The organism is Halalkalibacter alkalisediminis (genome assembly GCF_028610705.1).
GTDB lineage: Bacteria > Bacillota > Bacilli > Bacillales > Bacillaceae_D > Halalkalibacter > Halalkalibacter alkalisediminis.
Map to the genome: position 1 here is coordinate 1 of NZ_JAQQWT010000012.1, position 57,671 is coordinate 57,671.

At 38.8% G+C, this 57,671-nt stretch carries 51 protein-coding genes (1 of these 51 running past the window's edge); 12 read left to right on the top strand and 39 right to left on the bottom strand.

Features of this window, described 5'->3' with window-relative positions:
• Positions 1-248 precede the first annotated feature (248 nt).
• The gene (locus tag PQ474_RS15630; RefSeq protein WP_273845339.1) at positions 249-1,403 is read left to right on the top strand and encodes an MFS transporter; all 1,155 of its coding nucleotides are present in this window, start codon (positions 249-251) and stop codon (positions 1,401-1,403) included.
• 251 nt (positions 1,404-1,654) lie between these two features.
• Here the strand turns inward: PQ474_RS15630 and gndA are convergent, their stop codons facing one another.
• The 6 genes from gndA to PQ474_RS15660 form a co-directional block, all read right to left on the bottom strand.
• Positions 1,655-3,064, bottom strand: a complete 1,410-nt coding sequence (gene gndA / locus PQ474_RS15635; protein ID WP_273845111.1) for an NADP-dependent phosphogluconate dehydrogenase — start codon at positions 3,062-3,064, stop codon at positions 1,655-1,657.
• Positions 3,065-3,227: 163 nt separating this feature from the next.
• Positions 3,228-3,461: a hypothetical protein gene (locus tag PQ474_RS15640; protein ID WP_273845113.1), complete on the bottom strand. Its 234-nt coding sequence runs from the start codon at positions 3,459-3,461 to the stop codon at positions 3,228-3,230.
• A 170-nt stretch (positions 3,462-3,631) separates the two neighbouring features.
• Positions 3,632-4,912, bottom strand: a complete 1,281-nt coding sequence (locus PQ474_RS15645; protein ID WP_273845115.1) for a TRAP transporter large permease — start codon at positions 4,910-4,912, stop codon at positions 3,632-3,634.
• Between the two features lie 3 nt (positions 4,913-4,915).
• Entirely contained in the window at positions 4,916-5,416 is a 501-nt protein-coding gene (locus PQ474_RS15650) for a TRAP transporter small permease (RefSeq protein ID WP_273845116.1), read from the bottom strand.
• 69 nt (positions 5,417-5,485) lie between these two features.
• A complete protein-coding gene (locus PQ474_RS15655; protein WP_273845119.1) occupies positions 5,486-6,508 on the bottom strand; it encodes a TRAP transporter substrate-binding protein in 1,023 nt (340 codons plus the stop codon).
• A gap of 358 nt (positions 6,509-6,866) precedes the next feature.
• Positions 6,867-8,114: a hypothetical protein gene (locus PQ474_RS15660; RefSeq protein ID WP_273845121.1), complete on the bottom strand. Its 1,248-nt coding sequence runs from the start codon at positions 8,112-8,114 to the stop codon at positions 6,867-6,869.
• 536 nt (positions 8,115-8,650) lie between these two features.
• On the opposite strand from PQ474_RS15660, the gene PQ474_RS15665 reads away from it, so the two are divergent.
• Positions 8,651-9,448, top strand: a complete 798-nt coding sequence (locus PQ474_RS15665; protein ID WP_273845122.1) for a MurR/RpiR family transcriptional regulator — start codon at positions 8,651-8,653, stop codon at positions 9,446-9,448.
• A 121-nt stretch (positions 9,449-9,569) separates the two neighbouring features.
• Here the strand turns inward: PQ474_RS15665 and tkt are convergent, their stop codons facing one another.
• The 9 genes from tkt to uxaC form a co-directional block, all read right to left on the bottom strand.
• The gene (gene tkt / locus PQ474_RS15670) at positions 9,570-11,585 is read right to left on the bottom strand and encodes a transketolase (RefSeq protein ID WP_273845124.1); all 2,016 of its coding nucleotides are present in this window, start codon (positions 11,583-11,585) and stop codon (positions 9,570-9,572) included.
• A gap of 48 nt (positions 11,586-11,633) precedes the next feature.
• Entirely contained in the window at positions 11,634-12,506 is an 873-nt protein-coding gene (locus PQ474_RS15675) for a 6-phosphofructokinase (RefSeq protein ID WP_273845126.1), read from the bottom strand.
• Between the two features lie 346 nt (positions 12,507-12,852).
• Positions 12,853-13,662 carry a nickel pincer cofactor biosynthesis protein LarC gene (gene larC / locus PQ474_RS15680; protein ID WP_273845128.1) on the bottom strand — a complete coding sequence of 270 codons (810 nt, stop codon included), beginning with the start codon at positions 13,660-13,662 and terminating at the stop codon, positions 12,853-12,855.
• 6 nt (positions 13,663-13,668) lie between these two features.
• Positions 13,669-14,421 carry a nickel pincer cofactor biosynthesis protein LarB gene (gene larB, locus PQ474_RS15685; protein WP_273845131.1) on the bottom strand — a complete coding sequence of 251 codons (753 nt, stop codon included), beginning with the start codon at positions 14,419-14,421 and terminating at the stop codon, positions 13,669-13,671.
• A 60-nt stretch (positions 14,422-14,481) separates the two neighbouring features.
• Complete coding sequence (locus tag PQ474_RS15690) at positions 14,482-15,954, bottom strand: gluconokinase (protein WP_273845134.1); 1,473 nt, start codon at positions 15,952-15,954, stop codon at positions 14,482-14,484.
• Positions 15,955-16,045: 91 nt separating this feature from the next.
• Complete coding sequence (gene larE / locus PQ474_RS15695; RefSeq protein ID WP_273845135.1) at positions 16,046-16,846, bottom strand: ATP-dependent sacrificial sulfur transferase LarE; 801 nt, start codon at positions 16,844-16,846, stop codon at positions 16,046-16,048.
• A gap of 99 nt (positions 16,847-16,945) precedes the next feature.
• Entirely contained in the window at positions 16,946-17,716 is a 771-nt protein-coding gene (locus PQ474_RS15700) for an SDR family oxidoreductase (RefSeq protein ID WP_273845138.1), read from the bottom strand.
• Between the two features lie 27 nt (positions 17,717-17,743).
• Positions 17,744-19,021: a nickel pincer cofactor-dependent isomerase, group 22 gene (locus tag PQ474_RS15705; RefSeq protein ID WP_273845140.1), complete on the bottom strand. Its 1,278-nt coding sequence runs from the start codon at positions 19,019-19,021 to the stop codon at positions 17,744-17,746.
• A gap of 20 nt (positions 19,022-19,041) precedes the next feature.
• A complete protein-coding gene (uxaC, locus tag PQ474_RS15710; protein ID WP_273845142.1) occupies positions 19,042-20,442 on the bottom strand; it encodes a glucuronate isomerase in 1,401 nt (466 codons plus the stop codon).
• Positions 20,443-20,817: 375 nt separating this feature from the next.
• Between uxaC and PQ474_RS15715 the strand changes: the two genes are divergently transcribed.
• Positions 20,818-22,023 carry an ROK family transcriptional regulator gene (locus PQ474_RS15715; RefSeq protein WP_273845144.1) on the top strand — a complete coding sequence of 402 codons (1,206 nt, stop codon included), beginning with the start codon at positions 20,818-20,820 and terminating at the stop codon, positions 22,021-22,023.
• Between the two features lie 232 nt (positions 22,024-22,255).
• Here the strand turns inward: PQ474_RS15715 and PQ474_RS15720 are convergent, their stop codons facing one another.
• Together PQ474_RS15720 and gltC are read right to left on the bottom strand one after the other, a co-directional pair.
• Positions 22,256-22,552 (bottom strand): hypothetical protein, encoded by a 297-nt coding sequence (locus PQ474_RS15720; RefSeq protein ID WP_273845146.1) that lies wholly within the window; start codon positions 22,550-22,552, stop codon positions 22,256-22,258.
• 201 nt (positions 22,553-22,753) lie between these two features.
• Positions 22,754-23,662 carry a glutamate biosynthesis transcriptional regulator GltC gene (gene gltC, locus PQ474_RS15725; protein WP_273845147.1) on the bottom strand — a complete coding sequence of 303 codons (909 nt, stop codon included), beginning with the start codon at positions 23,660-23,662 and terminating at the stop codon, positions 22,754-22,756.
• A gap of 395 nt (positions 23,663-24,057) precedes the next feature.
• Here gltC and PQ474_RS15730 point away from each other — a divergent pair, with 395 nt between their 5' ends.
• From PQ474_RS15730 to PQ474_RS15750, 4 genes are all read left to right on the top strand, one after another.
• Positions 24,058-24,204, top strand: coding sequence for a hypothetical protein (locus PQ474_RS15730; RefSeq protein WP_273845149.1), 147 nt, complete (start codon positions 24,058-24,060; stop codon positions 24,202-24,204).
• A 306-nt stretch (positions 24,205-24,510) separates the two neighbouring features.
• On the top strand, positions 24,511-25,893 hold the full coding sequence (gene gdhA / locus PQ474_RS15735) for an NADP-specific glutamate dehydrogenase (RefSeq protein ID WP_273845153.1): 1,383 nt from the start codon (positions 24,511-24,513) through the stop codon (positions 25,891-25,893).
• A 644-nt stretch (positions 25,894-26,537) separates the two neighbouring features.
• Positions 26,538-27,500: a processed acidic surface protein gene (locus tag PQ474_RS15745; RefSeq protein WP_273845155.1), complete on the top strand. Its 963-nt coding sequence runs from the start codon at positions 26,538-26,540 to the stop codon at positions 27,498-27,500.
• A complete protein-coding gene (locus PQ474_RS15750) occupies positions 27,493-28,122 on the top strand; it encodes a class D sortase (protein ID WP_273845160.1) in 630 nt (209 codons plus the stop codon). The genes PQ474_RS15745 and PQ474_RS15750 overlap by 8 nt, the downstream gene beginning before the upstream one ends.
• A gap of 298 nt (positions 28,123-28,420) precedes the next feature.
• On the opposite strand, the gene PQ474_RS15755 is transcribed toward PQ474_RS15750, so the two are convergent.
• Positions 28,421-29,251: a formate/nitrite transporter family protein gene (locus tag PQ474_RS15755; RefSeq protein WP_273845163.1), complete on the bottom strand. Its 831-nt coding sequence runs from the start codon at positions 29,249-29,251 to the stop codon at positions 28,421-28,423.
• Positions 29,252-29,798: 547 nt separating this feature from the next.
• Between PQ474_RS15755 and PQ474_RS15760 the strand changes: the two genes are divergently transcribed.
• Positions 29,799-30,386: a CBO0543 family protein gene (locus PQ474_RS15760; RefSeq protein ID WP_273845165.1), complete on the top strand. Its 588-nt coding sequence runs from the start codon at positions 29,799-29,801 to the stop codon at positions 30,384-30,386.
• Between the two features lie 140 nt (positions 30,387-30,526).
• Here the strand turns inward: PQ474_RS15760 and PQ474_RS15765 are convergent, their stop codons facing one another.
• From PQ474_RS15765 to PQ474_RS15860, 20 genes are all read right to left on the bottom strand, one after another.
• The gene (locus tag PQ474_RS15765; RefSeq protein WP_273845341.1) at positions 30,527-31,696 is read right to left on the bottom strand and encodes a cytochrome P450; all 1,170 of its coding nucleotides are present in this window, start codon (positions 31,694-31,696) and stop codon (positions 30,527-30,529) included.
• An 80-nt stretch (positions 31,697-31,776) separates the two neighbouring features.
• The gene (gene bioD / locus PQ474_RS15770) at positions 31,777-32,475 is read right to left on the bottom strand and encodes a dethiobiotin synthase (RefSeq protein WP_273845167.1); all 699 of its coding nucleotides are present in this window, start codon (positions 32,473-32,475) and stop codon (positions 31,777-31,779) included.
• Positions 32,472-33,638 (bottom strand): 8-amino-7-oxononanoate synthase, encoded by a 1,167-nt coding sequence (gene bioF / locus PQ474_RS15775; RefSeq protein WP_273845169.1) that lies wholly within the window; start codon positions 33,636-33,638, stop codon positions 32,472-32,474. Before bioF ends, bioD begins: the two co-directional genes overlap by 4 nt.
• Positions 33,638-34,984: an adenosylmethionine--8-amino-7-oxononanoate transaminase gene (gene bioA, locus PQ474_RS15780; RefSeq protein WP_273845171.1), complete on the bottom strand. Its 1,347-nt coding sequence runs from the start codon at positions 34,982-34,984 to the stop codon at positions 33,638-33,640. Before bioA ends, bioF begins: the two co-directional genes overlap by 1 nt.
• The gene (bioW, locus tag PQ474_RS15785; protein ID WP_273845174.1) at positions 34,965-35,750 is read right to left on the bottom strand and encodes a 6-carboxyhexanoate--CoA ligase; all 786 of its coding nucleotides are present in this window, start codon (positions 35,748-35,750) and stop codon (positions 34,965-34,967) included. Before bioW ends, bioA begins: the two co-directional genes overlap by 20 nt.
• A 698-nt stretch (positions 35,751-36,448) precedes the next feature.
• Complete coding sequence (gene ppdK / locus PQ474_RS15790) at positions 36,449-39,118, bottom strand: pyruvate, phosphate dikinase (RefSeq protein ID WP_273845177.1); 2,670 nt, start codon at positions 39,116-39,118, stop codon at positions 36,449-36,451.
• 4 nt (positions 39,119-39,122) lie between these two features.
• Complete coding sequence (locus PQ474_RS15795; RefSeq protein WP_273845180.1) at positions 39,123-39,935, bottom strand: pyruvate, water dikinase regulatory protein; 813 nt, start codon at positions 39,933-39,935, stop codon at positions 39,123-39,125.
• Positions 39,936-40,555: 620 nt separating this feature from the next.
• Entirely contained in the window at positions 40,556-41,269 is a 714-nt protein-coding gene (gene eutC / locus PQ474_RS15800; RefSeq protein WP_273845183.1) for an ethanolamine ammonia-lyase subunit EutC, read from the bottom strand.
• 13 nt (positions 41,270-41,282) lie between these two features.
• Positions 41,283-42,653 carry an ethanolamine ammonia-lyase subunit EutB gene (locus tag PQ474_RS15805; RefSeq protein ID WP_273845187.1) on the bottom strand — a complete coding sequence of 457 codons (1,371 nt, stop codon included), beginning with the start codon at positions 42,651-42,653 and terminating at the stop codon, positions 41,283-41,285.
• Between the two features lie 21 nt (positions 42,654-42,674).
• Positions 42,675-44,117, bottom strand: a complete 1,443-nt coding sequence (locus PQ474_RS15810; protein WP_273845190.1) for an ethanolamine ammonia-lyase reactivating factor EutA — start codon at positions 44,115-44,117, stop codon at positions 42,675-42,677.
• Positions 44,118-44,209: 92 nt separating this feature from the next.
• The gene (locus PQ474_RS15815; RefSeq protein WP_273845193.1) at positions 44,210-44,779 is read right to left on the bottom strand and encodes an ANTAR domain-containing response regulator; all 570 of its coding nucleotides are present in this window, start codon (positions 44,777-44,779) and stop codon (positions 44,210-44,212) included.
• Positions 44,776-45,849, bottom strand: coding sequence for a sensor histidine kinase (locus PQ474_RS15820; RefSeq protein ID WP_273845196.1), 1,074 nt, complete (start codon positions 45,847-45,849; stop codon positions 44,776-44,778). Before PQ474_RS15820 ends, PQ474_RS15815 begins: the two co-directional genes overlap by 4 nt.
• A gap of 83 nt (positions 45,850-45,932) precedes the next feature.
• Positions 45,933-47,204, bottom strand: a complete 1,272-nt coding sequence (gene eutH / locus PQ474_RS15825; protein WP_273845200.1) for an ethanolamine utilization protein EutH — start codon at positions 47,202-47,204, stop codon at positions 45,933-45,935.
• A 474-nt stretch (positions 47,205-47,678) separates the two neighbouring features.
• A complete protein-coding gene (gene nikC / locus PQ474_RS15830) occupies positions 47,679-48,599 on the bottom strand; it encodes a nickel transporter permease (RefSeq protein ID WP_273845207.1) in 921 nt (306 codons plus the stop codon).
• 15 nt (positions 48,600-48,614) lie between these two features.
• On the bottom strand, positions 48,615-49,616 hold the full coding sequence (locus tag PQ474_RS15835; RefSeq protein ID WP_273845211.1) for an ABC transporter permease: 1,002 nt from the start codon (positions 49,614-49,616) through the stop codon (positions 48,615-48,617).
• Between the two features lie 204 nt (positions 49,617-49,820).
• Positions 49,821-51,470, bottom strand: a complete 1,650-nt coding sequence (locus PQ474_RS15840; RefSeq protein WP_273845343.1) for an ABC transporter substrate-binding protein — start codon at positions 51,468-51,470, stop codon at positions 49,821-49,823.
• Between the two features lie 65 nt (positions 51,471-51,535).
• Entirely contained in the window at positions 51,536-52,504 is a 969-nt protein-coding gene (locus PQ474_RS15845) for an ABC transporter ATP-binding protein (RefSeq protein WP_273845214.1), read from the bottom strand.
• Complete coding sequence (locus PQ474_RS15850; protein WP_273845216.1) at positions 52,497-53,489, bottom strand: ABC transporter ATP-binding protein; 993 nt, start codon at positions 53,487-53,489, stop codon at positions 52,497-52,499. The genes PQ474_RS15845 and PQ474_RS15850 overlap by 8 nt, the downstream gene beginning before the upstream one ends.
• 325 nt (positions 53,490-53,814) lie before the next feature.
• Positions 53,815-54,204, bottom strand: a complete 390-nt coding sequence (locus tag PQ474_RS15855; RefSeq protein ID WP_273845219.1) for a VOC family protein — start codon at positions 54,202-54,204, stop codon at positions 53,815-53,817.
• A 214-nt stretch (positions 54,205-54,418) separates the two neighbouring features.
• Positions 54,419-55,834, bottom strand: a complete 1,416-nt coding sequence (locus tag PQ474_RS15860; protein WP_273845221.1) for a Na+/H+ antiporter NhaC family protein — start codon at positions 55,832-55,834, stop codon at positions 54,419-54,421.
• A 206-nt stretch (positions 55,835-56,040) separates the two neighbouring features.
• Between PQ474_RS15860 and PQ474_RS15865 the strand changes: the two genes are divergently transcribed.
• The 4 genes from PQ474_RS15865 to PQ474_RS15880 all read left to right on the top strand — a co-directional run bounded on the left by PQ474_RS15865 (position 56,041) and on the right by PQ474_RS15880 (position 57,498).
• On the top strand, positions 56,041-56,127 hold the full coding sequence (locus PQ474_RS15865) for a YjcZ family sporulation protein (protein ID WP_273845345.1): 87 nt from the start codon (positions 56,041-56,043) through the stop codon (positions 56,125-56,127).
• Positions 56,128-56,400: 273 nt separating this feature from the next.
• Positions 56,401-56,535, top strand: coding sequence for a protein YhfH (gene yhfH / locus PQ474_RS15870; RefSeq protein WP_273845224.1), 135 nt, complete (start codon positions 56,401-56,403; stop codon positions 56,533-56,535).
• A 40-nt stretch (positions 56,536-56,575) separates the two neighbouring features.
• A complete protein-coding gene (gene yhfH, locus PQ474_RS15875) occupies positions 56,576-56,722 on the top strand; it encodes a protein YhfH (RefSeq protein WP_273845227.1) in 147 nt (48 codons plus the stop codon).
• A gap of 293 nt (positions 56,723-57,015) precedes the next feature.
• Positions 57,016-57,498 (top strand): hypothetical protein, encoded by a 483-nt coding sequence (locus PQ474_RS15880; protein WP_273845229.1) that lies wholly within the window; start codon positions 57,016-57,018, stop codon positions 57,496-57,498.
• Positions 57,499-57,605: 107 nt separating this feature from the next.
• Here PQ474_RS15880 and PQ474_RS15885 read toward each other — a convergent pair whose 3' ends face one another.
• Positions 57,606-57,671 carry the 3' end of a GNAT family N-acetyltransferase gene (locus PQ474_RS15885; protein ID WP_273845231.1) on the bottom strand. It continues 435 nt past the right edge of the window, so the window shows 66 of its 501 coding nt (coding positions 436-501); the start codon falls outside the window, past its right edge; the stop codon is at positions 57,606-57,608.

Here is a 57,671-nt window from a genome sequence, read left to right on the forward strand (position 1 = left end):
GGATTGGATCGATTTCAATTGTCGAAAACACCGCTTCAAAACGGTGGGTAGGTTCTAATTCATATAAATCTTGCAGGCCAAATAGGCTTCCTTGTCGTATAATAGTCATAAGGGAGTCTTCCTCCAGTCTGAGAGTTGGTTTGGTCACTTACTCATTCGACTTTTGGGGAGGTACTCCTTTTTTTGTGTCTTGAAAGCTTTACGAGACTTAGGATTCAAATTATGAAATTCACTCATTTGTAAATTTAATTATTTTTACTATCTTCTATGCATTATTTACTACTTTGCCTATTTATGTGATTTACGACATACAAGGAACAGAAGCACAGGCAGGCCTCATTGTTACGGCCATGCTCTTATCTGCCATTTTGATGAGACCTTTTTCAGGAAACATCCTAGAGCGTTTTAGTAAAAGAAACGTCTTGTTAATTAGTGCCGTAGTATTTGCCTTAACATCCTTTGCGTATATTTGGGTAGAACAATTTATTCCACTTATGATTTTACGTTTTATTCATGGTCTATCTTTTGGTCTTTTGACCACTACAACTTCAACGATAGTGGCCAATATTGTACCCGTTGAACGGAAGGGAGAAGGTCTCGGCTATTTTATGATGTTTATGAACCTAGCCATCGTCATTGGACCATTTTTGGGGTTAACTTTAATCCAATTCATGTCGTTCCATCAGTTGTTTATCGTCCTTAGCCTGTTCGGCATCATTAGCGTTATCTGTGCTTCTTTAGTAAAGGTAAAGGAGGCAGTCACCCGTGCCATTTCAAAAACAAAAAGAAAGCTTTCCATCCATGATTTTTTTGAAATGAAAGCTTTGCCGATTGCGCTTATAGGCTTACTAGTTGCTTTTGCTTACTCTGGAATCCTTTCCTTTATTTCGGTTTATGCAATTGAAACCGGACTTGAAAGAGTCTCAGGTTACTTTTTCCTTGTTTTCGCTGTCACCATGCTTGTCACAAGACCTTTTTTAGGTCGAGTCTTTGATGAACGCGGACCAAAAATCGTCATCCTTCCTTGCTTAGTTATTTTTGCAGTGGGGTTGGTCATTTTGAGTGTGGCTGATTCTGCTTGGCTCTTTTTAGTTGCTGCTGGAGTGATTGGGATAGGTTATGGATCTATATTGCCCTTTCTCTTGTCATTATCAACAGATTCGGTGTCTAAAAAACGAACCGGTCACGCAACAGCAACTTTTTTTACATTTTTTGACACGGGTATTACAGCAGGATCCGTTATATTAGGACTGCTCGTTCCATATACTGGATTTGGAAATCTATTTATTTTATTGGCGGGTCTTGTCTTACTTATTACAATAGCTTTTTACTTTTTGAATAATAGGATGCAAGCAGCACGAGCAGAAAAAGTAAATTTAAAATTAAATAAACAGAGTTCATAAAGAAAAATTACAATTGAAAAGACGAACATAAAAAGAGGTGAAATGGACTGATTGACTATTCCCTTGCACCCCCTCTTTTATGATCTTAACCTTGAAGGTAAATAACAGATTCCTAGGCTATAAATATTCACCTCCAAGCATTCAAACTATTTATTTACCGCTAGATCAAATGGTTGCTTCTAAAACAGAAAAAATCAGGATGCCATAAAAGCACCCTGATTTTTTCTGTTTAACTATTCATCTATCAATCCTTACATCCAATTCGTATGGAACACGCCTTCTTTATCCACTCGTTGGTACGTATGTGCACCAAAGTAGTCACGCTGTGCTTGTAATAGATTGGCTGGTAATGTTTCTGTACGATAGCTGTCGTAGTAGGCAATCGCACTTGAGAATGAAGGTACAGGAATACCCGTATTCACAGCTAGTGAAATCACTTGGCGTAAGGCAGCTTGGTACTCTTCAACGATTTCTTTGAAGTATGGATCTAATAAAAGGTTCGCTAACGCTGGGTCCACTTCATACGCTTCTTTAATTTTTTGTAGAAATTGCGCTCGAATGATACAACCACCACGGAAGATCATTGCGATGTCACCGTAACGAAGATTCCAGTCATACTCTTCAGAAGCTGCGCGCATTTGCGCGAATCCTTGTGCGTACGAAACGATTTTACTCATGTATAACGCCTTCCGAACGGCTTCAATTAATTCATCCTTATTCCCTTCAAACGACTTTACTTCAGGTCCACTTAACAGCTTGCTTGCCTTTACACGCTCTTCTTTCATAGCAGAGATGAAACGGGCAAACACAGACTCTGTAATAATTGGAAGGGGTACACCAAGGTCTAAGGCATTTTGGCTTGTCCATTTACCTGTTCCCTTTTGTCCCGCTGTATCTAAAATGACATCAACAAGTGGTTTGCCTGTTTCTTCATCCACTTTTGTAAAAATATCTGCTGTGATTTCAATTAAATAACTGTCTAGCTCACCTTTATTCCATTCAGCAAAAACTTCATGAAGCTCTTGTGCACTTAAGCCTAGAATGTTCTTTAAAATAAAGTAAGCTTCAGAAATTAATTGCATATCACCATATTCAATTCCGTTATGAACCATTTTCACATAATGACCTGCACCATTCGGTCCAATGTAAGTACAACAAGCGTCATCTCCTACTTTGGCTGAAATGGCATTAAAAATTGGCTCTACTAGTTTATAAGCCTCTTCTTGACCTCCAGGCATAATCGAAGGACCTTTCAGCGCACCTTCTTCTCCACCTGATACACCTGTTCCAATGAAATGAATGCCTGTTTCGTCTAGATCATTATTTCGTCTGATTGTATCTTCGAAGAATGTATTCCCACCGTCGATTAAAATATCACCTTTTTCTAAATAAGGCTTTAACGAATCAATCGTAGCATCTGTCGGACCGCCTGCTTTTACCATTAATAAGATTTTGCGAGGCTTTTCTAATGAGTTAACGTATTCTTCAATCGTCGTTGCACCAAAAAAATTCTTCCCTGCTGCTTCGTTTTTTAAGAACTCTTCTGTTTTTTCGGTAGAACGATTAAAGACTGAAACAGAATATCCGCGACTCTCAATGTTTAAAGCAAGATTCTTTCCCATAACTGCTAGACCGATAACACCAATTTGTTGTTTTGACATAGTCATTTCCTTTCTCATTCAAAATGAATAAATTCTAAATGATCTTTTTTATTTAAGCAATTTATTCCCATGTTATTTAGTTTGTTTATAAAACAAACTAATGTTGATTACAATTGAAGAATATCATTCTATGATCATTATGTCAATAAAATTATCAATCAAATTAGCCTCTGTTCCAGGAAAAAAAACGAAATTCTTCTATTCTAATTACACCAAACGATAATCGGTATTTGATGAAAATACCATCTTGATTCCATAACTGCACCAATATGGTCCAATGCTCAGTTGTAACGTGATAACCATGATCAGAGAATGTACGTTGGATGCTGTTCGATAACGACCGACCAGCCATTCCAACAAGAAAACCAAGAGCGTCTTCTAACCGATATTCAGACATCTTCATTCCCTCCCTTACCACCATACATCCGATATACTTGTTTATGCAAGTAAAGTGGCCAAAATGTCTGCACAACGATTTCTTGTAAGAAGGTATGAAAGCCTAGCTCCATAGGAAGGTAGCTAGGCTTTCATAGATTAAACATATATCCTAAACTTCATTTCATAAGACTATTCAATCAATAAATCAGGCAAAAACAAAACAAGGCTTGGGAAAAACGCAATTAGTAATAAAACAACGATCATCGCTGCATAAAATGGCATCATCGATTTCGTTACTTTTTCGATCGAGATTCTTCCAATCGCGGAACCGACAAAGAGCACGGTTCCAACCGGAGGAGTAATTAGTCCTACTGCTAAACATAGAATTAAGACGACACCGAAATGTACAGGATCCATTCCAATGCTTGTCGCAACAGGCAATAGAATGGGTGTTGCAATTAGAATGAGCGGAGCCATGTCCATAACCATTCCTAATGCGAGTAATATGATAATAATCATTAGAAGTGTCACGATATCATTAGGTGAGATCGATAACATCGTTTCTGCAACAATCGTTGGTACTTTTAGTAGCGCTAACAACCAACCAAAAGCAGATGAAGCTCCAATTAAGAATAGTACCATTGATAATGTCTTAAACGTTCTATGCAATATAACGCCGAATCTTGAGAGTGGGATATCCCGATATACAAAAAACGTAATAATGAATGCATACAATGTTCCTATAGCAGCCGACTCAGTAGCTGTGAAGAAACCACTTACAATCCCCCCGATAATGATAACTGCTGTAAATAAACCTAAAAGACCTTCACGTATAATCTTAGGGATTTCTTCTTTCTTTACTGGCTCCCCTTTAGGGTGATTGTTCTTAACGGCAATTACATAGGCAATGACCATTAACGTTAAACCAAGTAAGATACCTGGAAGCAAACCTCCCATAAATAAGGCAGCAACAGATACACCACCAGCAGCCGTTGAATAAATGATCATGTTATGACTTGGTGGAATCATTACGCCTTGTGCCGCACTTGAAATCGTTACACTAACCGAGTAATCTGTTTTGTAGCCACTTTTTTTCATCATCGGAATTAACACAGAACCGACTGATGAGGTATCTGCAACCGCAGACCCTGATATTCCACCGAAGAACGTACTTGCTAATACGTTTACTAGAGCGAGTCCCCCTCTAATTTTACCAATAATCACATTGGAGAGATTAATTAATCTTCGAGAGATTCCACCTTCATTCATGATCTCACCAGCAAGGACGAAAAACGGGATCGCGAGTAAAGAAAATGAATTTAACCCACCTACCATACGCTGCACAAGTGCTCCTAAATTTATATCTAAATACATTCCTGTTATAAAGGAAGATAAGATAAGGGAAAGCGCAATAGGCACTCTTGCTATTAGGAGAATGATAAAACTACCAATTAAAAGAAAGATACCCATACTTTACGCCTCCTCACTTATATCATCGTATTTTTCATGTAGACCTTTTTTGAACATAAGCTCTATTCCAAACAATAGAACGAAAATACCGGTTACAGGAATGGCTGCATATAACACACTAGAAGGAATGCCTAGACCAGGCATCGAAGATTCATGCATTAAAATTGTAAACTCAGTTCCATAATAAATGAGTACTAGACCAAATAAGATAATCAATATTTTGGCTATATAATCAAACACATCTTGTATTTTTTCTGGGAGCATTCCTACGAAAAGCCCAACTCCAATATGAAGCTTTGCCTTAAACCCATAGGCAATCCCCATAAAACTTACCCACACGAATAACAATTTAGACAATTGTTCTGACCAGGCTGGTGTCGTACCGAGGATTTGCCTTGAGAATACTTGGTAGATAATCGTGATAGTCATTATCGTAAGCAGCGTTAACGAAAATAATAGTTGCAGACGAACAAGAGTGTCTCTAAGCATTTTTAACGTTTTCATACAACGATCCCCCTAAATGAAAGGAAAGCGGGGTAGCAAAGATCCCCACTTTCTCTAATGATTCGAAAATTAATAACTGTTAATACGGTCAATCCATTCTGAAAATTGCTCGCCATACTTGTCATATACAGGTTGTACAGCTTCTCTCCATGGTGTAATATCGTCAATTTCAACGAGTTCACTACCGTTTTCTAAAACAGCCTTTTGAGCTTCATCTACTAGATTCGCCCATGCTTCACGTTGGACAGCAACAGATTCCAAAGCTGCTTCTCTAAATACTTCTTGATCTTCTGCACTTAGCTCATTCCAAAGCTTCTCTGATCCTAATAATACTTCAGGAACTCCTTGGTAGCCGTTCACAGTAAAATACTTAGCCACTTCATAATGGTTAGACGTAAAGTAACTTGGGAAGTTATTCTCTGCTCCATCAATGACCCCCGTTTGTAAAGCTGAGTACACTTCACCATATTCCATTGGTGTCGCAGAAGCTCCAAGAGAATTGATAATATCAATCGCTAAGTCAGATTGTTGAACGCGAATTTGTAATCCTGCTAGATCATCTGGAGTCGTTACTGGACGTTTTGTATTGTAAAAGCTTCTTACTCCAGAGTCATAAAACGAAAGTCCTACCAATCTTGATCCTTCGAACGTTCCTAAAAGATCTTGACCAATTTCTCCATTTAGAATTTCCCATTTCTCATCTTCATCTTCAAATAAGTAAGGCATAGCTACTACACCGATATCACTCGAAAATTCACTTAATGGAATCGCATTCACACGTGTCAAATCGATTGTACCTAGCTGCAATTGTTCGATAACACTTTTTTCATCTCCCAATTGTCCACCCGCGTACACTTCAATTTTATAGCGTCCTTCCGTCTTTTCTTCTACTAATCTTGCAAATTCTTTTGCCCCAAGCGTCGTTGGGTAATCCTCTGGCTGGTTCTCAGCTAATTTCAATGTAACCGCTTCTTCAGAAACTCCGGTGTTATCAGCGTTTTCTGTTGTAGCCCCATCAGAACCTCCACACGCTGCTAAAACGCTTACAGATAGAAATGCAGTTGAAAATAATGCTAACCATTTTTTCTTCAAGTGTTTCTCCCCCTTGTGTGTATGTTTAAAAATACTTTTCTAACCAGTGATTATTTGTTCATTACCTTTAATTTGTTTATCAAACAAATTATCGGTTAGTTGAATTATAATTGTAAGCGCTTATCAAATCAAGTCTTTTTCTTTAGAATTTTTATCCTTCTTCGTTAACTTATGATTTATCAGCAACGAACTACCATAATGTCGCTCCGTTGCCTGTTTTAATGGATTCAAAACAGGCATCAATCACACGCATATTGTTATAGTAATTTCAAAGGTATATTTAACTTCACTCTTAAAAACAAGTTATCTGATTTACTCAATTTCACGAAGAGAATTTGCCCCCTTTAAATAACCTTTTTTATAGTAAAAGATAGGCTACTAGTGACCCTATTCCACTGAAAATAAAAGCAAACAGTAAATTATCGAACGTGATCCGATATGGACTCTGTTCGGTATTTAGAGCCGTCAATGTGACAAGTAAACCATAGGTGCCTACTGTTAATGTCGCAATTGAACTCGTGATCAACACAATAGCAAGACTAATAGGATTAAATAGCTGTAATAAAGGGGCAATAATGCCACTTAGAATCCCAATTGTTGCAATCGGATGAATCCCAAACAAACTCAAAAAGATAAACAGTAATTGAATCAAGAAAAAAATCATGAGCGGAAAGTCAGCAAAAAATAAAACCGGTTGTTGAATGACTTTTAAAAAAGTGGTTCCATTAAGGGTAGTAGCAAAAAACGAAAGAGTAATAAATAAAACCACAAAATTTTGCATCTTATTCATTTTCATTTTCCACGTCTTCCACCCTATGCTCCAAAAGCTCCGCCCTCTTCTCATCAATAGAGCCCAAATAAAAGCAAATGGAAAAATAAGCATCGTCACCGTTAAGATGAAATCTAAGTTCAATAAATTCCCAAACAAGATGACAAGTGCTAAAAATAGAATAAGAGAAACAATTAGATGAAGAACTTTTTTCATTAATTTGTTCATATTGACGTCATGACTCTTGTTTACCTGGTTGTTGTCATAGGAATATTTCTTGAAAATCAAATGACACGAAAGTGAATCTACTAAAAAGGTTATAACAGCAATGAATAACAACCACGGTAACAAGGCAACATAGTTTGCTCCGGTTGTGAAAATTGAGACAGCCACCAGCATCTCAAGTGGACTCCATACTAAGGCTAAGGAATAACCTCTGAGGGTTGTCCTATTAATAAACGAGTTACGAATGCTCTTAGAAAGGGAGCCTAGATTTCTTTTTAAAACATCTTGTGAAATCGAGACAGCTGACAGGTTTAAAAAAGCAGCTAACGTTAACGTCGTAATCGAACTTCGTGTGTACAGCTTCCCTAAATCGGCAACATTTACATTCATAAGCTCATTTAAATAGCAATCAAAGCGACCACTTTTCACGACGCTATTCATCCAAGGTAACATCGCTAAAAGAGTTAACAATGATAAGTTCGACGTTAACATTCTAGGAATATCAATAATTGATTGTCCTGCTGTAAGATATAAGACCCCACCTACTAATAGAAATGAGCTACCTAAAACCTTAAATAATTTTAAAGCCCCTATAAAGGACACAACCAACATGCATAACGCTAATATCCCAATAACATATTCTAGATGTTCATTTTCAATAAAAGGTTGATCAGATGAATTAAAAAAACAAAAGAATAAAAGATATATAGATAACGAAAAAGCGAATATGGTCTCATGTTTCCCCCCTTTATATGTGTAAGTACTCCTTAATTTGTATAGCAAACAAATTAAAGGAAACCACTTCATCATAAAGGCAAACGTTTAGCATTTCAAGTAACTGTTATCATTTTCCCTTCAATTAAATTAATTTATTAGAAGGAGTTTCCCTACTTTACTAAGTGATTCTATACGAGAGATCAACATCAAAAAATTTCACTAAAACAGTTGTTCATCCTCTCTTATAAAAAAGTTGACTTATCCTTTTGATCACGGTAAGCTTCAATTAGTTTGTTAGCGAAACAAATTAATTGAAGCTTACTGTAGTTCTATCTCTTTCATAGGACTATTCTCCCTTCTCCTTATTAGGATAAGACTTTCCTACACCTATAGAGAACCCATACGTCACTACTGAAATAGGAGGAACACTTATGCAACAACCTGACCATTCTTGTTTTCTGCAAATCCAAACTCTATATTCAACATTTAGTGATAAGGAGAAAAAAGTCGCGGATTATATATTAAATCATTCTAGCAAAATGATTCATGAAACCATAAATCAAGTAGCCAATGAGTTAGGTCTAGCTGAAGCTACTATTTTTCGTTTTTGTAAGCGCATTGGTTATAAAGGTTTCCGAGCACTGAAAATATCTCTTGCATCTATAGGAATCAAACCTATCGAGGCTGATGATACACTAAATGAACAAGAGGAAACGAGCGTAGCTAATAGAATCCTTAAAGCAAATATCCGTGCATTGGACTCCACAATGCAAGCGCTTGATTCACAGATGTTGAATCAAGCAATAGACGCCATCTCACATGCACGTCGCGTCGAATTTTACGGCAACGGGGCTTCTGGGTTAGTTGCCGTTGACGCACACTATCAATTTTTAAAAACAGGCATTGCTACTGCAGCCTATCAAGACTTCCATTTTCAAACGAGTTCACTCTCGCAATTAAAGAAGACAGATGTCGTTATACTCATTTCTCAATCAGGCGGCGATCCTCATATTCTACATTTGCTCAAACTAGCAAAAGCTCAGGGGGTTACTACAATTGGCATTACAGCATTAGCTCAATCTCCTCTTAGTAAGGGTGTCGATATGGCCCTTTTTACAGTTACAACCGAAACACCTTATCATTCCGCTATACTCTCATCTCGCATTGCACAGCTGAGTATCATAGATATACTATATGAACATGTCAGCTTGTTGCTTTTAAAGAATTAGGTATTGCTAGTTTCTATTTCTACCATATCGAAAATAAGAAAGTAGGAAGTCTTTATGTTACTAAAGACTTCCTACTTATTAGTATTTCTTTTTTCATACGACTAAAATCTTCTACTCTATTTTACTTACTCATTACTTCCTTAAAATTCTTCACCACATTCTCAACCGTAAATCCATACTCCTCAAGCAATTTGCTCGCTGGTGCAGAGGCACCAAATTGATCGATTGCAATAACGGCTCCAGCGTCTCCTACATATTTACTCCAGCCAAGTGAAGAGCCCATTTCAATTCCAACACGAGCTTTCACCTGTTTCGGTAAAATTTGTTCTTTGTACTCGGCAGACTGTTTGTCAAAACGATCCCAACTTGGCATACTAACGACCGATACGAAGATGTTTTCTTTCTCAAGTTCTTTTTGCGCTGCAATGGCAAGCGAAACTTCAGAACCTGAAGCAAGAAGTAACCCACTAACGTCTCCTTTAGCTTCTGAAACAGTATAAGCACCCTTTTTAACACCCTCGTAGACTGCTTCTTGTTCCACCGCTAATGTCGGTAAGTCCTGACGTGTTAAAATTAACGCAGTAGGTGTATCTGTACTTTCAATTGCTAATCTCCATGCAGCTACCGTTTCTTTCGCGTCCGCTGGGCGAATCGCACATAGTCCAGGCATCGCACGTAGAGATGCTAATTGTTCCACTGGCTCATGGGTAGGACCATCTTCTCCAACAGCTATGCTATCGTGAGTAAATACATAAGTTACCGGCAGATTCATTAACGCAGCTAAGCGAATCGCTGGACGTAAATAGTCAGAGAATACGAAGAATGTCGCACCGAATACTTTCATTCCTCCATGAATCGCCATTCCGTTAATGGCTGCGCCCATTGCAAATTCACGGACACCAAACCATACATTACGTGCTGCAAAACTATCTAAACCGTAATTCTTTTCAGAGGTAATGAGTGTTTTATTAGAACCTGCTAAGTCAGCAGAACCCCCAATTAATTGCGGGATTACGTTCGCTGCTGCATTTAGAGCTTTACCGGAAGAAGCACGAGTTGCTAATGACTCCCCTTCGTTAAAAGTTGGCAGTTCAGCTTCCCAATTTTCAGGTAATTCGCCTGCTAATGCTACTTCGAATTGTTTCGCTAATTCAGGATATGCCTGCTTATAGCTAGCATATAATTCATTCCAACCTTCTTCTTTTTGTTGACCAAGTTTAGCAAACTGTTGAAAGTGGTTGGCCGCTTCTTCTGGCACGAAGAACGCTTCGTCATATGACCATTCATATGCATTTTTTGTTAATTTGATTTCTTCCTTGCCAAGTGGAGCGCCATGAGAAGCGGACTTCCCTGATTTATTTGGAGAACCATAGCCAATAACCGTCTTCACTTCAATTAATGTCGGATGATCTAAATCTGCCTTTGCTTCCTGTAGTGCTTGTTGAATCGCATCTGTATCATTACCATCTTCAACACGAATCACTTGCCAACCGTAGGCTTTGAAACGATCTTCTACACTTTCTGAAAACGATAGATTTAAATCTCCATCTAATGAGATATCATTTGAATCATACATCACAACAAGACGTCCAAGTTTCAAGTGACCGGCAAGTGACGCAGCTTCTGCTGAAACACCTTCCATTAAATCACCGTCGCCACAAATGCTGTACGTAAAATGATCTACTAGATTAAAGTTTTCTTTATTGTATGTTTCTGCTAGATGTCTTTCCGCCATCGCCATCCCAACAGCCATTGCAATTCCTTGTCCTAATGGACCAGTTGTAGCTTCTACCCCAGGGGTATGACCAAGTTCCGGATGACCCGGTGTTCTACTTCCCCATTGACGGAAGTTTTTCAGATCGTTCATGGTAACATCATAACCAAATAGGTGCAGCATGCTGTATAGTAGCATCGATCCATGGCCTGCCGATAATACAAAGCGATCACGATTAAACCAATGAGGATTCGCTGGATTATGGTTCATTTCTTTTGCCCATAGAGTATAGGCCATTGGCGCTGCCCCCATTGGCATTCCTGGGTGACCAGAGTTCGCTTTTTCGATCCCGTCAATTGAAATCGTACGAATGGTATTGATGGCCAATTGATCAAGTTGTTTGTCATTCATAACTGTTTGCATGTAATACCCACTCCCTATTTATCTCTATTTATAATTATTCATAATTATTTATATTAAACTAATATTGCTAATTTTTAAAGCGGCCGTATTATTTTCTAGTAATATCTTTCCTGCCTCTTCACTAGATTCAACCCAACTAATCACTTTTTTAGCTATCTTTTTAGCAAGAATTCGATCACTAGCTGTTGGTGACGCTCCCATGCACTGTGCCTCATCAAATATACTAATTTTCCAAGAAACACCTTCTAAAACAGGATGTAATTTCTCTTCAACGTAATTAAGCTCATCTCGTTCATCAAAGATGAGAAACGAGTGGTTTTTGCCTTGTTTAATTTTTTCATTTACGAATCGAGATACGTCTGCTGTTGTCTTAATATCCCAATAACGGATTAAATCTCCGACAGCATCTGCCACATCGTTTGCTAGGAAACTTCCTTGTCTTCCAGGCACTTGAATTCCAAAAAGACGAAACTGTTCGTAGCGACATGAAGAGATCGTATCTTCTATTTTATAAATATCTTCAATCAAGGTATTAAGAGCCGAGTCATACCCAAGTGATTGTTTCGATTCCACGACATCATTGTAGATCGAGACAGGAATAAACAATGCTTTTTTTCTCAATTGGTTCTTAACATGTTGATAAAAGCGATATCCTGCCTCTCCACCCATCACAATAATTGTGTCGAAGATGGCTAGGTCACTCTGACTAAGTAGATATGAATCCTTTTCGGTATAACAACGTAATAAATTTCCACCAAATGAACGCCATGAAACTAAGTCTTTTTCACGGTATTGTTTAACATTTGTTCTTTCTTCAATTGAGTAAACTTCATGATCATGAATTAATTGACTTACCATATCATAAGTTAATAGATTCACAATGGAGTATACTGATTCAATATTTATGATTCCAATTTTCATAAGAACCTCTCTTCTTTTTTACTCATTTTATCATTAGTCTTTCACAAAAAGAAGGTTCCACCTTTTTTGTTTTGATTCAAGTTAAATCGAGAGAGACCGTCATTCATTTTACGAGCGATCTCAAATTCAATTCCTTCTAAACTTGCTCATACACCTTTTTTAAAGGGACTTGGTGGAACTTCGCAATACTCTTGTAATCTTCAAATTCTGGTGATTTCCCCCACTCAGTAGACACCTTGTTGTTTTGCCTTCTTCACTTCCATTTTAACCATTTGATCATCGGTATGTTGATGATCCGGCGGGAGATAAGAATGTATCTTTCAAACTCCTCTCATCTGTTGCATAGCTACTCGCCAATAATGACACGAAGGACATTAGGCTGATCTTTAAAGCTCTTTGTCCCTGCCCCGTATCCTACTTCTTTTATTTTCATTGCAGGTAAACCACAGAAATCTTCAGCTAATACAGCAACTATAGCTGCGCCCGTTGGTGTGGTTAATTCAGCTTTCAACTCACTTTGTGCAATGGGAACTCCCTTTAACATTTCCAATGTCGCAGGGGCGGGCACTGGATAAACCCCATGATCAATCCGAATCTTTCCGTTCCCTACTGGAACCTGAGACGATTTGATGATGTCAATTTCTAGTTGTTCAAGCAGAATCGCTGCCCCGACTATATCGATAATGGAATCCACGGCACCAACTTCATGAAAATGCACCTTTTCCAACGGCATATTGTGAATACGCCCTTCAGCTTCCCCAATTTTCTTAAAGATTTTTAACGAAGTTTCCTTTACCCGATCAGAAAAGCCCGCGGCCTCAATCATTTTTACAATATCTTTATAGGAGCGGTGATGATGATCGTGGTCATGGCTATGTCCGCGATTGTGACTATGTCCATGATCATGACTGTGTTCGTGATTATGACTATGTCCGTGGTCATGACTGTGACCTATATCGTTTAAAAGTACGTCGAATTTAGTACTTGTGATTCCGTTCTTTACAACTTTCGTCCACTTCAACTCATACTCTTCAGTGATAGGCAGTTTTTTTAGTTCTGCTACTAATTTAGCTGGATCCGCTCCTGCATCAAGAAGAGCTCCGATCATCATATCGCCACTGATTCCTGAAAAGCAGTCCAAATATAATGTCTTCATTCGCTTTCAGCCCCTTTCCTGAGCTAATTGGTAGATTAAGGCAGCGTTGTAGGCTCCACCGAATCCATTATCAATGTTAACCACGCTAATCCCAGAGGCACAAGAATTTAACATTGTCAGCAATGCGGATAAACCGTGGAAATTAGCCCCATAACCTACGCTTGTCGGCACGGCAATGACCGGATGAGATACGAGACCACCGATTACACTGGGTAGCGCACCTTCCATTCCAGCGACAACCACCGAAACCGTTGCCTGTTGAATTTCTTCATAGTGGTCAAATAACCGATGGATGCCTGCCACGCCAACATCATAAATCCGATGGACATTACACCCTAATGCTTCAGCAGTAATGGCCGCTTCTTCTGCTACCCTCAAATCAGAAGTACCTGCACAAATAATACTCACGTACCCTTGTGATTCATTCGCTACCGTTATCGGTTTATCCTTCCAAAGCAAAATTTGCGCGATTTCATGATACTGAAATTCAGGACACGCTTGAATCACCTGTTTTGCTTTTTCTTTTGAGATTCGTGTCACAAGCACGTTGTTGTTTTTTTCACGTAACGCTAGAATAATGGAGGTAATTTGTTCAGCTGATTTTCCTTCTCCAAACACAATCTCTGAAAAACCTTGTCTCTTTTTGCGGTGATGATCGACTTTAGCAAAACCTAAGTCTTCATAAGTGGCTAGTTTTTTTTTCGCTTCTCCTACACTTAAATCCCCTGTCTGGACTTGCTTTAAAATCTCTTCTAACATGGTTAACACTCACCTTGCTGTTTAATAGTTACTACTTAATGTATCATTTGTTAGAAGGATTTAAAAATACGTTGATAAATCGTTCGCAATATCCTCGTACTTTTCATATACACTCAAATAAGTTTTGTGATTTTCTGCATTTGGTTTCACCACATCACCCATCGGTACATTCTTTTTAATGTCTTCAAAGGATTCCGCTTTCCCAGTTGAAACGAGTGCCGTCCAAGCTGCTCCCCACGCTGCACTGTGATGACTTTCAGGAACATACACCTCTTTCCCAAATACATCTGCTAACATCTGAAGCCATAACGGAGACCTCGCTAACCCACCATTGACGTACAACTTGTCAGGTTCACCTGCTACTCGTTCTAAAGCTTTTCCGATTTGATAGAGATTAAAAGTAATTCCTTCTAGCACTGCACGAATAAAGTGCTCCTTCTTATGAGTAATCGTTACCCCGTAGAAGTTTCCTTTAGCGCTCTGATTCCATAATGGCGCTCTCTCCCCATTAACATATGGATGGAACAGCATTCCTTCTGCACCTGGAGAAACTCGTTCGGCTTCTTTCGTTAACTCATCAAAGCTACCTTCGTAATTTAACAGTTCCTTTAACCATTGAAGAGTAATTCCCCCGTTATTCGTAGGGCCTCCAATGATCGAATAATCGTCTGTAAACGCATAGCAAAAAGTTTCGTGCTTTTGATCAATTTGAGCCTTTTTCGTAAATTGTCTGATCGCTCCACTTGTTCCCACCGTCACAGCAACTTCACCAGGTAAAATAGCTCCAATCCCCAAGTTCGCTAACTGCCCGTCTGCCGAACCGATTACAAAAGGAAGTTCATTCGTGATACCCATTGCCACGGCAATATCCTCTTTGATACCCTTAATGATTTCAGTTGGCGGAACAATTTTTGAAAGTTGATCTTTATCAATATCGGCAAGCGCGAGTGTTTCTTCGTCCCATTGGAAGGAATGGCGATTAAAAAGTCCACTTGCAGATGCCATGGAATAATCAACGACTCTTTGACCAAACCACTTTTGAATGACGAATTCTTTAACGGACATAAAATAAGCTGCTTGTTTATATGGCTCATATTCCGTTTCCTTCATCCAAAGGAGTTTGGTCAATGGAGACATCGGGTGAATTGGCAAGCCTGTTTTTTCGTAAAACTTCATGCCTTTTGTTTGCATCAAGTTCTCTGCTTGAACTTTGCTTCTCCCGTCAGCCCAAATGATTGCCTTTGATAAAGGTTCACCCTGTTTGTCCACACAAATCACTGAATGCATGGCACACGACAGACCAAGCGTAACGATTTCACCATCTTTGACGTTTGCTTTTTTAGTGACATTCCGCACAGCTTGGACAGATAAACGTTCAATCTCATTCGGGTCTTGTTCTACCCATCCCGTTTGAGGATAATACGATGTGATCATCTCTTCTGATTCAGCAATGAGATTGCCACTTAAATTGAAAACAACCGCCTTCGCACTTGTCGTTCCAATATCCAGACCTATCACGAACTCTTTTGACATCATGCATCTTCCTTTTCGCTCTTTAAAATGTGTTAAATGTGAAAAAGACTTTGAAAGAGCTCAAAGCCTTTTTCTACTTTTTCGCCCTTTGTTACGAAAGAACTTTATTCATGCTACCACTTTGATAGCCAATTAAGTCTAGTGTGACATATTGAAACCCATACGTCTGTAGTTCTTTTGAAATCGATTCATGATTTTCAAGGACCACTTTCATATCATTTGGTTCGACCTCAATTCTAGCGACTTCCTGATGAGTTCGAACCCGCACTTGACGAATGTGCAGAGCTTTTAAATACGCTTCTGCTTTCTCCACTTTCGTTAGCTTTTCTTTCGTTATCTTCTCACCATAGGCAATTCTTGATGATAAGCAGGCGAAAGAAGGCTTATTCCACGTTGGTAAGTCAAATTGCTTGGAAAGCTCTCTAATTTCCTCTTTATATAAATCAGCTTCTTGTAAGGGACCACGAATTCCATTTTCCTTCGCAGCTTTCATACCAGGACGGTGTTCATTCATATCATCGGCGATAACCCCATACACAACATTTTTGAACCCTTTTTCTTCCATAATCGGAATTAGCAATTCAAATAAACTGTTTTTACAGAAATAACACCGATTTTTATCATTCTCTGTATAGCCTGGTATCGCTAATTCTGACGTTTCGATCACTTGGTGATGAACTCCTATTTTCTGAGCTAATTCCTTGGCTTCTATTAGTTCACTCGATGGATACGTTTCAGAATCAGCTGTAACAGCCAATACACGGTCTTTACCTAACGTTTCAACCGCTACTTTTAATAAAAAGGTACTATCGACACCACCGGAAAAAGCGACGACCACTGAATTCATTTCTTGGAGAATAGATCCTAATTTCTGATATTTTTCGTTGACCATTGTCCTCTCCCTTCTAGACATGTAGAATGGTCTTTCTAGTTAATTATCTCTAAAGTGTATTGAAGGCTCAACTTTAAAAGACCAAATGTCTTATACTGTTTAGATGGTCATGCTTCCAAAACCACCATCTACTCGGATCAGGGCACCCGTCACAAAACTCGATGCTTTATCTGAAGAAAGCCACACAGCTGCACCTTGCAATTCATCTGGTTCACCGAAACGATTCATTGGAGTATGATTCATGATGGATTCAATTCTTTCTTCGCTCAAAATTTTACGATTTTGCTCTGCTGGGAAGAAACCAGGAATAATCGCATTTACACGAATGCCGTGTGGAGCAAATTCTCTCGCTAAATACTGAGTCATACTATTTACCCCTGCCTTTGAAACCGAGTACGTAAATACTTTTGATAATGGTGTTGTTGAAGAAACGGATGAAATATTAATAATGCTTCCTTTTCTTTCTTGCTCAATCATTCTCTTCGCAAAGATTTGGCACGTGACAACGATGCCTTTCAAGTTTACGTCCATAATGTCGTCCCATTCATCCATCTCAAGATCAAAGAACGGTGTCGCACTATTTTTCCCTGGAGCATTCAATACGACATCCCAGCCACCTGACCACTGTTCAATTTCATTTGCCGCTCTCTCCAGTGACTCACGTGAACTAACATCTGCAGCAAACGCTTTTGCTGTTCCGCCATTCTCCTCAATTTCTTGAACGACCAGATTGGCTTTTTCAAGATTTCGACCAAGAATGGCTACTTTCGCACCATGTTCCGCTAATCCCTTGGAGATTGAAGCTCCTAATACACTATTTCCACCGATCGCTACAACTGTTTTACCTGTTAGATCAAATAAGTTCCCCATTTAGTTCTCCCCCTATAATGATGTTTTTTACTTACCTTCTGTGATATTTCCATTCTCATCAAACTGAATTTCATACAGATCGCTACACTGCTCCATTTGCGGATGTTGTGTAATGTGTTCAAGCAACGCTTCTGAAACTTCAATTTCACTTATTTCTAATGTGTTCTTAATTCGGACCATTTTCACTTTCGTAAAATCTAAAATATTACATGTTTTAATCGCCGCTTTAATCGCCTCTTGATCATTCGCTAACGTTGTAGCAATTTTTGTTGGTGCCACAACGGTTGAAGTTAAACCATTAGCATACGTGAATTCACGGTTCATTTTATCGACAAGACGTTGCGTCGTGAAATCAGCTGTTCCAACCCCATTTGCATTTCCCTCAGTCTCGTGTGTTAAATCAAGAACAACCATTTTATTGACATCTGGACCACCATGAGCGTAAGGAGTAGGATAACGTCCAGTAATATTCGGGTCCATGCCGTCTCCACTTATATTTTTCCCAATTTCGTTAATAACAAGAACATCAAGTTCGTCAAAGAACAATTTAGGTAATAATTCTTTCGCTAACGCTTGTAATTCTGGTTCTTTTTCTTCAATTTCTTCTGTTGCTAGCACTTCAATTCTAGCCACTTTATCAAATGCATTTTCTAGCGTAGCTACACCGAACAAAATCGGCGTTTTTTCCATTATAAGCTTAGCCATTGCCGGGACGTTTTCCGCCATGTACTTAAATCCAAGTTGATGACAAGCTTCAGCTCCTTTTTGCTTACCTAGACCAATGCTGATCATCTTCATAATTCCACTTTCAACTCGTCCACGAAAAGCTGTATGAGGCTTGATGCGGTTGATCACAACAATTCCATCAGCAAGTGACGCGTATCGATCAATATAAACTGGAAGACCATTTGGTAATTCTCCAAGCTTGATCACTTCCATTGAAGAACGGATCTCCGCTTTCACACTCTCTTCTGTTACCCCAAGATGCGCTAACACTTCACGCTGCCCTTCAGCCGTTGCCCCCCCGTGACTACCCATGCTCGGGACGATAAAAGGTTTTGCCCCTAAATCTTTTAAAAATTGGACCGTTAACGCTGTAACTTCTACAAGGCGATCCATCCCTCGGCTTCCAACCGCTATTGCCACTTCCATTCCTGGCTTAATTTTTCCAGTAATCTCTACCCGTTGTAACTTTTCGTTTAAAGCTTCATCAATGTTCTCAATTTTACGATCATCAAAACGCTGCTTTACTTTTGCCATCTTTGGTAGTGGAATATCTTTTAATAGATCTTGAAGAATACCCATAGAGTTCCTTCACTCCTTTTCTAACGATTTGTAAAATATCTTTCCGCATTTTCATAGCCAATATTACGTACCATCTTCTCAAGGAGGCGATCATTTGGCGCCTTCCCTTCTTCTACCCACTCACCGATGAGGTTACATAGAATTCTCCGGAAATAATCATGACGAACAAAAGAGAGAAGACTTCTAGAATCAGTTAGCATTCCGATAAAGTGGCTTAAAAGTCCGAGGTTCCCTAAATCTTTCAGTTGCTGCACCATGCCATCAATATGATCATTAAACCACCAGGCAGATCCAAATTGAACTTTCGCTGGAATCCCCGCCTCATAGAAGTTACCAGTCATCGTGGCTAAAACATAATTATCCCGCGGATTCAAATTGTAAAGCACCGTTTTAGGTAATGCATTCTCTTGATCTAATGCATCTAAAAAGCGCGATAGGCCTTCAGCCATACTAGAATCTCCAATTGAATCAAAACCTGCATCAGCACCTAATCGGTTAAACATCTTCGTATTGTTATTTCTAGTAGCTCCAATGTGCAACTGCATCACCCACTTCTTTTCTGCATACATCTTACCTAGTTCAAAAAGAAGAAAGGACTGATAGTTGACAATCTCTTCATTTGTGAGCTTTTCATTGCTGTATCGTTTGATAAAAATTCGACCTGCTTCTTCTTTTGCTACATCTGTAAACACCATTTGAGACAAACCATGATCAGAAGCACGACAACCGATTTTATCAAAGTAATTTACTCTTTGTTGCATCGCGTTAAGCAAATCATCAATCGTTTGAACCGATTGCCCTGACGATTTTTCTAATTTTTCAAGCCAATCATGGAAAGTGGTTTTTTCAAGAAATAATGCCCCATCTGGTCTGAATGTCGGTGCGATCGTCACCTTAAATGACTCATCCTCTTTTAATAATTTATGGTATTCAAGCATCGAGGTTGGGTCATCTGTCGTCCCGATAAATTGTACGTTCGATCTTTCTACGAATTTACGTGGTTTAAACTCTGGTTGTTGTAACTTTTCATTGCATTCTTCCCAGATTTCACGAGCCGTTTCTGGACTTAACAATTTATCAACATGAAAGAATGTTTTAAGCTCCATGTGCGTCCAGTGGTACAAAGGATTTCCGATTAAGTTTGGAACTGTATCAGCCCAAGCTTCAAATTTTCCCCAATCACTTGAGTCCCCTGTAATAAATTTTTCACTAACTCCGTTCAAACGCATTGCTCTCCATTTATAATGGTCCCCTGCTAACCAAACCTGAGTCATATTTTTAAAGGATTTATTTTCTAATATTTCTTGTGGATCTAAATGACAATGAAAATCGTGAATCGGTAAGTCTTTCGCTATATCGTTGTAAAGCTTTTGAGCCGTATCTGTATTAAGTAGAAAATCATTATCTAAAAATCTCTTCATCTTTCTTACCTCCTATTTATCTTCCTTCATTTAACCGTTATTTCTTTATCTTGGAGTCATTATTTTGTTACAATGTTTGTAACCGCATTCCTAAATGAAAAACAAACTAATTTTAGTATGATTTACTTTAATTTGTTTACAAAACAAACTAATTACTTGTAGAATAACACTGTCACATTTTTTAGTCAATCTTTAATTTAAATCCTTTCGTTATAGTGGCAAACCTTTTATTTACTAATTTAAATAGGATATATCTCTCAAAAAATGTATAATGATTGTATTCTTTATTTATCTTATTTGAACTGTAAATGATTTATGTTAAAGGAAAGAATGAAGATCAGTTAGACAATTGTTTTTCATTAAGAGGAGGTCTATATGGTTACAGGCGATGCAGCATATATCAAAAAAATAAATCGAAGCTTTTTAATTAGTAAAATTATTGAACACGGCTTAGTATCCAGGGCAGAGTTATCAAAGATTACTGGTTTAAATAAAGCTACTATATCTGTTCAAGTGGCAGATTTACTAAATGAAGAACTTATTGTGGAAACCCAACAGGAACATAATAATTTAGGTAGACGGCCAATCATGCTTTCACTTAACCGAAAAGCTGGATTCGCATTAGGCATCGATCTAGACTATAAACAAATTACTTTTACCTTGTCTGATTTACTAGGGTTCCCCCTCTCTTCAGAAACCATCTCATTAAATACATCTGATTATGAGAACGTACTCGAATTATTAGTTGAGAACATTCAATCCTTTCAAGAGAAGTGCTCAAACAGCCAATATGGCATCGTCGGGATCGTCATTGGAATTCATGGAATTGTGACAGAAGATGAAATCATTCACTTCGTCCCACAGCACAATTGGCATAATAAAAATTTGAAATTAGACATTAAAGCCAAAACTGGAATTGCTCCGCATATTAAAAATAACGCTAATTTATGTGCCTTTGCTGAACAAGTATACAATCACCACGAAAGCGAAAATCTATTATGCGTTAGTTTATACTCAGGGATTGGACTTGGCATTATGATTAATGGGGAACTGTATGAAGGCTACCATGGCTACGCCGGTGAAATGGGCCATATGATTATTGTCCCTAACGGTAAACCTTGCAATTGTGGGAATAAAGGGTGCTGGGAGCAGTACGCATCTGAATCGATTTTCTTTAAGCAACTCTCTGAAAAACAAAATAAAACAGACATTACTTACTTAGATATCCAAAACTGGATTAATGATCCAGACGCAATCATAAGTCAGGAAATGAATGATTACATTGAATATTTATCCATTGGTCTAAATAACATCATCAATCTGTACAACCCTGAAACGATCGTTCTTAACAGTGAATTATTAAAAATGCACCCTGAGTCAATTAATGAAATCAAAGCCAGATTAACCTCTTCTGTCAGCCACTTTGAAGAGTTACTCGTCTCCGAATTCGGGAAAGAAGCTTGCGTCATGGGCGCCTGTTCTTTAGCTATCAAGAACTTTTTGGAGATCCCAGAATTAAAGTTAAATATTGAAGAAGAAGATATCCCCAAAATTGCAGTGGATGTACCTACTTGGAGATAAATATTTACGAAAGCCCTTACTTGGTTGTTACGCCAACTAAGGGCTTTTTTTATAATTTACGGTCAGTTTCACCTTTTGTTGCTTCATCCATTAAGACCAATACTTTGAATTGTCTACTTTTTTCAAGCGCTAGTTCATGATTTCCCCTCTATTAAGACGGCTTTAGAATGTAAAAACAGAGAGCCCAACTAAATTAGTCGGCTCTCTGCTTTTAAAGTATCTCTTTTAAAAACTATTGGAGTTTGTTTTGCTGTGCAACTGATTGTGCTTGCTGTACCCCTTGTTGCGCCTGTTGGACTTGTTGCGCTTCTTGCTGAACTTGTTGCTGGGCTTGCTGAAGATTTTGTTGTGCTTGTTGATATTGTTGGTTTTCTTTCGCTAACTGTTGCTGGGCTTGTTGAACCATTTGTTGAGCTTGTTGCATTTCCTGTTGGTTCCCACTAGCTTGGCTTTGTTGAACCACTTGCATCGCTTGTTGTACAGCTTGTTCAGCACGTTGTATTGCTTGTAATTGATCCTGTTGCGTCATATTAAAAGCCCCCAATGTTTTTAGTAGGATGATGAATCCCACTATGTATTTTGCTTTATAGGAGCGTTTATATGCCTAAAACATTTTGCAAAATGTTTGAAGCTTTGGTAAATCAAAAACTAGCCTTCATGTGTAAAAGGTGTCTAAATCACCACCGCTTGATTGAATTTGTCACACATACCTTTACTTACACCTTTTCCTCTAACCTATATTCCCTGAATACCATTTACTAAAAAAGTCTCTCAGAAAGTCAAAAAAGATCTTCTCCGTTGGCAGTAACGGACGGTCTTTCGGTGTAATAACCCCGACGGTCCGAAGCACACTCGGATCAATAATTGGCACTTTAACTGTCGATCGCGGGAAATTATCAATAAGTGTCACTTCAGGTAACAGAGAAATCCCTAAACTCGCAGACACCAAGCCTTTTAGCGCATCCACGTCATCGCCCTCAAATGCTACCTTCGGATTAAAGCCTTGCTCAAGACAAGCATCAACCAACATGTCCCTGAGTTGCATTCCTTTTGGCAATAATATGAACGGTTCGTCTTTTAATTGAGTTAATTTCAACGCCGGCTCATGAGCTAAAGGATGATTGATCGGCAACAGTGCAACTATTCTTTCAGTGAATAAAATGTGTCCTTCTACATTTTCTTCTTGCATCGGAACGGCTCCAAGTAATGCCATATTATACTCACCATCTAACACTAAATCGATCAACTCATAATAAGTGGCTTGCTTGAGTTGGAATTTTGCATCTGGGTACTGTTCTCTAAACGCAGATATCGCCGTTGGTAAAATATAAGCTGCCATACTAATCGGGAACGAGATCCGTATCGTCCCCCGCTCAGGGTCGAGTATCTCTTTTACTTCTCGAGTGGCGTTATCAAGCATCTTCATCGCCTGAGATGCACTTTCTAAAAAAATTCTCCCGATGGGGGTTAAGCGTACTCTTCTACCTTGCCTGATAAACAGAGCCACCCCAAGTTCCGATTCAAGATTCCCAATTTGCCTACTAACAGCCGATTGTGCTACATGCAACGCTTCTGCAGCTTCTGTCATATGCTCACGCTTAGCTACTTCCATAAAGTATCTTAATTGCCTAATTTCCATGTGATCCCCCTATCTCTACGTATCGAAATTTAACACTTGGCCTAGTTTCTTCTCCACCATCACAACATTTGCTATCCTAACAAAACATCCCTAACCCACTATTCATCTCAAACTGATATTGATTCTATCTTTTATTCATATTGATTAGATAATTTATTAGTAATAAAATACACCTAAATAGAGAAATAAACAATCTGAATAATCCGGACTTCGTTAGAGATCATCTGACCTATTATCTATTTAATATAAAAATATTTGTTAATAAAAAGCCTATCGTGTAAGGGGTCCTCCCTTTTTCCTATGTAAAAAAGAGGCCATTATGATCAAATAGTAATTTTATCATTAGCTTATTTATCCTGCCACAAATACTATAAAACATTTAGAGGTGACCACAATTGGTTAATAAAGACTGGAAAGACTGGCAAAAAGAAGTATTGTACGAAGAGTATGTAAAACCTGATTTAACGAAAGAGCTTTTATTAAAGAAATTAGAAGAAGTAAATAAGAAATACCAATTCCACCGCGTTGTAGCCCAAAAATAAAAACTACTTCAACAAGAATTAGCTGACTAGCCCTTATAAATGAAGGCTTTCTTACATCAATCACCCTTTTTTAGATCTCCTAAGAAGAGGCACGAAAGAAAATTCTTGCCTCTTTACAACTGAATGAACCCTCCCCCCCTACTGGAGACATTTATCCATCCATCTCATTTCGGCATTAATATCATCTCCTTTTTGTATTGTTTCTGATAACTCAAAAATAATAAAATACGATATAACAAATTATTTAACAAAGAAAAATCCTGTATTTTATTTCCATTTTCAAATTTCTACTTTTTGGAGGGTACTATGTTAGTTATTAATAAACCAACAGAAACAAACACAGATTTGGCAAAAGAGTACGTGAATGGGGTATTTGAAACCGTAAAGAGTCGCAACGCTAACGAAACAGAGTTTCATCAAGCGGTGAGAGAAGTATTTGATTCGTTAGTACCCGTATTTGCTAAACATCCGCATTACATGAATCAAGGAATTCTAGAAAGAATGGTTGAGCCTGAGAGAATGATTTCCTTTAGAGTTCCATGGACGGACGATCATGGACATGTAAAAGTAAATCGCGGCTTCCGCGTTCAATTCAACTCAGCCCTTGGTCCTTATAAAGGCGGCCTACGTTTTCATCCGTCTGTCAATGCAAGCATTATCAAGTTTCTAGGCTTTGAACAAATTTTTAAAAATTCATTGACAGGTCAACCGATTGGTGGAGGAAAAGGCGGATCTGACTTCGATCCGAAAGGAAAGTCTGACGCTGAGATTATGCGATTTACTCAAAGCTTTATGACGGAGCTTTCTAAATTCATCGGACCAGACGTTGATGTACCAGCTGGAGATATTGGTGTTGGTGCAAGAGAAATCGGCTATCTTTTCGGCCAATACAAACGAATTCGCGGTGGGTTTGAAACGGGCGTGTTAACAGGTAAAGGTCTAGGTTATGGTGGAAGCTTGGCCAGAAAAGAAGCAACTGGCTACGGAACCGTTTATTTTGTAGAGGAAATGTTAAAAGACAAAAACCTAAGCTTTAACGGAAGTACTGTCGTTGTATCTGGTTCAGGAAATGTTTCGATCTACGCGATGGAAAAAGCGATTCAACTAGGTGCCAAAGTAGTTGCTTGTAGTGACTCAAGTGGTTATGTGTATGATCCAAACGGCATAAACCTCACTACAGTGAAACGCTTAAAAGAAGTTGAAAACAAAAGAATTAGCGAGTATGTAAATGAACACCCACACGCTACATTTTATCAAGATTACCAAGGCATTTGGTCCATTCCTTGTGACATCGCTTTGCCATGTGCAACTCAAAATGAAATCGATGAATTAGCAGCCAAAGTTCTCGTCGCGAACGGGGTTAAAGCAATCGGGGAAGGTGCTAATATGCCTTCTACTTTAGAAGCCATTGAAGTATTCCTAAACAATGATATTCTTTTTGCACCAGCCAAAGCGGCAAATGCAGGCGGAGTTTCGGTTTCAGCTCTAGAAATGGCTCAAAACAGCTCAAGACTTTCTTGGACATTTGAAGAAGTTGACGCAAAATTACAGGACATCATGATCAATATTTACCGAGACAGTGTAGAAGCTGCAAAAACGTATGATGCTCCAGGTAATCTTGTTGTCGGTGCCAATATCGCTGGCTTCGTAAAAGTAGCCGATGCTATGGTTGCGCAAGGAGTTATTTAAATCTATGGTAAAAGGAGGAGACGTCGGATCAAGCGTCTCCTCCTTTTTATGCGTCATAGACATCTGAATGTCGTGCTGTCGTATCTGCGACTTAACCTTTTGCTCCCTATCCACCTTCTCATCTAGACGAGAAAGAATAACAATCGTCGCGATAATGCAAAATGCCCCTACCCATTCAGACCAACCAAACACAACGTTTAGCCAAATAACCAGCAAGAATCGCTGCAGATAGCGATTCAGCTGATGGACCACTGGTTTCTAAAGGTGGTATTATCTATGAGTATTTTGCTTTATATACTTTACATGATTTGGTTACAAGTTATTTTGAAAACATAAAATGATCTCAAATTTGGAAGGTTGAGAAGCTAAAACTAGCTTTTATGCTATTCAGTATTTTTGACCTGCTAATCAGCACCTCAGAATAAAAATTTCAAATTTTGCGTCGCATAGAAAATTAATGCGTCAAATTCACTTTCCTTTGCGTCTAAATCTCTCAGACCCAGACTCAGGCGGCCCCTCTCTTCCATATTACTTTAAAGCGTTGCGCATAAAGAACTTTACGACAACTGGTATACTTTTTATTTTTTACCGAAATATATATGTATATGCCAATTGTTACATAAACAAACGAGGAGGAACTATCCATGAAGAGATTACTTTTCACATCTCTTATTACTATTATGATGGCTCTACAAATTCCACTATCAGCATTTGCCCAAATCAGTAACGAAGAAATTGATCAATATCTTTCTCCAATCGGCTGGACAACTGAGAAATTGGAGAATTATTTACAGGACTATTTCGACATGTCCATCCATGAATTTGAAACTTTTGAAGACCTGAAAAATTGGATTGGAACACCGATAACTGCAGAGAACCGCCAAGCACTTTTAAATCAGTTCAATATGACTTTAGAAGATCTTGAAGTTCTTCTTACCGAATATGGAGAAAGCCCAGCAGACTATTATTTTGTTGAAGACTTAGAATCTGCGATTCACTTTTATATGAATTTCGATAACGAACTAGGGGAAGTGACAAACTTTTTTGCTTTATTAGGGATTACAGATGAAGAGCTTGAGAAATTATTTCTTCACTTGAGCAAATTAGATGAAGAAACGGTAGAAGCTCATATGTCAGCTTTAGAGGAACGAATTATTGCAATAGGCGAATTTTCAGATGTAAAAGCATTAACTCAAGAACAGAAAGAAGAAATGGTCTCTTTATTTACGGACATGCTAGCAGCCTTTAAAATGACTGCCAAATTTCACTTAGAGTCAAACGGACAAAGAGAACCTGTTTCTTTATCTGATCTTTTAGATATGGAAACCTTAAATGGAAACATTCTGATTATCGAATTTTACGATGAGGAAGGAAACTTACTGCTAGATATGTCAATTGATGAAGATTTGTTTGATTCTGCTTTTATAGAAGAAGCGGGAGAATTATTGACTATTTTGCCTCAATTAGCACATGAGCATCCACTCGGAGCAAAGATGCCAGAAACAGCTTCACCTTACGTTGAAAACATGCTGATCGGTTTATTTCTCTCCATGTTAGCTCTTGTTTTATTTGCTCGCTTTCGACACAAAGGGTTGAAAAATGCTTAATTTTATAAGAAAAAGAAGAATGGCGATTCAAACCATCGTCATTCTTCTTCTCTTGTTCATAGGGTTAACTACGGTCATCGTGAATGCCTATTGGTTCGTGAAGGGAATCTCAGTGGTAGAATCGATCCCACATGAAGTAAACGAGTCTACTCCAGAGCAATTATTTCAGCCACTAGCTTCTACTGAAGAAGTTCAAAGACAGCAGTATAAACCAGCTTACGGAGAGCAATACGGCCATCTTCTCATTTCAAAGTTAGAAGCTAAGATTCCTATCTTCTACGGTTCAGAAGAGGAGCAATTAAAACAAGGTATTGGACACATGGAACGTACAGCATTTCCTGGTGAAAATAATAATATGGTTTTGTCTGGTCATCGAGATACGGTCTTCCGTCACCTAGGAAAGATTGAAAAAGGCGATACATTTGTTGTCGAAACAAAAACAGGAACATTCACTTACCTAGTTAAAAAAATAAGAATTGTTGATAAAAATAACCGAACCGTTATTGTTCCTAAACCTAAAGCCACCTTAACGGTCATCACCTGTTATCCATTTGGTTTTATTGGAAATGCTCCAAAACGTTTTGTTGTCTTAGCCGATTTAATTGGAGAAAAAGCATCCTGACCCCTAGCTTTAAAGCCAAGGCCACTGAAAAAGGACGCTTTTTTCACCTTTTTCAATAGTCTTTAAGCAATGAGCGGAACCGTTGCTTTGTCTTAAGCCTGTTATGAGTGGGTTTCTCAATCCGCAGGCGCGCAACGTATGGAGCCATTGCTGCTTCCTCAAATCTGCTAAAAGGGACTTTTTTTAGGGGGCAGAATTGTTCTTTAACTCTCTTCAATTGTACGAATACCAGCGATCCCATCCAATAAGGACTAGGACCTCTTTATCTATTTTTTCTCTCCCCTCATACACTATTTATCTATTTAATTGAAACAACTGACTTTCGAACATGAACTTCATTCTTTTTTCTTTCTTCCTTAACTCGTTCGGGGCTAATGAACCAATATACCCCTCCAACAAAAATGGTACCGCCCACGATATTCCCTAAAGTGACAGGCAATATATTGCTAACATAACCGGCTAACGTTACGGAGTCAGGACTAGGATGAATCAGCGCTAAACCTAAGATTGCCATGTTAGCAATGCTATGTTCATAACCTGAAACGATAAAAGTCAAGAGGATCCATAGAATCATCATTATTTTAGCTGCATCATTTTTCGTTCGTAAGGTACACCAGATCGCTAGACAAACAAGCCAGTTACATAAAATCCCTCGAAAGAATAACTCTGACGTACCTAAGCTCATTTTATTTGAGGCTACTACCATGAGAAAATGATCGTTCGCAATGTTTGAAAAAACACCTGAGAGTAAGATTAAAATACAAAATAGTGAAGCTCCCAAGAAATTACCGAGATAACACCAAGCCCAGTTTTGAATCGATTCTTTCCAAGTGGTTACTCCTGACAAAGTACTAACGGTGAACACCATATTATTCCCCGTAAATAGTTCAGCACCCGCAAAAAGAATTAATACTAAGGCCACTCCAAACGATAAGCCAACTAACAAGGGCGCAAGCGGTGGTGATAATTCAGAAAACAAACCCCCAAGTGAAAAACTCAAAACAACTGCGAGTCCGATGTAGGCACCTGCTAAAGCTGCTGAAATTAAAAATCTACTTCGACTTGTCTGTAATAGTTGTGTTTTGGCTATGGCCATCTCATTCAATTTCTCTAATGTGTCTTTGTACATCCTGTTCCTCTCCTAACCATGCTTTTATGAGAGTGTCACTATTTAGAATAGGACCCTCAAAAAAGTTCTCTATATTAAAGCGGTATTTAGAATACATGTTTCATCGTATAGGAACGATTTATATAAATGTTGAACCTTGTTACTTTTTCTTACAGATTTTTCAGAAAGGTGGCTTTCCTTCGCACGTTTTAAAATGATTGAAAGCTTAGTTAATATACACCAACTCCTATTCCCTTCCATTTATCCTTCTCAGAAACCAATCTTATAAGTAAAAAGACGCACAATGACTGCCATTGCGCGCCTTCCCTATAAAATATTTGCAAATAACACTTTACGATTTATGTAGTACCGATGGATGCGGAGAGCTGCACTAAAAAATACATCATTAGCTAACATTTTAATTCACAGCAAGAATCGCATACCGATCTAAGCGTTGATTCTCTCGATGTCCTTATTCAGCTAAGTACCTGTATGTCCCATAATAAAATTCCTAGGATTAGTTTATAATAAGTCTAACAAAACTATATTTTTGGGGAGAACTAATTAAATGCTAGATATATTTAAACTAATATCTGCCATGAACCTATTGACCATAAACCCTAGTTGGGATGAAATCATCCAATTACGTATCCAAATAAGAAACTTGCTTCTTGATTATTGGCTTACTGAAAGCTTATTTTCATTTAATTGGTGGTTTCTTTTATCTACATCCATTTTTATTTTTATCATATGGTTAATCGTTTTAGATAAAAAAAGAATCATTGAAATTATTACATTTGGACTATTGGTAGGAACGATAACGTTTATTTTAGACTTAATTGGTACTACACTGGTTTTATGGTCATATCCTGACAGAATAATTCCAATGGTACCGCCCATTCTTGAAATTCATAAACTTCATTTACCTATTATTTATATGATTGTTTATCAATATTTTAATACTTGGAAATCATTTTTTTTAGCAACTACAATTTCTTCTTTTACCTTTTCTTTCCTCTTAGAACCATTGACTGTTTGGTTGGGGATCTACGAAATATATCATTGGAAATACATTTATTCTTTTCCCATTTATATCTTTTTAGGAATTACAATTAGATGGGCCCTCATTAATGTTAAAGAATATGAAAAACGATAAAGGAGCCCATCACACTAAATGTAAAGTGCTCTACCATTACGTCGCACCTTTTCTTTATGTATAGATTTCAATAAAAGAATGCCCAAACCTATTCATTCTTCCTTAAATTATTCTTGCCACCCTGCTTTGCCTTGGAATAATCAGTTGAAATGAATAGGCAATTCTTGTAAGGCTCTAAACCCAATCAACTTTCTCCATTTCAACTCAGAACTAGCAAATTGAAAGTCAGGTATTCGACGTAGAAAGACTCGTAGGACAGTTTGAGCTTCTAGACGAGCAAGGGTTGATCCTAAACAAAAATGAATACCATAGCCAAATGCAAGATGCGGATTAGGGTTCCTTGTGATATCTAGTTGATTAGGCTTAAAGAACTTTTTGGGATCTCGATTCACTGCCCCCAAAAGCAAGTATACTTGTTCCCCTTTTTTTATGAGATGATTACTGATTTTTATATCTTCCGAAGCGAAACGAGCTGTCATCTGAGTAGGACTTTCATAGCGTAAAAACTCCTCGACAGCGTTTTCCATAAGAGCAGGGGTTTCTTTTAGCATCTTTAATTGTTTAGGATGATTTAATAAGCAATAGACTGAATTACTAATGAGATTTACTGTTGTTTCATGGCCAGCAATGACAAGTAAAATGCATGTGGATACTAATTCGTCATCCGTTAAATTGTCACCATTCTTCTCATTGATTAACATACTAATTAAATCAACTTTAGGGGATTGTCTTCGTTCTTTTATAAGCTCTTTGAAATAATCGACTAACCTCTCAGTTATATGATCGCCATTTGCTAGTGTGTTTATAGACCTGGTAAAGTCAATCGTTTCAATTAATGTTACAGCCCATATTCTAAATAGATGACGATCTTTCTCTGGTACTCCTATTATTTTAGCTATAATAAAGCTAGCAAGTGGGAATGCAAGATCTGAAACCACATCCATCGTTTTCTTTTCCTGTACTTGATCTAGTAGCTGATGAACCGTTTCTTCCATGTAAGTTCGATACTGTTCCAACACTCGTGGGGTAAATGCTTTACCTACGAGCATTCGTAAACGTGTATGATTCGGGGGATTCTTAAAAAGCAGCATATCTTTTTGTATCGTTTTTAAATTTTTATACTTTTTCCTCGTCTGAGGCAGCGGGCTACGCGTTAAGAACCTTGAATCTTTTAAAATGGCGACCGCCTCGTCATAACCGGTTACATACCAACCTGGATATTTTAATAGAGTTCCCTTAGAGATGGGGTTTGAAGCTCGCAGTGCGTCGTAAAAATGATAAGGGTCATCGACAAACACTCTTGTATTCATTGCAAATGGTACAGTTTCTAGATCTTCTATCGCATGATTAGAATCGCTATTCATTTGAATCGCCTCCCCTGTCATTTGAATTACTCTATGATCATTTGATTTAAAAGTGATTTCAAATCAATATGCTCTCTGACCATTCTCGTAATACTTTCATTTGTTAGATTCGTAAGCCTTGGTGTGATCCCTAAAATAGGAATCCCACATAATTGTTCAATCATTTCTGGATTCGTTTCTTCTGATAGGTCTGGATGCTCACTTAATCCATTTATCACGATCCCTGCAATCTTTAACCCTAAACTTGATGCGTATTTTACCGTTAGATACGTATGATTGATCGTACCAAGATTTGGTCGTGCAACAATAATCATCGGAAGCTTTAAGGCTTTAATTAAGTCACTAACTAAAAAATTTTTACCTAGTGGGACTGAAATCCCACCAGCTCCTTCTACAATGAAAAATTCATGCTTCCTCCTAATGGTATCCCAATGCTGTAGCACCTCTTCGATACGAATGACTTTTCCTTCCAATTTCCCAGCAACAAACGGTGCGAGTGGTTTCTCAAATTCAAAAGGAGTGATGTCTTGAATGGATAAAGTAGTTTGTGACATCGTTTTCAATAAACTTGTATCACTTTCTGGATCATGACGAGATATCCCACTTAATAAAGGCTTAAATACCCCAACATCGATCTTTTTTTCTTTTAATACAGCTGCAATTCCACTAGAAATGATCGTTTTTCCAACACCCGTATCTGTTCCTGTTACGAAAACACCCTTCATGTAATAAGGCCAAGCTCCTTTCCTATTAAGTTAAATACTTTTAGCAAATAAGCGATTTCCTCTGAGCTATGATCAGCCGTGACCGTTAACCTGATGCGACTTTCTCCAATTGGAACAGTTGGTGGCCGTATGGCTGGAGCAAATATGCCTTTGTCCTGCAGCCTACTAGAAAATAAAACAGCTGTTTCGGCTTCCCCCATCATGACTGGAATGATCGGTGTCAGATCACCCTTCACGACATAGCCCATCTCTATTAAATTGGTTTTGATTTGTTTTACCTTTTCTAGCAACTGTTGGCGCTTTGCCCCGCTTTGTTCAATGATCTCCAAGGCTACATACGAAGCTGCACAGCTAGATGGAGGAATGCTTGTTTGAAAAATAAACGTTCTGGCGTGATTCAGAAGAAAATCTATTAAAACTCTTGAACCAGAAACAAATCCCCCTTCAGTGCCCACCGCTTTACTTAAAGTACCAATCACTACGTCTGGAGAGACATGAAAATATTCACTTGTTCCTCTCCCTTTTTCTCCCAATACACCTGTTGCGTGGGCGTCGTCAACAATCACGTAAGCATGATAGGATGAAGCAAGCTCCATGATTTTGTCAAGAGGCGCAATGGTGCCATCCATGCTAAAGACTCCATCTGTTACAATAAAACGTCGTTGACTAGACGCTGTTGCATTTAATTTCTCCTCGAGATCGTCCATGTCAATATGACGATAGACAATGGTGTCCGCCTTTGATAACCGGCAGCCATCAATGAGACTAGCATGATTGAATTGATCACTAAATAGGACGTCTCCTTTTTCAGGTAATGCTGTAAGAACTGCCATATTCGCTAAATAACCACTAGAAAATAACAAAGATGCTTCTGTTTTCTTAAAGCTTGCAATCCGTTCTTCCAGCTTTTCATGCCATTCCGTATTACCTGTCGTCAGCCTTGAGCCACTGCTCCCTACGCCGAATTTATGTAAGATCGTTTCAGCTGCGTAAACTAATTGTTGTTCTGTCGCTAAACCTAAATAATTATTCGATGAAAACACGATTTGTTTTTGATCATCTATATACACTTTTGTACGAGGGGCCGTATTCATCGTACGTAATTTCCGATACAAACCAGCCTCTTTCGTTTTTTCTAGTCGCTGGCTTAGCCATTCATTCATTACAACTCACCATTTGTGATTACATTTATCGCTTCTTTCATAATAGTGACCATTTCTTCCAACTCCGTTTTTGTGCTTACAAGCGGAGGCATAAAGACAATCACATCGCCCATTGGCCTTGTTAACATCCCTAATTCTCTCATTTTTAAAGACACTTGATAGCCCACTCTTTTTTCAACTGGATAAGGTTCTTTTGTTTCCTTTGACTGAACAAGTTCGATTCCGCACATAAATCCAAGCTGTCTAATATCGCCAACATGAGCGAGTGTTTGTAGATCATCAAGAACTTCTCTCAGCTCCTCGGCTTTTTGGGCGACCTGCTCTACGATTTTTTCTGCTTCAAACAAGCGGATATTCTCAAGAGCTACTGCACATCCAAGCTGATTTCCTGTATAAGAATGACCATGGAAAAAAGTTTTTTGCGTTTGGTAGTCATCATAAAATGCTTCATAGATTTCCTCTGTTGTATATGTAACAGCAATCGGTAAATATCCTCCGGTAATCCCCTTCCCTGCAGCCATGATGTCTGGTTGTACACCCTCGTGTTCACAGGCAAACATTTTCCCCGTCCGCCCGAAGCCCGTTGCGACTTCATCCACAATCATTAAAACTTGATATTTGGTGCAAAGCTCACGAACACCAGCTAAAAATCCTTCTGGCATCACAATCATCCCACCAGCCCCTTGGACGATTGATTCAATTGAAAGGGCAGCTATTTCTTGGTGTCTGTCTATAAGTAAACGTTCAAGAGCTTGCAAGCATTCATCTCGACATTGAGTCGGATCCTCTTCTAAAGAACGATACACGTTCGGAATAGGAGCTTTAAAACTCTCAAACATCAATGGACCATATACATGATGAAAAAGCTCAATTGCTCCAATACTTACTGCACCAATCGTATCGCCATGATAACCATTTCGCATCGAGATAAATTTTTGTTTCTCTGGTTGGCCAATATTCTTCCAATACTGAAAGGCCATTTTAAGAGCAATTTCCATGGCTTCCGCTCCACTATCGGAATAAAAAACACGAGTTAATTTTTCAGGACTTATAGCAATTAGCTTTTCTGCAAGTTCTGTTGCTGGCACATTCGTCATTCCAAGCAAGGTCGAATGTGCAATTTTATCAAGCTGTTTCTTAATTGCGTTATCAAGCTCTTTTTTTCTATGTCCATGTACATTAAGCCAAACGGAGGAAAATCCGTCATAATACTCCTTGCCATTAATGTCTTTTACCTTAATTCCCTTCCCACTCTCAATGATTAAAGGGTTTTCATTATAGTCTTTCATTTGAGTAAAAGGCAGCCATAAATACTTTTTACTTTTTTCAATTAATTGCTCTGTCATCGTCTTCCCCCCATTGAATCAAAATTGGCTGTTTCTCGAGATAGGAAATATATGTACTTACATTTTGTATACCATCAACAAAAAAGATTCTACACCCTTGCTCATCACCATATTCTTTTAATCTCGTAATTCGTTGATAACCAATTTTTTTACTAGCAACATATCCTGTAATGTAGTCAGGATCATCTGACCAACATAATTCTGCAATCGTTGCAGGATGATCACATACCTTAGTTGCAAGAACAAGTGCCTCCTTTAGTCTAGAACTTGGTGGTATGTGTTGGTGAATAGCCCACTTCTCAAAGTTAGATGGAAGCCAATCCATTCTGGACACTCGTACACCTTTTTCATTCCAATTGTCCAAACGCTGACCTGTTTGAATATCCAACAATATAGCCCCCCTAATACTAGAACATTCAGCTATTACCTCGTACGCTTTTTCTACAATTCTTTTTGGGACACCAGAATTTTCTAAAATTCTTCTTGCTAAAGCCTGCCCGCATTCTACTGATTCTACTTCATTCGTTTGAACTTCAAGTGGTTTAACTAGGTTGATAGGTTCATGAATCAATTCCACTTGTACTTGAAAGAAATCAGGCTTACCCCTTGAATGAGTAATGGCCTTTTCCACTAACTCATTCACTGCATACTTGATCGTATCGTACGTTGAAATCATTTCCCCACCTGAAATATGCTTCCCACCATTTTCATGCGAATTATGCTTGGCAGCCCTCATCCTAACACTATAAAACGGATCACCTTGCAAACGGTCTCCCTCCTTTGTTTTTTGTGCATTGGAAGAATAAGAGGTATTATGAGAGAATATTTTTAAATCCAATGTTTTATTCAATTGATCAAGATTAATTGTTAACCTTTATTTTTAATTAGTTAACAATTGGAGTTTATTATTTTTATTCTTTTTTGTCAATGCGTTTTACCAACCTAGTTCCACGATTTACGCGATTTCTAAAAAACCACTTTTAAATTTAATTCTGTTTACAGCGTTTAGTTGTTCTTCTAGACTAGGACTATCGAATAGATATCGCTTCTATCTCTATCATTAGACTGACATTTCTTTTACATAGATAAAGGCACACAATGTTAGCCATTGTGTGCCTTGCTTTCACCTATTTGTCATTGCTTTATTGAAAAAATATCGTAAAGGTAAGGACCAGTAAAGTAAAAATTCCTGGGTTCTTAAGTTTCTTATTTGCCATCATTATTACCTCCTGGACATGAATTTTTTTGTTAAATTAATCGTAACAGCGATCCTCTGAACTGTATGTATTTTTGTCAGGTAACCTAACAGCTAAATATATATTTAATATACATGTTTTATAGTTGAAAAAACATTTGAAAACAATTTACACAATATTATTAAGGACTTGACTTCTTCTAGCTTCGTTGCGTCACAGCCTCTATCAAACAAAAAGCTGCCCAAATGGGCAGCTTCCGTGACCTATATTAAACTCGAACTTTAACAACCGACTGTCTTAACTCACTCTTAATACTCGCTTGTGCTGCTGCCAGGCGTGCAAGTGGTACACGGTACGGGGAGCAACTAACATAATCAAGTCCTACTTCATGGCAGAATTGGATAGAATGTTGTTCCCCACCATGTTCACCGCAAATCCCTGTTTTCAAGCCAGGCTTCGTTCCTCTACCAAGTTTCACACCTGTTTCTACTAGCTTTCCAACGCCTTCTTGATCAAGAGTCGCGAATGGATTTTCTGGTAGTGTTTTGTTCTCAATATAAGCCTGAAGGAATTTTCCTTCTGCGTCATCACGGCTATATCCAAAAGTCGTTTGCGTTAAGTCATTCGTGCCAAAGGAGAAGAAGTCAGCTTCTTCAGCAATCTGGTCAGCCGTTAGGGCTGCACGTGGCACTTCAATCATTGTTCCAATCAGATAGTTGAAATCTAGCCCTGTTTCTTCCTTCACTTGCAGTCCGACATTCATTACCAATTGGCGCATCTCTTTTAACTCATTCACATGGCCTACTAGAGGAATCATGATTTCAGGACTCACGTCAATGCCTTTTTCCATAACTTTCACAATCGCATAGAAAATGGCTTTTGCTTGCATGACATAGATCTCAGGGTGGCTCATTCCAAGTCGGCAGCCACGATGCCCTAGCATCGGATTCGATTCATCTAAGTGACGTACTTTCCGTAAAAGGTCTTCCTTCTCTTTTAGTTCTTTAGAAGTGGGATCTGTGATTTGAAGCTTTGTCACTTCGACCAGTAACTCTTCCTTGTCTGGTAAGAACTCATGAAGTGGAGGATCTAATAAACGAATGGTGACAGGGTGTCCCTGCATTACTTCAAAAATCCCCTCAAAATCTTCTTGTTGCATAGGCAATAGCTTACTAAGAGCTTCTTCGCGCTCTGCGTAGCTGTCTGCTAGAATCATTTCTTGCACAATCGGGATTCGATGTGCATCCATAAACATGTGCTCTGTACGACATAATCCAATACCACCTGCGCCAAATTCAAAGGCTTTTCTCGCGTCTTCTGGGTTATCCGCATTAGCTCGTACGCCAAGTCTCCGCTCTTCATCTGCCCATGTAAGTAGTAATTGAAATTCATTCGAGAGCTTTGGTGCGATCATTGGAATTTCACCTAAAATAATTTCTCCTGTTGATCCATCAATCGTAATAATGTCCCCTTGCTTCACGACTGTGTCCCCTACTTTAAACTGCCTTGCTTTTACATCAATATTTAAAGATTCACACCCACAAATACAAGCTTTTCCCATTCCTCTTGCCACAACCGCTGCGTGACTGGTCATTCCTCCGCGGCTTGTAACTGTCGCTTTTGCAGCGACAATCCCATGAATATCGTCAGGAGTCGTTTCTGGACGGACCAAGATGACTTTTTGGTCATCCTTCGCCAATTTTTCTGCTTCATCTGCATCAAATACAACTTGCCCCGTTGCGGCTCCCGGAGAGGCTGGTAAACCTTTTGCAATTGGGTTCCGTTCAAATGAATCATCAATGCGACTATGAAGAAGCTGATTTAACTGCTCAGGATCTACACGGAGAATCGCTTCTTTTTTGTTAATAATCTGTTCTCCCACTAATTCAACGGCTATACGAATCGCTGCTTCAGCTGTTCTTTTCCCAGTCCGAGTTTGGAGAATGAAGAGCTTCCCGCGTTCTACCGTAAATTCAATGTCCTGCATGTCTTGGTAATGCTTTTCTAGAAGATTACAAGTCTCAACAAACTGCTGATAGACTTCTGGCATTTCATTTTGAAGTGTCACAATCGGCTGAGGGGTGCGAATCCCTGCTACGACATCCTCACCTTGCGCATTAATTAAATATTCTCCATAAAGCTTCGCTTCCCCAGTAGAAGGATTACGTGTAAACGCAACACCTGTACCCGAATCGTCTCCCATATTTCCAAACACCATACTTTGAATATTGACCGCTGTTCCAAGATGTCCAGGGATTTTTTGAAGACGACGGTAGACGATCGCACGTTGGTTATTCCAAGAATCAAATACAGCACTAATCGATAGGAATAATTGCTCCTTCGGCTCTTCAGGAAAAGCTCTCTTCGCATACTTTTTCACGATTTCTTTATATCCTTTAATAACTTCTTTCCAATCCTCGGCTGACATTTCAGGATCTGTTTGATAGCCTTTTTCTTCCCTGATTTCTCCCAATAGTTGCTCAAAGTAAAAACCATCGATGTTTAAGACCACATCACTAAACATTTGAATAAACCTGCGGTAAGAATCATACGCAAAACGAGCATTGTTTGTCAGCTCCGCCATCCCTTCCACCGTTTCATCATTCATCCCAAGGTTTAAAACAGTATCCATCATCCCTGGCATCGAATGGACAGCACCAGAGCGGACAGAGACGAGCAATGGATTAGACGGATCGCCAAGTCTTTTCCCTGTTTGATCTTCTAAATTTTGAAGAGCTTTTAAGACTTGAAGTTCGATCTTGGATGGAAGTGATTTATCTGCATCGTAATAAGCATTACAAGCTTCCGTTGAAATGGTAAACCCATAAGGAACAGGCAAACCGATTCGCGTCATTTCTGCCAGATTTGCTCCCTTCCCTCCTAATAGTTCCTTTTTCTTGCCGTTCCCCTCATTGAACATAAATACAAATTTATTCATTCTATCAAACTCCCCTCTTTTTTAACATTGCTAATAGAACATCGGCCGTCTCTTCTACTGCCTTGTTTGAGACGTTAATAATAGGACAACCTATACGTTTCATGATCTTCTCCGCATAATCTAATTCTTCCAAGATCCGGTCGAAATCTGCGTAATTCGCAACCGGCATCAAGCCTAAATGTTTTAATCGTTCCTTCCGAATTTCATTTAATTTATCTGGTGTGATTACTAGCCCCACACATTTATTTCTCGGCAGTTCAAACAGTTCACTAGGAGGTGCTACTTCTGGTACTAAAGGGACATTTGCTACCTTAAATCTCTTATGAGCCAAATACATAGAAAGGGGTGTTTTCGATGTCCGAGAAACACCAATTAACACAATATCGGCCCGTTTAAGCCCTCGTACATCTTGACCATCATCATATTTTACGGCGAACTCAACCGCTTCCACTCTTCGAAAATAGTTATCATCTAATTTCCGCATGAGCCTTGGTTCCCGTTTAGGGTCTTTATTAAATTTTTTTGCAAAAGCTTCCATAAGAGGATTCATTAGATCGATCGCTGTGATTCCTTCTTCTTTAGCCTTCCCATCTAAATATTGTTTTAACTCAGGGATGACGATCGTGTAGGCAATGATCGAATGACTATATTTTGCAACAGCGATGATGTTCTCAAGATCTTTGATGTCCTCTACAAAGGAATAATGTTGAATTTCAACATTTCCCCCATTAAATTGTGTAGCAACGGCTCTCACCATCAACTCAGCCGTTTCTCCAACTGAGTCAGAAACAACGTAGACCATTTCCTTATTATTCACATTCGATCCCCCTTTTACGTTTGTATTCGTTTGTAAGTTTAGTAGCTTAGGTGAGCATTAGATATGTACTCCAGTCATTTAAAACATTAGGAGTTGGCTTATAACTGCAATGTTTGACAAACGGTCGTTTATTGTTTTTCAAACTTCCCCCAATGATTCTAAATAAACCATTATGTTATAAATGCTTATTAAAACTAAAATGTGACATACTATATAACCGATAAAACTTAAATATGTTATACACTAAATTAAATAGTATATTACCATTGACTAAGATGAGATACAACCCTTTTGTTTTATTTTCTTAAATAAACTGAATTTTCGCCTTTTTTACATCTACAAGAAATGATGAATCGAGCTTTCTCAAGAACAAGGGTTGTAGATCATTTTTTCTAGTTGATTTGAACAAACTATTAATTCCTTTCTTGTTCTAATGTGTCTTTAGTAAGCGTCGACAACTAATGGCAACAAGTGTGTATCTTAATTGAGCTACTGAAATAATCACTTTTCAGGATTTCTAGAATTGAAAAAACCACCCAAAAAATAAAATTTCGAGTGGTTTATGACAAAGTAAAAAACATTTAAGTGTAAGAAAGGGCTATGTTTAAGGAGCGAAAATCTTATAAAATCAAATTCACTCCGCTCGTTTTTTGTTCTAGCATTTTATGAATGATGGTACCAATATGGGCTGCCGCTTCGACTGGAGGGGTTCCACCGCGATGAATGTTCGAAATAACCATTCTACTCGATTCTTTTATCCCTTTTCGCGGTTGGTAACACATATAAGCGCTGAGTGATTTAGCCGTTACAAGACCGGGTCTCTCACCGATTAATAGAATGAAAGCATCTGGCTTTAACACTTCTCCTATTGCATCCATGCACCCTACTCTTCCTCCTTTTAAAAAGAACGGAGTCCCTGTTTCTAACCCATAGGATGAAAGTGAATCTTGTAAGGTAAGGAAAACATCTCTTACATTTTCTTCAATCGCACTAGCACTTAAACCATCTGAGATAACAATTTGGACCTGAGGATTTTTCATGCAGCACTCTTTTATCCAATTCATTCCTTTTGTTGATAGAAGTCTCCCATGGTCTGGTCGTTTTAAATAGTTTTCCTTCGTTTCATAGCACGTGCTCACAGTAAATAAATCTAATTGCTTTAATAGGTCCTCAGATACTTCTCCATATACTGAGTCAACGGCTGCAGCATGATCAATCCGAAAGGACAACACATCCTTCGTCAACGGCCTTGTTCCTGTTCGGCCTACTCCGATACGCGCAGGGGTAAATTCCTTTAATTTATTTACAGAGTACATGTCATTAGGTATGGTCATGTTTCCACTCCTTCTACCTCTTATTTAAGAATAACGTTGGATTACCAGCTAGATTTGTTAACGAACCGTTCCACATAATCCCTTGATTTTCTAACCATTTTTCAAAAACTGGTGTTGGCTTCGCACCTGAGATATTTCTTAATGTCGCAATGTCATGGTAGCTTAACGATTGATAATTTAACATACAATCATCGGCCATTGGGACACCAATCACGAAATTCACTCCTGCTGATGTTAGTAACATACTCAGGTTATCCATGTCATTTTGATCCGCATCCATGTGGTTCGTATAACAAACGTCGACTCCCATCGGTAAGCCGTGCATTTTTCCCATAAAATGGTCTTCTAGTCCAGCACGAATGACTTGCTTGCTATTATACAAATACTCAGGTCCAATGAAACCAACAACTGTATTGACCAAGAACGGCTGATACTTTTTTGCGAAACCGTAGCATCTTGCTTCTAGTGTCACCTGATCAATATCAAAGTGTGCCTCCGATGAGAGTTCCGATCCTTGACCTGTCTCAAAATACCAACGGTTTGAACCAGTTGCCGTTCCTTTTTGCTGAATTAGTGCGTTCGCTTCCTCAATTAAGGAAACAGAAATCCCAAATGATTCGTTTCCCGCTTGAGTACCTGCTAGACTTTGAAAAATCATATCGGCCGGAGCCCCTTTTTCAATCGCTCTCATTTGACTCGTTACGTGTGAAAGTACACAGTTTTGCGTAGGAATTGAAAATTGATCAATGATCTCTTTGGTTTCGCTCAATAGGGCAAATATATTATCTGTAGTATCGATTACTGGATTAATACCTATAACCGCATCTCCAATTCCATAGCTTAAAGCTTCATATAGAGAGGCGCGCATTCCTTTTAAATGATCTGAAGGATGATTCGGTTGTGCTCTTGAAGCCAGCACCCCCTTCTGACCGATTTGCGTTTGGCACGTTGTTAAAACCTCAATCTTTGATGCAGCTTGAATTAAGTCAAGATTGGACATCAGTTTTGTAACAGCTGCTATCATCTCACTTGTTAATCCTTCACCTAGAGTCAATAGGTCTGTTCCAGATTGCAAATCACTTAAAATATATTCACGTAAATCGGCAACTGTCCAATCCTTCACTACTGCATACGTACTCTCTTGTACATTCTCTTCAATCACTCTCGACACTTCATCTTCTTCTGCTGATAGCAGTGGGTAATTACGGATATCAGCAAGTGTCAAATCGGCTAAAACAACTTTTGCCGCCATTCGCTCTTTCATGCTTTCGGCCGCAATCCCTGCAAGCTGATCTCCTGAGCGATCCTCATTTGCTTTTGCCAAAATTTCTTTCAAACTATGAAATTGATAGGTTCGCCCTAACAAAGTGGTTTGTTTAAACATCCTCTTCACCTCAAAAAATTATTAAAATGCCAATGTTTTAATCGAAATCGAAATAGCCTCACCTGCGACAGGTAAACCCAAATCAATATAATCTCCATGTGTAAAATCTACTTGATCAATGCAAATGATGCGTAAATCTATTTGATTGATTTTCGTCAAAGCTTGCCCCAGAGCTTTGGCCATATCAGCCTCACAAATAACAACAAGTACTTTAGAATCCGGAAAAATTCTCGAAAATGTTTCATAAGCAGATGAACTGATTTCTTGTAATATGTCATAGCTACAAAATTGAATATCTGATAACGCTAAAGCAAAGGGTGGATCATGACGGATATCAAAGATCCCTCTTGCTTGTAACAAAATTTGATCTAGACGTGCATGAAAAAGTTCTTTTTTCCATTGACCGTCCTCTTCTACTTTCACTGATATAATAGGTATGTTTTTTATTGGAAGAAGGGATTTATCGACAAAAACCGTGGCCCCACTTACCTCAGTGTTTTGCATCCCAGCACCCATTACGGTTGCTCTCGTTGTCTCAATCGCTTTTCTCCGTTTCATTGAAGAGTCACTCGCTGCAGACACTAATGTTTTGGCAAGAAGAGGACCGATATCACCATATTTAGTTACTTCCTTTATGTTTACAGGATTTTCATCAATCATCATTTGGCCAACGCCACCTGAATAAATGATCTCTGTAATCGGTGGAACTATGTGGGTCATCTTTTCAACCAGTAATAATTCACACTCATACTTAGGAGAAGACGTCAAATAAGAAATCATGCTTTCACTCATGGTCATGCACACTTTTTCAAGTGCATCATAGGAAATCAAGTCTCCTTTTTTACATGTTAATTGATTCGCGGCAAGCCATGACTGAATGTGAGTTGAACTATATTCAACCCTACCTTCTTCTGTTAAACGAATGAGCCTTCCACCCACATGGAATGTAAATGTTTGAATCGCTTTTCCTTGCTGAAATAAGGCAACATTCGCCGTACCACCACCGATATCAATATTGGCAATCACACCTTCAACCTTCTCTGAACGTTGCATCGCACCAGATCCTTTTCCTGCAAGTACTCCTTCTAACGAAGCACCCGCTGTTGCCACAACAAAATCACCTGCACGATCCGCTAAGTAATGGATGATGGTTTCTGCATTTTGTTTTCCTGCTGTTTCCCCTGTAATAATGACTGCTCCTGCTTTTACATCCTGTAAATCAGTTTGTGATTGACGATATTCATAAGCCAAAAGATCTGCTAATTGATTCATATCAATTTCATAATCGTTTTTTAGTGGAGTGGTGTATATCCGACTTGCATATGTGATTTTCCGATCGACAATTTGACAGCTTGGTAGACTAAAATGATTTCCTTTTTCCGCTATTAGTAAGTGGCTGACAATAAATTTCGTTGTACTCGTTCCGATATCAAGCCCAATACTTGTAATCCAGCTTTCATTCATAAGTTTCCTCCCTCTTATGAAAAAGGCGCTCCGAATGAACCTTACTATTTGTAGTAAAGGATATTCAAAGCGCCGTTGCTTTTCATGATTGATTAACTTCTCTCGATTATCTGTTCAGCTAATTTAATCAAAGACATTTGATTGCTCATACTCTTCTGCCTCATTTGTCGGTATGCTTGCTCTTCAGAACAATTCCATTCCTTCATGAGAATGCCTTTTGCCTTTTCAATTTTTTTGCGGTCCTCCATTTTTTGTTCCATTTTTTTGACTTTTTCGTTTAAAGTCTGGAGTTGTTCACGTTGGCTAAAAGCAATTTCAATAGCCGGAAGCAGTTCTCTTTCCTTAACTGGCTTAACGAGATATGCGTTTATGGAAGCTTTTTTTGCATCTTCAATTAATTCTCGGTAGCTATAAGCTGTTAGTAATAAAACGGCACAATCGGAGAAGCCCCTAATAACGGATGCAGCCTTAACACCATTCATTTCAGGCATCTTCACATCCATAATGATCAGGTCAGGTTGTAACGTACGGGCTTTTTCAATAGCTTCATTGCCATTTTTCCCTTCACCTACAACCTCATAACCATTTTCCTCAAGCATTTCTTTTAAATCTAATCTAGTAATCGGTTCGTCATCTACAATTAAAATTTTTAAACGTTTCATTGGATCTCCCTGTCTATGAAAGGGAACGTGATTGTGACCATCGTCCCTCTATTCGAATAAAAGTATGAGAGTACGCCTTGTAATTGCTCTTCCACCAGCATCTCAACGATTTGAAGACCTAACGACGATTTTTTCTTCGTCATCGTTTCATCCATCCCACAACCATCATCACTAACAGTCAGATAGACCATTTGTTTTCGACACTTAACATCAATTTTAATGTTCCTAATGTTTTCGGTCTTAAAAGCATGTTTAATGCTGTTTTGAACCAGTTCAATCACAACCAAAGCAAGAGATGTTGCTTTCTCAGCAGGAAGAAACAAGGACTCTCCTTTAACAGAAAGCAAGATCTCTTTTTCCGGTGTGCTTGAGGAGGAGATTAATAATGTAGCAATTCTCTCCATGACAAATTTGACATCCGTTTCTTCCATACCATTTTGAGCTAAATAATCATGAATCATTGCCATACTCGAAATCCGCGAAGAGCTGTCACGAAACACTTCCGCTACTTCCTTAGATGAAGCACGGCGCATGCGTAAACGTAGTAGGCTTGCAACCACTTGTAAATTATTCTTCACTCGATGATGAATTTCTTGCACCGTAATCGTTTTGACTAATTCCTGTTTTTCCTCATTTGTACTTTGCAGGAGTGTTTTAATTCTCTTTTCATTTTCGAGGTCGTGTGAGATGTCAGATTCTTTTATTAAGACCGCAATGGTCTTCCCAGCTAAATCGTTAATTGGAACAATATCTTGCTGCATCACAACATTCTCCTGAGTAATTCCCCGTGAACGAACAATTGGCTTCCCTGATTTCAGACTAAACATGACTCCAGGTTCTGTTTCTTCAAAGGCAATTTCCCCCAAGACGCTATTTTTATAAAGGGATTGCGTCGTGTTAGGAATTGCTTCCGCTACAACGATCGCCTGATTATCTGATAGAAGACAATCAATGAACACGTCTGCTTGTGAGATATCAGCGATAATTTGCAAATTTTCCGACAGATGAATCAACATTTGTCTTTGTTCTTCTGTTAAACACACCTTATTTAAACTCTCTATGTCTATCATGTTGATCAGTTCCTTCTTTAAAGCTTGCATTTCCCTATGTAGTAGAGGATTTCTTTTTATTGTACCACTACATAAATCATCCGTTACACAGCTTTTTTATCAAATTGTTCTGATTTACTATGCTCTTCTAGATATTCCGTTTCTCCAATAATACCTTGCTTCCTATCCTCTTTCTCTAGCTCCAATGCCTTATTTACACATAACCAATGAGCAAGTCCAATGGCTGCAATTCCAGCTATAAGTTTACCAGCTATAATCGGCAAAATAAGATTAGGTTGAAAGTTTGCTGTAAAGGAAAGATGGTCTCCAAGTAAAAAGGCTGCACACACAGCAAAAGCGATATTTAGGACTTTATCTTTCGGACGCATGGATCGAATGAGACGGAACATTGCTAAAATATTTGCACTGGACGCTAGAATTCCTGCACTTCCAACAGCATTCAATCCTACTTTCTTTCCAACAGCTTCTAAAGGTTTTGATAAGTACTTACGGATTAAGTAAACCATTGGAAACGCACCTGCTAGCATAATTCCAATATAACCTGCTGTTTCAAGTGCCCGGAACTGATCTTGTTCATCAGCAATAATCGGATCAAATCCCCAGTAACCAAAGAATGTTGAGAACACCCCTGTAAAATATTCAACAATAGAAAAGACGAGAACTAGCTTAATTCCTGAATCCATCAATTTCCCAAAAATCATAAATGCTTTTACCATAAAGTCAGGATAAAACCGCAAACCAAGTGCGATGACTATCACCAAGACAACAAGCGGAACTAAATTCACAAAAATAGATCCAAAACCAAGCGCCAATTGATAGGTTGCATCGGAATTCGTTGAAATGACATCACGTATGTCTGGATTAGAAATCGCAATGATCACACTCGTGATTAAAACACCAATTGGAATAGATAAGATTCCGGCCATTACACCTAATGCCATGTATTTATGATCCCGTTGATCTAACATCGCAAGTCCCATGGGGATGGAGAAAACAATCGTTGCTCCAGCCATATACCCAACGGTCATGGCCATAACCCACCCTTCACGAGTTTGGGCTAAAGCGTCCGCTAACTGATAGCCCCCCATATCTACTGCAATAATCGCAGTAGCCGCAATCGCAGGATCTGCCCCTAACGTATCAAAGATAGGACCAAAAAAAGCAGAAATAAAAGTGGATAAATAAGGGATTGAAGCCATGATTCCAGCTGCAGGTACGAATATATATCCAACTGAATGCAAGCCTTCCATAAACTCTTTACCGAGTCCCTTTTCTGAATTCTTAATAGAAGCAAAAGCCCCAATGATTGCACAAGCCATAATGATATAAATCACATAAGTTCCTAAATTGGACATATCCAAACCCCCTGTAGTAATAGAATGAGCGATCGCGCTTGCATGAGTTAAGACTCCATACACACTTCTAAACTTCTTTATTGTTACATATTGAAACATTCTAACAAGACAAAAAGGTGCCTGACCTATAGATTGAGAGTAATAACTCATCATATAGTACCAGGCACCTTTGCCAATGAATCTATTCTTTTGTCTGGTTTAAAAGTCTCTTTACCTAAATCTTTCTAAATTGGCTCCATTGCCAACCCAACTTAATTAAGTGTATTTTACCTAACCTTTTTTCAGAACGGTTTGTTTTTGTTAGATTATCTAACTTGAAAATTATTATTCTAACATGCTATAAGATTTTTCGAGGCTAAACTAACTTATCATTAAAAAACCATTAAATACAAAAGCCACACTTACCAGAACAAGAACAAAGCTACTTACAACTACACACGAAATTACTAAGCAGCAACAATCAACTCCTTTGAGTTAATTCTTCATCTTCGGATCCAGCGCATCGCGTAGTCCATCTCCAATCATATTAAATCCTAATACGACTAGCATGATAGAAAACCCCGGGAATAGAACTGTCCAAGGCGCGGTTTGAATATATTGACGAGAATCCGAAAGCATTTTCCCCCACTCGGGCATGGGGGCTTGGGCGCCGAGTCCAAGGAAGCCTAAGGCTGCCGCTTCCAAGATCGCCGTCCCAAATCCTAATGTCGCTTGAACGATAATGGGAGCTAAACTATTTGGTAGAATATGATGAAGAATAATGCGTCCATTTTTCATTCCTTGTGCTTTCGCAGCCATTATATACTCTTCTTCTCGTAAACTAATGACCTTTGAGCGAACGAGGCGTCCAAAGATAGGGATATTAATAATGGCGATCGCGATTAAAGCGTTCTGTAAGGATGGCCCTAAAATAGCAACGATCGCGATAGCTAGTAATATACTTGGGAAAGCAAGCATGATATCAAAAATACGAGAAATCAACATATCAATCCAGCGTCCATAATAGCCTGCAATGATGCCTAGTAACGTTCCAAAAAAGAGCGCACCTGTGACAGCAAAGAAACCGACCCAAAGCGAAATTCTTGCTCCATAAGCAATACGGCTAAACGTATCTCGGCCCAGGTCATCTGTACCAAACCAGTGCTCAGAAGAGGGAGCTTGTAAGCGATTTTGAAGATGCGTTTCATCATACGAGTATCCAGAAAGAAGGGGTGCAAAGATAGCCACTGCAATAAAGAATACGATGATTACGATTCCAGCAACAGCTAGTTTATTTTTCATCAACTGTCTCATCGCATCTTTCCACGGAGATACCGCCTCTACTTGTTCTTCCTTAAGATGTGGAGATCGATTGTTTCCCGGCCAATGTTTCTGCTCCGTTTGGGTTGTATCCATTTTTCTCCCTCCCCTTTAATATTTAATCCGTGGATCGATGTACGAATACAACAAGTCGACCATTAAGTTAATCATCACGAACATCGTTGCCACTATTAAAATCCCAGATTGAATAACCGGGTAATCTCGATAACCAATCGCCTCAAAAATATAACGCCCAATCCCTGGCCAACTAAAGATCGTTTCTGTTAATATCGCTCCACCTAGTAACGCGCCGGTTTGTAATCCAATGACGGTTAGGACTGGAATCGTTGCATTTTTTAACGCATGTTTGTAAATAACCAACATGGTATGAGATCCTTTCGCGTAGACGGTACGAATATAATCGGAACGCAAGACTTCAAGCATGCTTGAACGAGTCATCCGGGCAATAATCGCCATTGGTATGGTTCCTAAAGCAATCGCTGGTAAAATTAAGTGTTTAAGCGCCACCCAAAGCTGATCCCACCTGCTAGCAAGAATCGAATCTACAACATAAAGGTGTGTAATCGCGGTTATAGGATCACGTGGATTATCACGACCGAATGCTGGAAGCCACCTCAGTTCTTGCGCAAAAATCCATTGTTCCATTAAAGCAAGCCAAAAAATAGGCATGGACACACCGACTAAAGCAATTAACATAGCCAAGTAATCAAACCAAGAATTTTGCTTCCACGCACTGATAATTCCGGCATTGACTCCGATTACAATCGCGAATAACATCGCAAAAAAGGTTAATTCAATGGTTGCGGCTAAATAAGGCCAAATTTCTTCATTAATCGGTCTTTTGGTCCGTAAAGATGTTCCTAAATCACCCGTTGCTAAATCCTTAACATAGACTCCGTATTGAACAATGTAAGGTTCATTTAATCCTAGACGTTCCTCTAAGTCGTTAATCGCTTGCGGTGTCGCCTGTTCTCCAAGGATCGTTTGAGCTGGATTACCAGGTATTAAATGAATGATCGAAAACGTTACGAGTGACATGCCTATCAATACGGGTAAAAGCATGAACATCCTTCGAATGGTATATGCAAACATACTCGTTCACCCCAGTTCTTGATCAGTTAATGTATGAAAACCTTTTTGAAGATTTAAACGTAAAGAAAGCTTGGTCATCCGCGTTTTCATCAAAAAGTCTATCCTGCAATCACAAGGGCTTGCCAAGTTTTCTTCATGTTTAAATCCTCATTTTCAAAAAAAAAGGGTAGCAGAGTTTCGATCTGCTACCCTTTTCCGTTCGGATTAGTTGGCAAGCTCGACGTAGGTTAGTACTTCACTTGTAGACGGATGTGGTACATAGTTGTTCACATTAGAAGCTCCTGCTAGTACAGGAACAGAGTGAACGAGTGTGACCATTGGAGCGTCCTCATGAATCAATGCTTGTGTTTGTTTGTATAGAGCTTCTCGCTCAACTGGATCCACAATCGTTTTTGCTTGATCTAGTAAGCTTGTAACCTCTTCATTTCGATAGAATGTCCGGTTACCGCCTGGAATGGCATGAGAGCTTAATAGATTAGATAAGAAATAATCTGGATCTCCATTAACACCTGACCAACCTAACATAAATATATCTTGTTCACCTTGTTCTGTTTTTTCAAGGTAAGTGGCCCACTCCATTGTGACAATGCTTGCTTTTAACCCGACTTGCGCTAAGTCAGCTTGCAAGGCTTCCGCTGCACGTTCAGGGTCTGGCATATACGGACGAGCTACTGGCATTGTCCAGAGGTCAAACTCAAAGCCATCTGGATATCCAGCCTCAGCTAGTAGACTCTTTGCTTTTTCAGGATTAAAATCATAGGCTTCAATGTCATCGTTATATCCTAAATACCCTGGTGGTACTGCATTTTTTGCAGCCTGCGCCATCCCGTTATAAAGAGCAAAAATCAACGATTCTTTATCAATTGCGTGGTTGATCGCTTGACGAACTAATTGGTTATCAAATGGAGCTTTTTCTGTATTAAAACCTAGGTAACCAACATTATTCGTTGCACGTTCAAAAATTTGTAATTCAGGGTCTCCCTCAACGGTTGCGATATCGTCAGGATTTAAACCATCCATAATATCAATTTGACCAGAACGTAAAGCGGTTAGACGTGCTGAATTATCGGGAATAACTTGGAAAATAACACGGTCTAGCTTTGGATACCCTTCTTTCCAGTAGTTTTCATTCTTCTCTAAAATAATGGAGTCATCTTTTTGCCAGCTTACAAACTTAAATGGTCCCGTTCCTACAGGATTTTCATTAATTCTACTACCATGCTCTTCAAACGCAGCAGGAGACGTTATGGCAAAATAACTCATCCCCATGTTTTGCATGAAGGCACCTAAAGGATGGTTTAACACAAACTCAATCTCATGGTCGCCTAACACATTAATTACTTTAATGGCATGACCTTCGTCGCCTTTAAAGCCACCAAATTGCGTACCATACACACTATATGTATAGCCCTCATTGGCGAAGTTGAATGGATGTTCGTTATCAGCCCAACGCTCAAAGTTTAACTTAACCGCTTCCGCGTTAAAGTCAGTTCCATCATGGAATTTGACTCCTTCACGAAGTTGGAATGTAAACGTTAATCCATCGTCTGAGAACGACCAATCTGTTGCAAGACCAGGTCCAATGTCGAAAGAATCTTGATCAAACTCAATTAACGTTTCATAAATCTGTTTCGTCACACGAGAAGATTCCCCATCAGTTACACTTGCATAATCAAGACTTACTGAATCACCGCCACGAGCAAAAATGAGTACTTGATCGCCACTAGGCTCAGTTTGCACAACCAGATCTTTGTCACCATCTTCCTGATCTGTTGGAGCAGACGCGTCATCATTCCCTCCACACGCAGCAAGGAATGTCGTTAATGCTAGTACAAGCATTAACAAAAGTAGCATGCTTTTTTTCTTCAATTGCTTTTCCCCCTTAGAAGTGTAATGTAAATCTTGTGGATGACAGCCTTTTATGGATAAAGATGACATGCCACAAAATGATGATCCGCTATTCGTTTAAACGATGGACGCTTGGTCTTACAAATATCTATACGTTCAGAACAACGGGTGTGAAAAGCACAACCTGTTGGTGGATTGGACGGACTTGGAACATCGCCTTCTAAAATGACACGCTCACTCTTATGATCGGGATCAGGTACAGGTACTGCTGAAAGGAGCGCTTTTGTATATGGATGCAACGGTTGATCATACAGCTCTTCTTTACCTGCTAACTCGACCATACGCCCTAAATACATGACACCGACACGATCACTTATATGCTTGACCACACTTAAATCATGAGCAATAAAAAGATAAGTTAATTGAAATTCGTTTTTTAAATTCTCCATTAAGTTTAAAATTTGAGATTGAACGGAGACATCAAGAGCCGAAACCGGTTCGTCGCAAATAAGCAGTTTCGGATTGACTGCCAGCGCCCTCGCAATCCCAATTCGCTGCCGTTGTCCTCCACTAAATTGATGGGGATACCGAGAAGCATGATAGGCGTTTAATCCAACGATCTCAAGTAGCTCCTTCACCTTTTTCTTTCGCTCTTTTGCCGTTCCAATCCCATGAACTAGCAGTGGCTCACTTATTATTTTTCCAATCGAATGTCGCGGATTTAAAGAGGCATATGGGTCTTGAAAGATCATTTGCATATCACGCCGAAGTTTTCTCATGTCTTCTTCACTTACCTTCGTTACATCCTTCCCATCAAAAATAACACTGCCTTCTGTTGGTTCAATTAAGCGAAGAATTGTTTTTCCCGTCGTCGATTTCCCGCAACCACTCTCCCCTACAATTCCAAGGATTTCTCCTTCATAAACCGTAAAAGAAACGTCATCAACCGCTTTAACCTCGCCTACTTTCTTACCAAAAATGCCACCTTTTAAATCAAAGTACTTCTTGAGATTTTTCACTTCAAGCAATAGCTTAGCCAACGTTTTGCCCTCCCTCCTCAGCATATAAGAAGCAACGACAGTGATGACCGTCCTTGATCGAAATTAATGCAGGATCTTCCTCATAACATTTGGTCATCACCGATTCACAGCGTGCAGCAAAACGACAGCCCACCTTAATGGAACCAGGCTTTGGAACCTGACCAGGAATCGAGTAGAGCTGCTCTTCCTTTTGGTGAATTTTCGGTAAAGAGCGAATTAACCCTTTTGTATATGGATGTTCAGGTGCCTTTAAAATCGTACGCACATCTCCTTCTTCAACAACCTTTCCTGCATACATGACCACTACACGGTCACATATTTCAGCCACAACTCCTAAATCATGTGTAATCAGCATAATAGCTGTATCATTTTCCTTATTTAACGTTCTCATCAAATCCAATATCTGAGCTTGAATCGTTACATCTAGTGCCGTCGTCGGCTCATCCGCTATTAGCACTTCTGGGTCACAGGACATCGCAATGGCAATCATGACCCGTTGCCTCATTCCTCCAGATAACTGATGTGGATACTCATCCACAATTTGATCTGCCCGTGGAATCCCTACTTTATTAAGCATTTCAACAGCCCGCTCTTTCGCCTGTCTTTTACTTATCGAGTTGTGATTACGGATCGCTTCCATAATCTGGTCACCGATTGTAAACAAGGGATTTAACGAAGTCATAGGTTCTTGAAAAATCATCGCAATTTCATTTCCACGAATTTTTCTCATACGTTTTATAGAAGCCTGTGCCAAATCTTCTCCTTTAAAGAGAATTTGGCCGTCAACCACTTTCCCCGGTGGACTCGGAACAAGTTTCATGACCGATAGCGATGTTACACTTTTTCCACAGCCAGACTCGCCAACAATTCCAACTACTTCACCTTTATATACCTTAATACTGACACCATCCACAGCTGGGATTTCCCCCCCATCAGTAAAAAAATGAGTTCGTAAGTCTGCTAATTCCAATACAACATCTGCCATCATCTAGCTCCTTTCCTACTGTCAAAGGTGAATCACTTTATTCGAAAAGTTTTTTGTATTCTCTAGGGAAACATTTATATTTGTTGAAGTGTTTAAAAATCGGGGGTAAACTGCTAGTCACACGCTGTCTTCCCACTGAATATATTAAATGTCCTTTAAGAATATTACATTTTTATATTTTTTTATTACAAATGTTCTTTTCAAGCAAACAGACTTACTTTGCTAATTTACTAATATACTGTTTTAACGCGTTCTCACATTACAAGAAAAAGAAAAAGGTGACTGCCTCTAATGCTTTATCACATCAGAAGACAGTCACCTTTTCCTATTTTCTATTCTCAAAAAACTCAATCCACTCTCCATCAGGTCCGTGAAAGAAAAAGTACCTTGTACCGTTAGGTAATGTCGTAATCTCCTTATCAATCAATTGTACGTCAAGGCCTCTAATTCGATTTACTTCCTCGTCTAGGTTATCCACCGTAATAGCAAAATGATGGACCTTCCCTTCCGTAGGAAGTTGATCATTATACCCTTGTATTAATTCAAGTTCCGTTTCACCTTTCTGATCAAACCCTAAGAAAGCTAACTTAATCTCTCCATTTGTATGAATAAGAGTATTTTTTAACTGCATACCTATGATATCCTCATAAAATCTAATTGAAGTTTCAAGATTTCTCACCATAACTCCAACATGTTCAATTCGCTTTTTAGCCATTTAAATCCCTCTCTCTATTTTACAAGTATGACTCTTATTTAGAGTTTCTTGCTTAGCCGTTATCGTTATGGTTCACACGATCCCCTCCTCTTCCACTTTATCATATAAAAAATATCCAGTTTGTTTGTTTGTTTGTTATAACTAATGAACAGCAAAAGGATGAAATCTTTGAGATTTCATCCTTTTGCTTTATTTCTTGTTTACATGCAATCCCTTAAAGAATGAACGTCACTGCTACGTAAAACACCGTCGTGATTCCCGCTGCAATCAGAGCCGGTTTCAACTTATACTTGGCATATTCGATTACCGAGAGACCTAAAATTTTTGCGATTGTATTTGTATCATCACTTAAAGGTGAAGCAAATGCCCCAAACGACCCACTTGCAAATACCGCGCCAATGACTAATGGAAGAGACACGTCCCCTACAGTCGCCAGCGAGATTCCAAGAGGCATTAATATCCCCCACGTTCCCCAAGCCGATCCAATAAAATAGGAAACCGCCGCACCGAAAACAAAAATGAGAGGTGCGATGAACATCTGTGGGATCCAGCCAGAATGTGCTGTCACAAAGGCTGAGAATCCTAAGTCATCCGTAATTGACGAAAGCCCCCACACAATCGATAACAACAAGATAACAGACATTAATTCATTTCCACCCGCGACAAAACCTGAAATTAAATCCTCCAACTTAAACCGTTGAATCAGGTAAAAACCCATCGAAATTAACACGGTAATCAGGAGAGCGACGACCATTGCATCTAGAACCTCCGCTTCAAGAAAGGCTTCAAAAAAGTCAAAGCCCTGTACATGCCCATCCCACCAAGTTAAAAATAATGTGAAACCAATGACTAAAATCAATGGTAAAAGGAGGTTCATCGGTTTTATTGGTAACTCCTTTGCCACACCAGGATGACAGTCATGCCAATCGTCCTCCCCTTCTACCGTCTCTTCATCCATTTGCATTGGTGCATCTGATTTCTTTTTGGCATGGTGGAAAAAGCTTAAATACACCCCTAACAGAATCGTGACAATCGAAAAAAAGTTAAATGGAATGCTTTGTATAAAAAGCGAGTAAGGATCTAGTTCGATACCTTGGTTTTCCGTTGCTATTTGAATAATAGAAACCATATAACCGACGAATGCTGTGGCAACAGGAATCAATACAATGAATGGAGTTGCCGTCGTTTCAATAACAAAGCCTAGCTCAGCCGTCGTCATTTTGACCTTCTTCAACAAGGCTCTCATAATAGGAGCAATGGTGACAAAGCGAAACGTTGGAGCAGCGAAGGTCCCAATCGTCGAAACATACGTTAAGATTAACGCTTGTTTCCTTGTTTGAATTTTTTCTGCGGCTTTTTCGACAAACCCCCTTATTCCCCCTGTCATCTTAATCATGCCAACGAGACCGGAAAAGGCATATAAAAAGACAATAATTTTTATATTATTTGTGTCAATGAGTGCTTGTACGACGTAGACAAACATCGCTTGAACACCACCCAAAATAGTAGGTTCCATTAAATAGGATCCAACCAGCAAGCCAAGAAAAAGTGCTGGGAGCACTTGTTTTGTATAGATCGCTACTGGGATTACCACTAAAAAAGGAAGTATTGAAAGCCAACTCGATTCCATCTCCATCACCTCTGACTCTGTTAAATGTCATGTGATTATATCTTGTGATAGAGTTGGGATATTATACTGACCGTCATTTTAGGACATGTCAGTATAGAGAAATAGGGCTACCGCCCAAATCCCTTAAAACCTGGTCATTCGCCCACCCATTTCACCCTTTTCTACATAGGTATAGGGTGTAGTCACTCAAAAAGGAGGAATTCTTCATGAGTCATGTTACTGGAAGTAGCTTCACTTTAATTGTCGTATTATTCATCCTACTTATTGTTGTAGGTTCAACGTATACATTTTAATACAATGGAGGGCAAGAGACATCCGTCTCTTGCCTTCACTGTTTCTCATGAACTCTTCTAGAATGAAAACCACTAGGATGATCCTTTCCGTTAAAAAAGATCAATCGTCCCAAACCTCTTAATAGCACTTCGACGCCCTGATCGAACACAAAACGAAATCAACCCACAATATTCTGAAAAGAAATTCTATCTTTATTATAAAACAGTATTGATTTATAATAACTGTTATATTACAATGAGGGTAACAAAAAAAAACAAACGGAGGTATTTACTATGACACCAACACCTGATTACTTTAGAAATATTGAACCGAAAACATGTACAGATTGCGGCAAAACGATCGATGAGATGCATGAATGTTACTTGAACCAATGTGATCAATGCTTAAGACACGCGGATCACTTTTAAGTTTCAATCGACTGTTATAAAACAGAATGGAGGGTTTATAATGAAAAAGCATTTGACACCGCCAACTCGTACTCTTTTAACATTAGAGCCTAAAACCTGTCATGACTGTGGGGATCACATTGTAGAAATAAATGAATCCTGTTTCACTCAATGCGAACAATGCTTAAGACATGTTGAACATTCTTGAATAAAAAGACTGACTCTACTTTGAGATCTTAAGTAGAGTCACTTTTTTGTGGTTAAACGGAAACTCATCTTCAAATCAGCAAAAAACGAGCGACTGTTACATATGAGCTATCCGTTTTTTGCTATACTTTTCCTTTACTATTTACGAATCTAAACACCCCTTACAAAAGAGGGATTTGAATACGTATAACCCAGATAAAACAAAGTAGAGGGTTTCATGCGGTTAATTACTAGTACATAACTTTATTTAAAAAGGGGAAAATATGGTTCAAGATGATCTAAAGGGTGGGTAAAATGAAAAGTACAAATAAATATATATTTTGGATGACTGTGTTGCCGTGGCTGACAACTCCATTTATTGGATACAAGACATTTAAAAGATTTCTTCCAGGAGCTTTATTTATGTGTTTATATGTAATCGCTGAAGGTAGCGTGGCTGAAAAGAAAAAATGGTGGTGGTTCCCGTTCAACGTAAAACCAAATGTATTAGGTGAAATGCCGTTAATTTTTGGTCCCTTTTTCATTGGCTCACTTTGGACCTTAAAATATACGTATGGCAGCTTCCGGTTATATGTTTTAGTGAATCTCATCATTGACTCGCTTTTTACATACTTTGGACTCAATTGGTTTAAAAAGATCGGTTATGTTTCTCTTGTTAGATTTTCAAAGCCTCAGTTATCCCTTTTATTTTTAGTGAAATCGTTCGTCATGTATGGCTTTCAAGTCTTCTATGATAAATATGTCATTCGGAGACAACCTAGCGATACCTTAAAATAGTTCCTTGCTGAAATAGCGTGGGACTTCCCTCGCTATTTCAATCGGATCATCCTCTAGTCTGACCTTCTCCCTAAACCAAGCACGTGGAATATAGCCAAATTCTTAGATCAAAGCCCAAGCCTAAAAGCTTTCACAATGACCCCGTCATTGGCTGGTTCAAAATCATGATCAGG

Bases quoted from the DNA above. Each gene is read 5' to 3' on its own strand.
- gndA (WP_273845111.1), bottom strand. From the start codon at position 3,064: ATGTCAAAACAACAAATTGGTGTTATCGGTCTAGCAGTTATGGGAAAG.
- PQ474_RS15640 (WP_273845113.1), bottom strand. From the start codon at position 3,461: ATGTCTGAATATCGGTTAGAAGACGCTCTTGGTTTTCTTGTTGGAATG.
- PQ474_RS15645 (WP_273845115.1), bottom strand. From the start codon at position 4,912: ATGGGTATCTTTCTTTTAATTGGTAGTTTTATCATTCTCCTAATAGCA.
- PQ474_RS15650 (WP_273845116.1), bottom strand. From the start codon at position 5,416: ATGAAAACGTTAAAAATGCTTAGAGACACTCTTGTTCGTCTGCAACTA.
- PQ474_RS15660 (WP_273845121.1), bottom strand. From the start codon at position 8,114: ATGTTGGTTGTGTCCTTTATAGGGGCTTTAAAATTATTTAAGGTTTTA.
- PQ474_RS15665 (WP_273845122.1), top strand. From the start codon at position 8,651: ATGCAACAACCTGACCATTCTTGTTTTCTGCAAATCCAAACTCTATAT.
- tkt (WP_273845124.1), bottom strand. From the start codon at position 11,585: ATGCAAACAGTTATGAATGACAAACAACTTGATCAATTGGCCATCAAT.
- PQ474_RS15675 (WP_273845126.1), bottom strand. From the start codon at position 12,506: ATGAAAATTGGAATCATAAATATTGAATCAGTATACTCCATTGTGAAT.
- larC (WP_273845128.1), bottom strand. From the start codon at position 13,662: ATGAAGACATTATATTTGGACTGCTTTTCAGGAATCAGTGGCGATATG.
- larB (WP_273845131.1), bottom strand. From the start codon at position 14,421: ATGTTAGAAGAGATTTTAAAGCAAGTCCAGACAGGGGATTTAAGTGTA.
- PQ474_RS15690 (WP_273845134.1), bottom strand. From the start codon at position 15,954: ATGTCAAAAGAGTTCGTGATAGGTCTGGATATTGGAACGACAAGTGCG.
- larE (WP_273845135.1), bottom strand. From the start codon at position 16,846: ATGGTCAACGAAAAATATCAGAAATTAGGATCTATTCTCCAAGAAATG.
- PQ474_RS15700 (WP_273845138.1), bottom strand. From the start codon at position 17,716: ATGGGGAACTTATTTGATCTAACAGGTAAAACAGTTGTAGCGATCGGT.
- PQ474_RS15705 (WP_273845140.1), bottom strand. From the start codon at position 19,021: ATGGGTATTCTTCAAGATCTATTAAAAGATATTCCACTACCAAAGATG.
- uxaC (WP_273845142.1), bottom strand. From the start codon at position 20,442: ATGAAGAGATTTTTAGATAATGATTTTCTACTTAATACAGATACGGCT.
- PQ474_RS15715 (WP_273845144.1), top strand. From the start codon at position 20,818: ATGGTTACAGGCGATGCAGCATATATCAAAAAAATAAATCGAAGCTTT.
- PQ474_RS15720 (WP_273845146.1), bottom strand. From the start codon at position 22,552: ATGACGCAACAGGATCAATTACAAGCAATACAACGTGCTGAACAAGCT.
- gltC (WP_273845147.1), bottom strand. From the start codon at position 23,662: ATGGAAATTAGGCAATTAAGATACTTTATGGAAGTAGCTAAGCGTGAG.
- gdhA (WP_273845153.1), top strand. From the start codon at position 24,511: ATGTTAGTTATTAATAAACCAACAGAAACAAACACAGATTTGGCAAAA.
- PQ474_RS15745 (WP_273845155.1), top strand. From the start codon at position 26,538: ATGAAGAGATTACTTTTCACATCTCTTATTACTATTATGATGGCTCTA.
- PQ474_RS15750 (WP_273845160.1), top strand. From the start codon at position 27,493: ATGCTTAATTTTATAAGAAAAAGAAGAATGGCGATTCAAACCATCGTC.
- PQ474_RS15755 (WP_273845163.1), bottom strand. From the start codon at position 29,251: ATGTACAAAGACACATTAGAGAAATTGAATGAGATGGCCATAGCCAAA.
- PQ474_RS15760 (WP_273845165.1), top strand. From the start codon at position 29,799: ATGCTAGATATATTTAAACTAATATCTGCCATGAACCTATTGACCATA.
- PQ474_RS15765 (WP_273845341.1), bottom strand. From the start codon at position 31,696: ATGAATACAAGAGTGTTTGTCGATGACCCTTATCATTTTTACGACGCA.
- bioD (WP_273845167.1), bottom strand. From the start codon at position 32,475: ATGAAGGGTGTTTTCGTAACAGGAACAGATACGGGTGTTGGAAAAACG.
- bioF (WP_273845169.1), bottom strand. From the start codon at position 33,638: ATGAATGAATGGCTAAGCCAGCGACTAGAAAAAACGAAAGAGGCTGGT.
- bioA (WP_273845171.1), bottom strand. From the start codon at position 34,984: ATGACAGAGCAATTAATTGAAAAAAGTAAAAAGTATTTATGGCTGCCT.
- ppdK (WP_273845177.1), bottom strand. From the start codon at position 39,118: ATGAATAAATTTGTATTTATGTTCAATGAGGGGAACGGCAAGAAAAAG.
- eutC (WP_273845183.1), bottom strand. From the start codon at position 41,269: ATGACCATACCTAATGACATGTACTCTGTAAATAAATTAAAGGAATTT.
- PQ474_RS15805 (WP_273845187.1), bottom strand. From the start codon at position 42,653: ATGTTTAAACAAACCACTTTGTTAGGGCGAACCTATCAATTTCATAGT.
- PQ474_RS15810 (WP_273845190.1), bottom strand. From the start codon at position 44,117: ATGAATGAAAGCTGGATTACAAGTATTGGGCTTGATATCGGAACGAGT.
- PQ474_RS15815 (WP_273845193.1), bottom strand. From the start codon at position 44,779: ATGAAACGTTTAAAAATTTTAATTGTAGATGACGAACCGATTACTAGA.
- PQ474_RS15820 (WP_273845196.1), bottom strand. From the start codon at position 45,849: ATGATAGACATAGAGAGTTTAAATAAGGTGTGTTTAACAGAAGAACAA.
- eutH (WP_273845200.1), bottom strand. From the start codon at position 47,204: ATGTCCAATTTAGGAACTTATGTGATTTATATCATTATGGCTTGTGCA.
- nikC (WP_273845207.1), bottom strand. From the start codon at position 48,599: ATGGATACAACCCAAACGGAGCAGAAACATTGGCCGGGAAACAATCGA.
- PQ474_RS15835 (WP_273845211.1), bottom strand. From the start codon at position 49,616: ATGTTTGCATATACCATTCGAAGGATGTTCATGCTTTTACCCGTATTG.
- PQ474_RS15840 (WP_273845343.1), bottom strand. From the start codon at position 51,470: ATGCTACTTTTGTTAATGCTTGTACTAGCATTAACGACATTCCTTGCT.
- PQ474_RS15850 (WP_273845216.1), bottom strand. From the start codon at position 53,489: ATGGCAGATGTTGTATTGGAATTAGCAGACTTACGAACTCATTTTTTT.
- PQ474_RS15855 (WP_273845219.1), bottom strand. From the start codon at position 54,204: ATGGCTAAAAAGCGAATTGAACATGTTGGAGTTATGGTGAGAAATCTT.
- PQ474_RS15860 (WP_273845221.1), bottom strand. From the start codon at position 55,834: ATGGAATCGAGTTGGCTTTCAATACTTCCTTTTTTAGTGGTAATCCCA.
- PQ474_RS15865 (WP_273845345.1), top strand. From the start codon at position 56,041: ATGAGTCATGTTACTGGAAGTAGCTTCACTTTAATTGTCGTATTATTC.
- yhfH (WP_273845224.1), top strand. From the start codon at position 56,401: ATGACACCAACACCTGATTACTTTAGAAATATTGAACCGAAAACATGT.
- yhfH (WP_273845227.1), top strand. From the start codon at position 56,576: ATGAAAAAGCATTTGACACCGCCAACTCGTACTCTTTTAACATTAGAG.
- PQ474_RS15880 (WP_273845229.1), top strand. From the start codon at position 57,016: ATGAAAAGTACAAATAAATATATATTTTGGATGACTGTGTTGCCGTGG.